General features: G+C 39.4%; 45 protein-coding genes, 2 tRNA genes, 3 rRNA genes and 8 pseudogenes (1 of these 58 cut by a window edge). 35 read left to right on the top strand and 23 right to left on the bottom strand.

Features of this window, described 5'->3' with window-relative positions; genetic code table 11:
* On the top strand, positions 1 to 26 hold the end of the coding sequence (mnmC, locus tag Q9Q86_RS16080) for an FAD-dependent 5-carboxymethylaminomethyl-2-thiouridine(34) oxidoreductase MnmC (protein WP_112987601.1). 1,885 nt of this gene lie to the left of the window's left edge; the window shows 26 of its 1,911 coding nt (coding positions 1,886-1,911); its start codon lies off the left edge, out of view; it ends in the stop codon at positions 24 to 26.
* Positions 27 to 107: 81 nt separating this feature from the next.
* Here the strand turns inward: mnmC and Q9Q86_RS16075 are convergent, their stop codons facing one another.
* Positions 108 to 422, bottom strand: coding sequence for a rhodanese-like domain-containing protein (locus tag Q9Q86_RS16075; protein ID WP_004960948.1), 315 nt, complete (start codon positions 420 to 422; stop codon positions 108 to 110).
* 90 nt (positions 423 to 512) lie between these two features.
* Here Q9Q86_RS16075 and Q9Q86_RS16070 point away from each other — a divergent pair, with 90 nt between their 5' ends.
* The 3 genes and pseudogenes from Q9Q86_RS16070 to Q9Q86_RS16060 all read left to right on the top strand — a co-directional run bounded on the left by Q9Q86_RS16070 (position 513) and on the right by Q9Q86_RS16060 (position 2,080).
* Entirely contained in the window at positions 513 to 1,001 is a 489-nt protein-coding gene (locus tag Q9Q86_RS16070) for a YajQ family cyclic di-GMP-binding protein (RefSeq protein WP_004637859.1), read from the top strand.
* Between the two features lie 14 nt (positions 1,002 to 1,015).
* Positions 1,016 to 1,510 (top strand): DUF4442 domain-containing protein, encoded by a 495-nt coding sequence (locus Q9Q86_RS16065; RefSeq protein ID WP_004960952.1) that lies wholly within the window; start codon positions 1,016 to 1,018, stop codon positions 1,508 to 1,510.
* 76 nt (positions 1,511 to 1,586) lie between these two features.
* Positions 1,587 to 2,080 (top strand): annotated as a pseudogene (locus Q9Q86_RS16060) (ester cyclase).
* A 38-nt stretch (positions 2,081 to 2,118) separates the two neighbouring features.
* Here Q9Q86_RS16060 and Q9Q86_RS16055 read toward each other — a convergent pair.
* Genes Q9Q86_RS16055 through Q9Q86_RS16040 form a run of 4 tightly spaced genes read right to left on the bottom strand, consistent with a single transcriptional unit; the run spans position 2,119 to position 4,416 of the window.
* The gene (locus Q9Q86_RS16055) at positions 2,119 to 2,607 is read right to left on the bottom strand and encodes a GAF domain-containing protein (RefSeq protein ID WP_112987602.1); all 489 of its coding nucleotides are present in this window, start codon (positions 2,605 to 2,607) and stop codon (positions 2,119 to 2,121) included.
* A gap of 48 nt (positions 2,608 to 2,655) precedes the next feature.
* Positions 2,656 to 3,078 (bottom strand): acyl-CoA thioesterase, encoded by a 423-nt coding sequence (locus Q9Q86_RS16050; protein WP_112987603.1) that lies wholly within the window; start codon positions 3,076 to 3,078, stop codon positions 2,656 to 2,658.
* An 18-nt stretch (positions 3,079 to 3,096) separates the two neighbouring features.
* Positions 3,097 to 3,519 carry a thioredoxin TrxC gene (gene trxC, locus Q9Q86_RS16045; protein ID WP_112987604.1) on the bottom strand — a complete coding sequence of 141 codons (423 nt, stop codon included), beginning with the start codon at positions 3,517 to 3,519 and terminating at the stop codon, positions 3,097 to 3,099.
* Positions 3,520 to 4,416 carry an alpha/beta hydrolase gene (locus Q9Q86_RS16040; protein WP_112987605.1) on the bottom strand — a complete coding sequence of 299 codons (897 nt, stop codon included), beginning with the start codon at positions 4,414 to 4,416 and terminating at the stop codon, positions 3,520 to 3,522. It lies immediately after the preceding gene.
* Between the two features lie 122 nt (positions 4,417 to 4,538).
* Between Q9Q86_RS16040 and Q9Q86_RS16035 the strand changes: the two genes are divergently transcribed.
* Positions 4,539 to 4,874 (top strand): TIGR01244 family sulfur transferase, encoded by a 336-nt coding sequence (locus Q9Q86_RS16035; protein WP_004955517.1) that lies wholly within the window; start codon positions 4,539 to 4,541, stop codon positions 4,872 to 4,874.
* Positions 4,875 to 4,937: 63 nt separating this feature from the next.
* Here the strand turns inward: Q9Q86_RS16035 and Q9Q86_RS16030 are convergent, their stop codons facing one another.
* The 6 genes from Q9Q86_RS16030 to Q9Q86_RS16005 all read right to left on the bottom strand — a co-directional run bounded on the left by Q9Q86_RS16030 (position 4,938) and on the right by Q9Q86_RS16005 (position 12,799).
* The gene (locus Q9Q86_RS16030; RefSeq protein ID WP_112987606.1) at positions 4,938 to 6,917 is read right to left on the bottom strand and encodes a hypothetical protein; all 1,980 of its coding nucleotides are present in this window, start codon (positions 6,915 to 6,917) and stop codon (positions 4,938 to 4,940) included.
* Positions 6,918 to 7,415: 498 nt separating this feature from the next.
* Positions 7,416 to 7,530: ribosomal RNA gene (rrf, locus tag Q9Q86_RS16025) — 5S ribosomal RNA — on the bottom strand.
* A 175-nt stretch (positions 7,531 to 7,705) separates the two neighbouring features.
* A 23S ribosomal RNA gene (locus Q9Q86_RS16020) occupies positions 7,706 to 10,596 on the bottom strand.
* A 384-nt stretch (positions 10,597 to 10,980) separates the two neighbouring features.
* A tRNA-Ala gene (locus Q9Q86_RS16015) sits at positions 10,981 to 11,056 on the bottom strand.
* Between the two features lie 70 nt (positions 11,057 to 11,126).
* A tRNA-Ile gene (locus tag Q9Q86_RS16010) sits at positions 11,127 to 11,203 on the bottom strand.
* 59 nt (positions 11,204 to 11,262) lie between these two features.
* A 16S ribosomal RNA gene (locus Q9Q86_RS16005) occupies positions 11,263 to 12,799 on the bottom strand.
* The 16S, 23S and 5S rRNA genes sit together here with 2 tRNA genes alongside, the layout of an rRNA operon.
* Positions 12,800 to 13,361: 562 nt before the next feature.
* Here Q9Q86_RS16005 and Q9Q86_RS16000 point away from each other — a divergent pair.
* A pseudogene (locus Q9Q86_RS16000) lies at positions 13,362 to 13,598 on the top strand (YfiR family protein); the annotation flags it as partial.
* A 61-nt stretch (positions 13,599 to 13,659) separates the two neighbouring features.
* Here the strand turns inward: Q9Q86_RS16000 and Q9Q86_RS15995 are convergent.
* A pseudogene (locus tag Q9Q86_RS15995) lies at positions 13,660 to 14,538 on the bottom strand (IS3 family transposase); the annotation flags it as partial.
* On the opposite strand from Q9Q86_RS15995, the pseudogene Q9Q86_RS15990 reads away from it, so the two are divergent.
* From Q9Q86_RS15990 to Q9Q86_RS15970, 5 genes and pseudogenes are all read left to right on the top strand, one after another.
* Positions 14,537 to 14,860: pseudogene (locus Q9Q86_RS15990) on the top strand (YfiR family protein); the annotation flags it as partial. The pseudogenes Q9Q86_RS15995 and Q9Q86_RS15990 sit on opposite strands and share 2 nt — an antisense overlap.
* A gap of 5 nt (positions 14,861 to 14,865) precedes the next feature.
* Positions 14,866 to 15,483 (top strand): annotated as a pseudogene (locus Q9Q86_RS15985) (CHASE sensor domain-containing protein); the annotation flags it as partial.
* Between the two features lie 50 nt (positions 15,484 to 15,533).
* Positions 15,534 to 16,285, top strand: a protein-coding gene (locus tag Q9Q86_RS15980; RefSeq protein WP_112987637.1) for an IS5 family transposase whose coding sequence is annotated in 2 segments (ribosomal slippage) — positions 15,534 to 15,870 and positions 15,870 to 16,285 — 753 coding nt in all. Because the reading frame shifts where the segments join, the coding sequence is not laid out codon by codon here.
* Positions 16,286 to 16,297: 12 nt separating this feature from the next.
* Positions 16,298 to 16,906: pseudogene (locus Q9Q86_RS15975) on the top strand (diguanylate cyclase domain-containing protein); the annotation flags it as partial.
* 3 nt (positions 16,907 to 16,909) lie between these two features.
* Positions 16,910 to 17,380, top strand: a complete 471-nt coding sequence (locus Q9Q86_RS15970) for an OmpA family protein (RefSeq protein WP_112987320.1) — start codon at positions 16,910 to 16,912, stop codon at positions 17,378 to 17,380.
* A gap of 42 nt (positions 17,381 to 17,422) precedes the next feature.
* Here Q9Q86_RS15970 and Q9Q86_RS15965 read toward each other — a convergent pair whose 3' ends face one another.
* The gene (locus Q9Q86_RS15965) at positions 17,423 to 18,433 is read right to left on the bottom strand and encodes a metallophosphoesterase (protein WP_112987319.1); all 1,011 of its coding nucleotides are present in this window, start codon (positions 18,431 to 18,433) and stop codon (positions 17,423 to 17,425) included.
* A 163-nt stretch (positions 18,434 to 18,596) separates the two neighbouring features.
* Here Q9Q86_RS15965 and Q9Q86_RS15960 point away from each other — a divergent pair, with 163 nt between their 5' ends.
* The gene (locus Q9Q86_RS15960; protein WP_227540274.1) at positions 18,597 to 20,162 is read left to right on the top strand and encodes a phospholipase D family protein; all 1,566 of its coding nucleotides are present in this window, start codon (positions 18,597 to 18,599) and stop codon (positions 20,160 to 20,162) included.
* On the opposite strand, the gene Q9Q86_RS15955 is transcribed toward Q9Q86_RS15960, so the two are convergent.
* A complete protein-coding gene (locus tag Q9Q86_RS15955; protein WP_112987318.1) occupies positions 20,155 to 20,982 on the bottom strand; it encodes a 1-acyl-sn-glycerol-3-phosphate acyltransferase in 828 nt (275 codons plus the stop codon). The two genes, Q9Q86_RS15960 and Q9Q86_RS15955, sit on opposite strands and share 8 nt — an antisense overlap.
* Before the next feature lie 395 nt (positions 20,983 to 21,377).
* Between Q9Q86_RS15955 and hflX the strand changes: the two genes are divergently transcribed.
* The 5 genes from hflX (at position 21,378) to Q9Q86_RS15930 (ending at position 25,034) form a co-directional block, all read left to right on the top strand.
* Positions 21,378 to 22,727 (top strand): ribosome rescue GTPase HflX, encoded by a 1,350-nt coding sequence (hflX, locus tag Q9Q86_RS15950; RefSeq protein ID WP_112987317.1) that lies wholly within the window; start codon positions 21,378 to 21,380, stop codon positions 22,725 to 22,727.
* A gap of 37 nt (positions 22,728 to 22,764) precedes the next feature.
* Complete coding sequence (locus Q9Q86_RS15945; RefSeq protein WP_112987325.1) at positions 22,765 to 23,127, top strand: hypothetical protein; 363 nt, start codon at positions 22,765 to 22,767, stop codon at positions 23,125 to 23,127.
* 12 nt (positions 23,128 to 23,139) lie between these two features.
* Positions 23,140 to 23,808, top strand: a complete 669-nt coding sequence (locus tag Q9Q86_RS15940) for an LrgB family protein (protein WP_004909187.1) — start codon at positions 23,140 to 23,142, stop codon at positions 23,806 to 23,808.
* 87 nt (positions 23,809 to 23,895) lie between these two features.
* Positions 23,896 to 24,339, top strand: a complete 444-nt coding sequence (locus Q9Q86_RS15935; RefSeq protein ID WP_112987324.1) for a DUF2147 domain-containing protein — start codon at positions 23,896 to 23,898, stop codon at positions 24,337 to 24,339.
* A 236-nt stretch (positions 24,340 to 24,575) separates the two neighbouring features.
* Positions 24,576 to 25,034 (top strand): DUF2147 domain-containing protein, encoded by a 459-nt coding sequence (locus tag Q9Q86_RS15930; protein WP_112987316.1) that lies wholly within the window; start codon positions 24,576 to 24,578, stop codon positions 25,032 to 25,034.
* Between the two features lie 49 nt (positions 25,035 to 25,083).
* Here the strand turns inward: Q9Q86_RS15930 and Q9Q86_RS15925 are convergent, their stop codons facing one another.
* On the bottom strand, positions 25,084 to 27,267 hold the full coding sequence (locus Q9Q86_RS15925) for a carboxy terminal-processing peptidase (protein WP_005403215.1): 2,184 nt from the start codon (positions 27,265 to 27,267) through the stop codon (positions 25,084 to 25,086).
* A 235-nt stretch (positions 27,268 to 27,502) separates the two neighbouring features.
* Between Q9Q86_RS15925 and nagZ the strand changes: the two genes are divergently transcribed.
* Both nagZ and Q9Q86_RS15915 read left to right on the top strand, forming a co-directional pair.
* Positions 27,503 to 28,522: a beta-N-acetylhexosaminidase gene (gene nagZ, locus Q9Q86_RS15920; protein ID WP_112987315.1), complete on the top strand. Its 1,020-nt coding sequence runs from the start codon at positions 27,503 to 27,505 to the stop codon at positions 28,520 to 28,522.
* A 129-nt stretch (positions 28,523 to 28,651) separates the two neighbouring features.
* Positions 28,652 to 29,494 (top strand): class I SAM-dependent methyltransferase, encoded by an 843-nt coding sequence (locus Q9Q86_RS15915; RefSeq protein ID WP_039048170.1) that lies wholly within the window; start codon positions 28,652 to 28,654, stop codon positions 29,492 to 29,494.
* Between the two features lie 41 nt (positions 29,495 to 29,535).
* Here the strand turns inward: Q9Q86_RS15915 and Q9Q86_RS15910 are convergent, their stop codons facing one another.
* Entirely contained in the window at positions 29,536 to 30,846 is a 1,311-nt protein-coding gene (locus Q9Q86_RS15910; RefSeq protein ID WP_112987314.1) for an alpha/beta fold hydrolase, read from the bottom strand.
* Positions 30,847 to 31,201: 355 nt separating this feature from the next.
* Between Q9Q86_RS15910 and Q9Q86_RS15905 the strand changes: the two genes are divergently transcribed.
* From Q9Q86_RS15905 to pta, 3 genes are all read left to right on the top strand, one after another.
* Complete coding sequence (locus tag Q9Q86_RS15905; protein ID WP_039048171.1) at positions 31,202 to 32,467, top strand: glutamate-5-semialdehyde dehydrogenase; 1,266 nt, start codon at positions 31,202 to 31,204, stop codon at positions 32,465 to 32,467.
* A 285-nt stretch (positions 32,468 to 32,752) separates the two neighbouring features.
* Entirely contained in the window at positions 32,753 to 33,928 is a 1,176-nt protein-coding gene (locus tag Q9Q86_RS15900; RefSeq protein WP_004909205.1) for an acetate/propionate family kinase, read from the top strand.
* Between the two features lie 34 nt (positions 33,929 to 33,962).
* A complete protein-coding gene (gene pta / locus Q9Q86_RS15895; protein WP_112987313.1) occupies positions 33,963 to 36,098 on the top strand; it encodes a phosphate acetyltransferase in 2,136 nt (711 codons plus the stop codon).
* Between the two features lie 68 nt (positions 36,099 to 36,166).
* Here the strand turns inward: pta and Q9Q86_RS15890 are convergent, their stop codons facing one another.
* Complete coding sequence (locus Q9Q86_RS15890) at positions 36,167 to 37,063, bottom strand: DMT family transporter (RefSeq protein WP_112987312.1); 897 nt, start codon at positions 37,061 to 37,063, stop codon at positions 36,167 to 36,169.
* A gap of 182 nt (positions 37,064 to 37,245) precedes the next feature.
* On the opposite strand from Q9Q86_RS15890, the gene Q9Q86_RS15885 reads away from it, so the two are divergent.
* From Q9Q86_RS15885 to Q9Q86_RS15875, 3 genes are all read left to right on the top strand, one after another.
* Entirely contained in the window at positions 37,246 to 38,112 is an 867-nt protein-coding gene (locus tag Q9Q86_RS15885; RefSeq protein WP_112987311.1) for a helix-turn-helix transcriptional regulator, read from the top strand.
* Positions 38,113 to 38,251: 139 nt separating this feature from the next.
* Positions 38,252 to 39,778, top strand: coding sequence for a fumarate hydratase (locus Q9Q86_RS15880; RefSeq protein ID WP_004909213.1), 1,527 nt, complete (start codon positions 38,252 to 38,254; stop codon positions 39,776 to 39,778).
* A gap of 99 nt (positions 39,779 to 39,877) precedes the next feature.
* On the top strand, positions 39,878 to 40,420 hold the full coding sequence (locus Q9Q86_RS15875) for a DUF2059 domain-containing protein (protein ID WP_039908525.1): 543 nt from the start codon (positions 39,878 to 39,880) through the stop codon (positions 40,418 to 40,420).
* A 23-nt stretch (positions 40,421 to 40,443) separates the two neighbouring features.
* Here Q9Q86_RS15875 and Q9Q86_RS15870 read toward each other — a convergent pair whose 3' ends face one another.
* The 4 genes from Q9Q86_RS15870 to tig form a co-directional block, all read right to left on the bottom strand.
* A complete protein-coding gene (locus Q9Q86_RS15870; RefSeq protein ID WP_112987310.1) occupies positions 40,444 to 41,160 on the bottom strand; it encodes a DUF2846 domain-containing protein in 717 nt (238 codons plus the stop codon).
* Positions 41,161 to 41,311: 151 nt separating this feature from the next.
* Complete coding sequence (clpX, locus tag Q9Q86_RS15865) at positions 41,312 to 42,622, bottom strand: ATP-dependent Clp protease ATP-binding subunit ClpX (protein WP_112987309.1); 1,311 nt, start codon at positions 42,620 to 42,622, stop codon at positions 41,312 to 41,314.
* 27 nt (positions 42,623 to 42,649) lie between these two features.
* The gene (gene clpP, locus Q9Q86_RS15860) at positions 42,650 to 43,255 is read right to left on the bottom strand and encodes an ATP-dependent Clp endopeptidase proteolytic subunit ClpP (RefSeq protein WP_039048175.1); all 606 of its coding nucleotides are present in this window, start codon (positions 43,253 to 43,255) and stop codon (positions 42,650 to 42,652) included.
* Positions 43,256 to 43,452: 197 nt separating this feature from the next.
* Positions 43,453 to 44,784 carry a trigger factor gene (gene tig / locus Q9Q86_RS15855; protein ID WP_112987308.1) on the bottom strand — a complete coding sequence of 444 codons (1,332 nt, stop codon included), beginning with the start codon at positions 44,782 to 44,784 and terminating at the stop codon, positions 43,453 to 43,455.
* Positions 44,785 to 45,180: 396 nt separating this feature from the next.
* Here tig and Q9Q86_RS15850 point away from each other — a divergent pair, with 396 nt between their 5' ends.
* The 6 genes from Q9Q86_RS15850 (at position 45,181) to Q9Q86_RS15825 (ending at position 52,848) form a co-directional block, all read left to right on the top strand.
* Positions 45,181 to 47,472 carry a TonB-dependent siderophore receptor gene (locus Q9Q86_RS15850; RefSeq protein WP_112987307.1) on the top strand — a complete coding sequence of 764 codons (2,292 nt, stop codon included), beginning with the start codon at positions 45,181 to 45,183 and terminating at the stop codon, positions 47,470 to 47,472.
* 98 nt (positions 47,473 to 47,570) lie between these two features.
* The gene (locus tag Q9Q86_RS15845) at positions 47,571 to 48,254 is read left to right on the top strand and encodes a Fe2+-dependent dioxygenase (protein WP_205669702.1); all 684 of its coding nucleotides are present in this window, start codon (positions 47,571 to 47,573) and stop codon (positions 48,252 to 48,254) included.
* Between the two features lie 455 nt (positions 48,255 to 48,709).
* The gene (leuA, locus tag Q9Q86_RS15840) at positions 48,710 to 50,407 is read left to right on the top strand and encodes a 2-isopropylmalate synthase (RefSeq protein ID WP_112987306.1); all 1,698 of its coding nucleotides are present in this window, start codon (positions 48,710 to 48,712) and stop codon (positions 50,405 to 50,407) included.
* Positions 50,408 to 50,510: 103 nt separating this feature from the next.
* On the top strand, positions 50,511 to 51,671 hold the full coding sequence (locus tag Q9Q86_RS15835; protein ID WP_112987305.1) for a homoserine O-acetyltransferase: 1,161 nt from the start codon (positions 50,511 to 50,513) through the stop codon (positions 51,669 to 51,671).
* Positions 51,671 to 52,264 (top strand): methionine biosynthesis protein MetW, encoded by a 594-nt coding sequence (gene metW / locus Q9Q86_RS15830; protein ID WP_004660432.1) that lies wholly within the window; start codon positions 51,671 to 51,673, stop codon positions 52,262 to 52,264. The genes Q9Q86_RS15835 and metW overlap by 1 nt, the downstream gene beginning before the upstream one ends.
* Complete coding sequence (locus Q9Q86_RS15825) at positions 52,261 to 52,848, top strand: tetratricopeptide repeat protein (protein ID WP_112987304.1); 588 nt, start codon at positions 52,261 to 52,263, stop codon at positions 52,846 to 52,848. Before metW ends, Q9Q86_RS15825 begins: the two co-directional genes overlap by 4 nt.
* 72 nt (positions 52,849 to 52,920) lie before the next feature.
* Here the strand turns inward: Q9Q86_RS15825 and Q9Q86_RS15820 are convergent, their stop codons facing one another.
* Entirely contained in the window at positions 52,921 to 53,178 is a 258-nt protein-coding gene (locus Q9Q86_RS15820) for a cytoplasmic protein (protein WP_112987303.1), read from the bottom strand.
* Between the two features lie 56 nt (positions 53,179 to 53,234).
* Here Q9Q86_RS15820 and Q9Q86_RS15815 point away from each other — a divergent pair.
* Positions 53,235 to 53,986, top strand: a protein-coding gene (locus tag Q9Q86_RS15815) for an IS5 family transposase (RefSeq protein WP_112987637.1) whose coding sequence is annotated in 2 segments (ribosomal slippage) — positions 53,235 to 53,571 and positions 53,571 to 53,986 — 753 coding nt in all. Because the reading frame shifts where the segments join, the coding sequence is not laid out codon by codon here.
* Between the two features lie 155 nt (positions 53,987 to 54,141).
* Complete coding sequence (rdgB, locus tag Q9Q86_RS15810) at positions 54,142 to 54,765, top strand: RdgB/HAM1 family non-canonical purine NTP pyrophosphatase (RefSeq protein WP_112987701.1); 624 nt, start codon at positions 54,142 to 54,144, stop codon at positions 54,763 to 54,765.
* A gap of 17 nt (positions 54,766 to 54,782) precedes the next feature.
* Here the strand turns inward: rdgB and Q9Q86_RS15805 are convergent.
* A pseudogene (locus tag Q9Q86_RS15805) lies at positions 54,783 to 55,562 on the bottom strand (permease); the annotation flags it as partial.
* A gap of 60 nt (positions 55,563 to 55,622) precedes the next feature.
* Here Q9Q86_RS15805 and Q9Q86_RS15800 point away from each other — a divergent pair.
* Both Q9Q86_RS15800 and Q9Q86_RS15795 read left to right on the top strand, forming a co-directional pair.
* A complete protein-coding gene (locus tag Q9Q86_RS15800) occupies positions 55,623 to 56,324 on the top strand; it encodes an IS1-like element ISPa14 family transposase (protein WP_004678526.1) in 702 nt (233 codons plus the stop codon).
* A gap of 20 nt (positions 56,325 to 56,344) precedes the next feature.
* Positions 56,345 to 57,556 (top strand): annotated as a pseudogene (locus Q9Q86_RS15795) (PhoX family phosphatase); the annotation flags it as partial.
* Between the last annotated feature and the right edge of the window lie 115 nt (positions 57,557 to 57,671).

Genomic DNA, 57,671 nt, shown 5'->3' with positions numbered 1-57,671 from the left:
AACCGTATTATTCTAAGCAAATGTAGTTTTTATCTTTCAAATAGAAACTTTGATTTATTTTTATGAGTTTGCCAAAACACAAATGTATTTTGGCAAACTTTTTTCATTTACACACCTTCTACAAGAGGTAAGCCAGCATCACGTGCTGCACGAGTACCTCCCATCAAAATGACGTATTCACGTGAACTGTCTAGACCTTCTAAAAGCTCAGCTGCTCGCGGTGCTTTACTGCCACCACCACATAAAATGTAAATCGGCTGATCCGCTGCAACTTGAGTCAAACTATCCGCAGTTAATTCAGCAATAGGACGATTTACTGCCCCTTTGACATGAGCCTCTGAATACGCTTTGGTATCTCGGACATCCCAGATGATCGCGTCCTCTGGGAACTCAAATGTTGTAATTTCTTGTTTACGGATCATTGCGCACTCCTTTGATGTAAACAACACTTGGCAAATGAAGAAAACACCCTTAGCATCTCAAATATTCTTTCCCTTTGTAAAGGTCTAACCATGCCTTCTTTTGATATTGTTTCTGAATTAGAGTTATTTGAAGTCAATCATGCGGTACAAAACACGCAAAAAGAGATTGGTACACGTTTTGACTTTCGCGGACAAGACGTTTCGATCGAGTTAAATGAGAAAAATAAAGAGATTAAAATCTCGACTGAAAGTGATTTCCAATGTGAACAAGTCTATACCATGCTTGAAAATCATTTCTATAAACGTAAGGTTGATGTACAAGCGCTTGATCCACAAAAAGCCACTGCATCAGGTAAACATGTAGTACAAGTGATCAAACTCAAAGATGGACTTGACTCAGATACTGCAAAAAAAATTAATAAAGCCATTAAAGAAAGTGGTATCAAAGCGCAATCTTCTATCCAAGGAGACAAAATCCGCGTCACTGATAAAAAACGTGATACGTTGCAACAAGTCATGAATTTTTTACGTGAACAACAATTTGGTCTGCCACTGCAATTTAATAATTTCAAAGACTAAGCAATAGGCTCGCTATGGCAAAAGATAACCGTCTTTATACGTTAGTTAAAACCACTTCTAAATTCCCTAAAGGTATCCGTAGTACCTTATGGAGCAAAGCATTTGGTCATGTTGTTCCGATGGTAGGAACAGCGAACATACGCTATCTAGAAGTAGATAAAGATCATGTGACTGTTCGCATTGAAAACCAACGTAATATGCAAAATCATATTAAGGGTGTACACGCCGCAGCTATGGCTTTATTAGCTGAGACAGCAACTGGATTTTTAACAGGTTTACATGTACCTGATGATCGCATTTTATTGATCAAATCTTTACATGTAGATTATTTAAAAGTCGCACAAGGCGGTTTAACTGCAACTGCAACATTATCTGCTGATCAACAAAAGTTCATTGCAAATAATGAAAAAGGCGAGCTACTGATTCCTGTTACGGTCATTGATGATTCAGCAAATGAACCGATCCAATGCCAAATGCTTTGGGCTTGGTTACCCAAACGTAAAAAATAATAACTGATCTAAACTTCTTTTAGATAGTTACTCAGCCCAAGATACAAATACCGTTTTGTTTCTTGGGCTTTATATTATGAAAAAAATTTACTTTATTCCCATCATATTTTTGACGACTATCATTACTGCTTGTTCTTCTATTCCATCGAATACGACTCATCTTAACAGCTCGAACCAAACTCTCTCCGATGAGCTATCAGAACAAAATAAGAAAATTGTCGTGGACTTTTATGAAGGTGTTTTTTGAAACACCAAATTAAAGCATATGCTGATCGCTATATTGGCGACCAATATATTCAACATAATCCGAATGTTCCCGATGGCAAAGCACCTTTTGTAAACTTCTTTACGGAGAAATTTAGCAATAATCCAGCAGCAAAAAATGTAATTAAGAAAGCGATTGCTGAAAAAAACCTAGTTGTTCTACATGTTCATTCAACTGAAAATGATACAGATCGGGCACGAGCGATTATTGATATTTTCCGTGTTGAAAATGGGAAAATTGTCGAGCATTGGGATGTGATTCAAAACATCCCAGAGCAAAGTAAAAACAGTAATACCATGTTCTAGCTATAAAGGTATAGCCCAAATCTATTTGGGCTATACCTTTATGAATGAGAAATTGATGTTTCAATAATAGAAATAATTTGCTGCAGATATTTAGCATCGACTTGATCAAACTGATTGAGTTCATCACTATCAATATCTAGTACACCAACACATTCCTTATTTTGCATAATCGGCAATACGATTTCTGATTTAGACGCTGAGCTACATGCAATATGTCCTGGAAACAACTCAACATCAGGAACGATAATAACTTGTTGTTGTTGCCATGCTGTACCACATACACCACGACCTTTCGCTATACGAGTACAGGCAATTGGTCCCTGAAATGGACCTAACACCAATTCATTTTTCTTAACCAAATAAAAACCAACCCATAACCAACCAAATTGCTGATTCAGTGCAGCACAAATATTTGCAAGATTAGCAATCAGGTCAGGCTCACCCTCAACAATTGCTTTAATCTGAGGGATAATACTTTGATATTGTTCGGCTTTATCGCCTTGTTGCAAAATGAGCTCTTCAGCCATGCTTGAATCCTAACGAGATAACTCCCTAATCGTATCAAGCAAATACGCTTAAACCGATAGCGTTGCTGTAAATTTCTGTCTAACTTCTTCTGAAATTTGACGTTTATTACCCTTTACATCGACCGCAACAAAGGTAAACACCCCTTCAGTAATTCGCACTGGTTCACGCGAATCATCATGACTGTTCCATACTTCAATTTGTACTTGAACCGAAGTATTACCAACTTTCAAGATTTTTGTATAGCAACTAATCACATTTCCGACTTTCACAGGGACTAAAAAAGCCATCTGATTAATTGCAATCGTTGCACAACGACCTTTACTGAAGCGCTCGACGTGAATTGCACCAGCCAAATCCATTTGAGATACAATCCATCCACCAAAAACATCACCACTCCAGTTAGTATCAGCAGGCATTGCAATTGTTTGCAAAGAAAGCGTGCCTTCAGGATGGTCCAAACGCTCAGTCATATCAAATATCTCTTGATGTTACTTCAAATATTGTTCTAGCCATTGCTGAAGTTCAGGTGCACGTAATGCTCCGCTCACTCGAGCAATTTCAGTTGTTTTGTTCATCAGCACTAGAGTTGGAATACTACGTACGTTAAATGCTGCACTCAATCTTGGATTTGCTTCTGTATCAATCTTTGCAAAAATCACATATGGATTTTGGGTTGCAACTTGAGCAAAATGTGGAGCCATCATTTTGCATGGGCCACACCATTCTGCCCACAAATCAATCAATACAGGTAAATCAGTATTAGAAATAAAATTACTGAAATTTTGTTCATTCAATTCAATAGGTTGTTGTGGTAATAATGGCTGATGGCATTTACCACAACTTGGTTGCGTACTTAATTTCTCTTCTGGTACACGATTTTTTGCACCACATGAACTACAGACTATAATCATTTACATCACTCCAATATGTTGATGCAAAAATTCTAATTGGGTTGTGACTGCTTTTTCAAACCATGAACCATGATAAATATCAAAATGTTTAATATCCCACTCATGATACGTGACAAATGGCGCAATATTGGTCGCTGCTTCACGACTAGACTGAATTGGAATTAAAGTGTCATTTTTAGCAGCAATGAATAATACAGGAATATTAATTTTTCGTACAAATTGGATTGGGCGATAACGCATCAAATTAAAAAATACACGTGCTGGAACTTCACCACTCCAATAATAATCAGGATTCACTATTGAATGATATCCAAAGTAGCTATCAGATGTAGGTAAAAAACAAAGCTTGTATTGATCAACAACAGGTAGTGTTTTAGGTGCAAGCCCCATTTTTGAGCCCATATAATCCTGACTTGATCGCTTTAATGCTTCAGGATAGCGTTGCAAAGGATAAAGTTTCGCTGTTTCAGCACCATCAACATACGGAACTTGAACCATGATTGCCTGAATGTTTTTTAGGTCTGTAGCCAAACTTAAAGCATAACCGCCGCTTAATGAGGTTCCCCACAAGATAATACGTCTACTATCAATATATTTACAATTTGATGCATACTGAACTATGGTTTTCCAATCATTTAATTGAGCACTTAAAGAGATCAACTCTCGAGGTTTCCCAGTACTCCCGCCCCAATAACGATAATCAAATAAAATAACAGCATAACCCGCTTGTGCAAAACGCTGCGCATACTGAATTAATTTAAACTGACGTAATCCAGCAAAACCATGCGCCATAATAATAACGGCTGGTTTTATGTTGGATTTCGGTAGATAAAAATCAGCAGCAATCGTTTCATCACCACTAGGAACATACAACGGCTCAACTGTATAGGTGTGCATGCGCGCTCCATTGCGTTATCTTTTGCTTATCATCATGTATTTACTATAGACATTTAAACTCAAGATCAAGCTTAATGCTATGATAGAGCATAAAATGTTTTGTTTATTTTTGGAGTGACAAGATGTCAGAAAATGTTGGTTTTGCAGGTCAAATTGGTCCTGAACATGTTGAACAAGTCGTTGAAAAAGGCTTCAAATCAATCATCAATAACCGTCCTGATATGGAAGGTGGACCAGAACAACCAACTAGCGCTCAAATAGAAGAAGCTGCACGTTCAGCAGGTCTTGATTATGTATATCAACCCGTTGTATCAGGTCAAATGACTGAGTTAGATGTTCGTACTTTTGCTAATCATTTTAATGAATTACCAAAACCAGTTTTAATGTTCTGCCGCACAGGTAATCGTTCAAATAATTTATACCAATTAGCTAAACAAATGGATTTATTGGATGATTAAAATTTTTACCTATAATAAAAAAACAGTGCTATAGCACTGTTTTTTTTACGGGTAATTTAATCGCTATTTATAACTTACATAAATAGTTGAAACTTTTTTATCTGGTGCAGCTACAGATACTTTGAATACATCCCCCTCAGCACAGTCTTTCAGACGATAACCATAATAAGCCTGTGTACTATTTTTAAATGTTGTTGGTGTCATAAGATCATAACGATCTGCAACAGGAGAACTACCACTAGCCAAAGAAGCTGAACAAGATAAATTATTATCTTTAGTATTATCTTCAACCGTTACACTAACTGTTGAACCTGTAGGCATAGGAACACTTTGCAAGCTGTTTCCATACATATTAAAAGATAACAAACCACCAGTTGCACTAACATTGGTAAACGTTGGTGTATTCTCGGCAAAAGCAAATAATAATTGTTGGCGAACAATTGCATCTAAACTGTTATCACAGGTTTTTGCAATATTAGGTTGCCCAATGCTAGAAACTGCACAATCTAAAATGCCAGCACTGCGTTTATAGAGGAACTCACCAACATTAGAATTATAGGTGTTATCTTCGTTGTCATCACGGAAGAAATCACCGATATTACTTTCTAATTTGTCCACACCAATCGTATAGACATTATCTCCATTGAGATCTGTATAACTCTTATCACCTTCTACATATGCCAATACAGTAACACGATTATCAAGTGGACGAGGGTTTTGTGTCGTTAGCGTTACTGAACACATTCCTTTCACTGTTGAACAATTTGGTTCAACATTACCACCTTCTGAAACAAAGCTAATCACTGTACCATCTGGAACAGCATTTCGTGTACGGTCCACCATACGAGCTATAATTGTAGCAGTATCTCCATCAATCTGATTCTGTAATGAATTCTTAGAAACCGATAAACTTAAACCTGCTTGAGTGACACGACCCGTTGAAACAGCGACATTTTTAGATAAAGCAGATACATTCGCATTCGATACTAATGTTGCTTTAATTTCTACAGGACCTGGAATATTACCAGGATATAAAGTCACAATAACTTTACCTGATGGATCACTCTTAACTGTTTTCGCAGCACGATTACCCAAAGCAAAGAAACTTAAATCATTTGGGGCACGTAATAATTCAATTTGAACATCTTTATTTGCAGCAGGCGTGCCATTGGCATACAATGTAAATTCAATTTGACCCGATGCCGCTGAACCACTACTGTTTATTCCTAGATTCACTGCATCAGATGTATAAACTAAAGAATCTGCCTTAATTTCAGCAATATTCACCGTTACTTTTGATTCAGGAATATTTGACCCTGATGCTGTTATCGTTTGTGTACCTTCACACAACTTACCATCAGAACCTATTGATTTATAAGAAGTTGCGACATCTCCTTGATTCGAAGAAATAACCATTGCAGGCTCAAACGTACCACATGTAGCACTAAAATTAACTGTCACGTTATTTTGATTTACTTTGGTATTTGCATCTTGCGTTTTTAAAGTAATATTGGTTGATGCGCCTGATTCTAATGATGTCACAGCTGGTGCCATTCCCACGAGAACAATATTTGCTGCTTGTAATGTAAAGCTACTAGGCTGTGTCGAAGCAGATTTACCATTATAGTTAACAGTAGCAGAAATTTGATATGCACCAGTCGCATTCAAATCTTCTGGTTTAACCGATATAGTCGCCTCACCATCTGCATTCGTGAGAACAGCGCCATTTGTTGTCCCCCAGACAACACCTTCTCCACTAAATGTAACGATTGCCCCACTAATTCCTTTACCTGAAGCATCCGTTACTTTTACTTTAGCTGTTACACCTGCGGCTGTAATAGAATTAGTAAGTGTATTATTTGTATCGGATAAAGTAATATTTGTAATATTAACTGCCGTTACAGGAGTTTGACCATTTTCTCCCGATCCTGAAGTATTTCCACTATCATTTGAACCATAATAACCACCTCCACCACCACAACTTGCCAATAGAACCGAAATTGTAATCGCAGACAGTTTTAACGTTAGTTGCTTTTTATTCATTAACATTCTATTTCCCCTATGTTCATTTTGAATGTAATTTTCTTCATTATTAAAAATATGGCTAATAAAACCATATTCTAGTTTTGGTGTAAATAAAATTTAATTTTGAACCAAGCTTTAGATGAACTAGGTCACATTTTAATTAAGGAAATTTTAGCAAAAAATAATAATTGTCACTTTTATTTAATTTCTGACCAAATTTTGAAAATTCATTTTTTAATCGGAGAATTTGTAAATCTAACTAACCATTGTCGTAGAGCTTCTCCAGCGATTGCTTTTAAGCTATCTGTCATCAGTGACATGCCTAAACTAAAAGGAATAAGCCAATACCACCTAGCGATTGGACAGTCACATTCGATGCTGAATTCCTTTTTATAATTATAAATTTAACTCGATTATAAATTGAAGTAGAGATAAAACAATTGAGATTAGTTTTAAGTTTTCTTATTTCAATAAAAAACACCCCTAACCGTTAGGTTAGGGGTGTTTAGATTTAAAAGCTGGCGATGACTTACTCTCACATGGCAAACGCCACACTACCATCAGCGCGAAGAGGTTTCACTTCTGAGTTCGGGAAGGGATCAGGTGGTTCACTCTTGCTATTGTCGCCAGCAAACTGTTGTGGTGTTTTCGGGTCTTATTCACATTAATTAATAATGTTTGCCTTACTTACGATCCAAAGAGTTATTAACGGATTAGATTATTGGGTTTGTATTGTAACTAGTTTGCACACTAAATCAAGTTATGTATTGAATTTATCTTGAATACAACAACTGTTTGGGTGTTGTATAGTCAAGCCTCACGAGCAATTAGTATTGGTCAGCTTCACACGTCACCGTGCTTCCACACCCAACCTATCAACGTCCTAGTCTCGAACGGCTCTTTAGAGGAATAAATTCCTAGGGAAATCTTATCTTGAGGTAGGCTTCCCGCTTAGATGCTTTCAGCGGTTATCCCTTCCGAACATAGCTACCCGGCGATGCCACTGGCGTGACAACCGGTACACCAGAGGTTCGTCCACTCTGGTCCTCTCGTACTAGGAGCAGATCCTCTCAAATTTCCAGCGCCCACGGTAGATAGGGACCGAACTGTCTCACGACGTTCTAAACCCAGCTCGCGTACCTCTTTAAATGGCGAACAGCCATACCCTTGGGACCTGCTTCAGCCCCAGGATGAGATGAGCCGACATCGAGGTGCCAAACACCGCCGTCGATATGAACTCTTGGGCGGTATCAGCCTGTTATCCCCAGAGTACCTTTTATCCGTTGAGCGATGGCCCTTCCATACAGAACCACCGGATCACTAAGACCTACTTTCGTACCTGCTCGACTTGTGGGTCTCGCAGTTAAGCGCGCTTTTGCCTTTATACTCTACGCGTGATTTCCGACCACGCTGAGCGCACCTTCGTACTCCTCCGTTACTCTTTAGGAGGAGACCGCCCCAGTCAAACTACCCACCAGACATGGTCCTCGTCCCGGATTACGGGACAGAGTTAGAACCTCAACATTACCAGGGTGGTATTTCAAGGACGGCTCCATTGGAACTAGCGTTCCAACTTCAAAGCCTCCCACCTATCCTACACAAGTAAGGTCAAAGTTCAATGTCAAGCTGCAGTAAAGGTTCACGGGGTCTTTCCGTCTAGCCGCGGGTACACTGCATCTTCACAGCGATTTCGATTTCACTGAGCCTCTGCTGGAGACAGCGCCGCCATCATTATGCCATTCGTGCAGGTCGGAACTTACCCGACAAGGAATTTCGCTACCTTAGGACCGTTATAGTTACGGCCGCCGTTTACTGGGGCTTCGATCAAGAGCTTCGCTTACGCTAACCCCATCAATTAACCTTCCAGCACCGGGCAGGCATCACACCCTATACGTCCACTTTCGTGTTTGCAGAGTGCTATGTTTTTAATAAACAGTTGCAGCGGCCTGGTTTCTGCGGCTGCCAACCGCTCAGGGAGCAAGTCCCATCACCGTCAGCAGCGTACCTTCTCCCGAAGTTACGGTACCATTTTGCCTAGTTCCTTCAGCAGAGTTCTCTCAAGCGCTTTGGTCTACTCGACCTGACCACCTGTGTCGGTTTCGGGTACGATTCCTGTGTAACTGAAGCTTAGAGACTTTTCCTGGAAGCATGGTATCAGCCACTTCACTGTACAAGTACAGCTTGCTATCGACTCTCAGCATAGAGCACCCCGGATTTGCCTAAGATGCATGCCTACCGTCTTCCACCTGGACAACCAACGCCAGGCTGACTTAACCTTCTCCGTCCTCTCATCGCATTACACAGAAGTATTGGAATATTAACCAATTTCCCATCGACTACGCCTCTCGGCCTCGCCTTAGGGGTCGACTCACCCAGCCCCGATTAACGTTGGACTGGAACCCTTGGTCTTTCAGCGAACGGGTTTTTCACCCGTTTTGTCGTTACTCACGTCAGCATTCGCACTTCTGATACCTCCAGCATACTTCTCAATACACCTTCATCGGCTTACAGAACGCTCCCCTACCACTTGACTAATGTCAAATCCGCAGCTTCGGCACATAGTTTTAGCCCCGTTACATCTTCCGCGCAGGCCGACTCGACTAGTGAGCTATTACGCTTTCTTTAAAGGGTGGCTGCTTCTAAGCCAACCTCCTAGCTGTCTATGCCTTCCCACATCGTTTCCCACTTAACTATGATTTTGGGGCCTTAGCTGGCGGTCTGGATTGTTTTCCTCTTGACTACGGACGTTAGCACCCGCAGTCTGTCTCCCGGATAGTACTCATTGGTATTCGGAGTTTGCATCGGTTTGGTAAGTCGGGATGACCCCCTAGCCGAAACAGTGCTCTACCCCCAATGGTATTCGTCCGAGGCGCTACCTAAATAGCTTTCGGGGAGAACCAGCTATCACCAGGCTTGATTAGCCTTTCACCCCTATCCACAAGTCATCCCCTGGCTTTTCAACGACAGTGGGTTCGGTCCTCCAGTTAGTGTTACCCAACCTTCAACCTGCTCATGGATAGATCGCCTGGTTTCGGGTCTATACCCAGCAACTAAACGCCCTATTAAGACTCGATTTCTCTACGGCTCCCCTATTCGGTTAACCTCGCTACTGAATATAAGTCGCTGACCCATTATACAAAAGGTACGCAGTCACCGAACAAGTCGGCTCCCACTGCTTGTATGCATGCGGTTTCAGGATCTATTTCACTCCCCTCACAGGGGTTCTTTTCGCCTTTCCCTCACGGTACTGGTTCACTATCGGTCAGTCAGGAGTATTTAGCCTTGGAGGATGGTCCCCCCATATTCAGACAAGGTTTCACGTGCCTCGCCCTACTCGTCATCATTATGTGTGCCCTTTCGTGTACGGGAATATCACCCTCTACGTTCGCACTTCCCAGAGCGTTCCACTAAAACACACATAACTTAATGGGCTGCTCCCCGTTCGCTCGCCGCTACTAAGGGAATCTCAATTGATTTCTTTTCCTAAGGGTACTGAGATGTTTCACTTCCCCTCGTTCGCTTCATAAACCTATGTATTCAGTTTATGATACCCGCCTTATAGCGGGTGGGTTCCCCCATTCAGAAATCTCCGGATCAAAGGATATTTGCCGCCTCCCCGGAGCTTTTCGCAGGCTATCACGTCTTTCATCGCCTCTGACTGCCAAGGCATCCACCACATGCACTTAATTACTTGACTATACAACCCCAAACAGTCGTTAACACATACAAGTGAGTGTTATCGTTGCAAACTTAATTGCTACTGGTTTGTTGTCTGTGAATTTAATCACCATACAGCTTCAATCTAAATTCATATACCAAAACGCTTGATTCAGTGTTTTTGCTAGTTCTCAGATTAAATATTAATTTAACAATTACTTGTTATCTTCCTATTTAATCGAGTTTGAACAATTTATTTCAGACTCAATTTTCTAATCTGTTAATGATTAACTACCACCTCGTCGGTGCGTAGTAAATTGTGATAAATCACAGAGATTAATAAACCAAGATCAATTACTTAATCTTTTTATTCATTAAACTCTATAATCTATTTAGCTCAGAATTAAACATTTCATTTAATTCATGGTGGAGACTAGGAGAGTCGAACTCCTGACCTCCTGCGTGCAAAGCAGGCGCTCTACCAACTAAGCTAAGTCCCCAGCTTTAATCATAATGAACGACATATCTTTTTATCTAGCAGCTTGTGATTATTCATCACTTCGTCAGTAGTGGTGGGTCTGACAAGACTTGAACTTGTGACCCCACGCTTATCAAGCGTGTGCTCTAACCAACTGAGCTACAGACCCTCAGATACATCTTCGAAGAACAACTTGTTGTGGATTCTTACCGGTCACCAATCTTTCGTTAAGGAGGTGATCCAGCCGCAGGTTCCCCTACGGCTACCTTGTTACGACTTCACCCCAGTCATCGGCCACACCGTGGTAAGCGTCCTCCTTGCGGTTAGACTACCTACTTCTGGTGCAACAAACTCCCATGGTGTGACGGGCGGTGTGTACAAGGCCCGGGAACGTATTCACCGCGGCATTCTGATCCGCGATTACTAGCGATTCCGACTTCATGGAGTCGAGTTGCAGACTCCAATCCGGACTACGATCGGCTTTTTGAGATTAGCATCACATCGCTGTGTAGCAACCCTTTGTACCGACCATTGTAGCACGTGTGTAGCCCTGGCCGTAAGGGCCATGATGACTTGACGTCGTCCCCGCCTTCCTCCAGTTTGTCACTGGCAGTATCCTTAAAGTTCCCATCCGAAATGCTGGCAAGTAAGGAAAAGGGTTGCGCTCGTTGCGGGACTTAACCCAACATCTCACGACACGAGCTGACGACAGCCATGCAGCACCTGTATCTAGATTCCCGAAGGCACCAATCCATCTCTGGAAAGTTTCTAGTATGTCAAGGCCAGGTAAGGTTCTTCGCGTTGCATCGAATTAAACCACATGCTCCACCGCTTGTGCGGGCCCCCGTCAATTCATTTGAGTTTTAGTCTTGCGACCGTACTCCCCAGGCGGTCTACTTATCGCGTTAGCTGCGCCACTAAAGCCTCAAAGGCCCCAACGGCTAGTAGACATCGTTTACGGCATGGACTACCAGGGTATCTAATCCTGTTTGCTCCCCATGCTTTCGTACCTCAGCGTCAGTATTAGGCCAGATGGCTGCCTTCGCCATCGGTATTCCTCCAGATCTCTACGCATTTCACCGCTACACCTGGAATTCTACCATCCTCTCCCATACTCTAGCTTCCCAGTATCGAATGCAATTCCCAAGTTAAGCTCGGGGATTTCACATCCGACTTAAAAAGCCGCCTACGCACGCTTTACGCCCAGTAAATCCGATTAACGCTCGCACCCTCTGTATTACCGCGGCTGCTGGCACAGAGTTAGCCGGTGCTTATTCTGCGAGTAACGTCCACTATCCAAGAGTATTAGTCTCAGTAGCCTCCTCCTCGCTTAAAGTGCTTTACAACCATAAGGCCTTCTTCACACACGCGGCATGGCTGGATCAGGGTTCCCCCCATTGTCCAATATTCCCCACTGCTGCCTCCCGTAGGAGTCTGGGCCGTGTCTCAGTCCCAGTGTGGCGGATCATCCTCTCAGACCCGCTACAGATCGTCGCCTTGGTAGGCCTTTACCCCACCAACTAGCTAATCCGACTTAGGCTCATCTATTAGCGCAAGGTCCGAAGATCCCCTGCTTTCTCCCGTAGGACGTATGCGGTATTAGCATTCCTTTCGGAATGTTGTCCCCCACTAATAGGCAGATTCCTAAGCATTACTCACCCGTCCGCCGCTAAGATAAGGTGCAAGCACCTCATCTCCGCTCGACTTGCATGTGTTAAGCCTGCCGCCAGCGTTCAATCTGAGCCATGATCAAACTCTTCAGTTAAAATCATTTTGCACCTTAGTTAAGACAAGGTGCTAATTCTGGCTCATCAATTTTCTGACTAAAAATTCGCTCAAATAAACTTCGAGAAATTTCTACCATTCAATCAATGAAAATATATTCGATCGATCAACCAGTAAAAATCCACACAAGTTGTTCTTCTATTCTCTTAATGATCTTCTCGATGATTCGTCATCATCAAGCTAGGTCGGCTATATTACTCTAAATTTCTTTAAAGTCAACAGGTAATTTAGATATTTTTAAAACTTATCAACCAACCCAAGAATCTAACCACTTTAGCCAAATCCTTGTTTCTCAACAAGTTTTTATCCGCATCACCGCCGATGGATGTGCATTCTACAGCATTTCAGTATGGTTGCAATACCTTTCCAAAAAAAACTTATTCAACAGAACACTTTTTAGACTGAATAGTAATTTTTTATCATTTAGATTAAGTATTAAGAACTTTTTTTAAACAATTAACTCCAGTAGAATGTGCCTCTTGGTTCACATTTTTGGTTTTTTTTGATTGAAAGTACGGTTTTCACATGCAACGGCTCAATTTATATTACTTATAGTTTCAATAACTATAGGTCAGTTCTGTTACGCCCTTTCAAATCATACCTTCTATGAACTGACGTTAACTATATTAAGTTATACTAAATGGCCGAACGCATCTAAACCCGTGATTTGTGTTTTAGATAATCCAGAAGCAGCCAATCAATTTCAAACAAGTGTTAAGCTGCTCACTTACGACTATCAGGTTCAATCTGTTAATACAAAAGAATTTCCTGGAACAGAAAGAGATGGTCCCACTTGTTTGAACAACTAAAAGCTTATTTATAAGTGATATTCTGCTCTAGTTAAGCTACCTTATTTTGTTGTGGTAGCTGGTCATAGTAAAACTCATCTGGAGTCATTTTGTCCAGACTCGAATGAGGTCGTTTCAAATTATAAAATTCAAAATAGGCATTTAATTGCTTTTTCGCATCAAAAACATTGCTGTAGGCTTTGAGATAAACCTCCTCGTATTTAACGCTCCGCCATAATCGTTCAATCATCACATTATCAACCCAACGACCTTTACCATCCATGCTGATTTGGATGTCATTTGATTTTAACACTTCAATAAATGCATCACTGGTAAATTGACTGCCTTGGTCTGTATTAAAGATTTCAGGTCGGCCATATTTTTCAATAGCTTCATTTAATGTTTCTATACAAAATGCAACCTCCATACTAATCGATACGCTATGGGCAAGCACCTTACGGCTGTGCCAATCAATCACAGCACATAAGTAGACAAAGCCTTTTGCCATAGGGATATACGTTATATCCGTTGCCCACACTTGATTACTCCGTTGAATATTCAATCCTTTGAGCAGATATGGATATTTACGGTGAGCTTGATTGGCCTGACTTAGATTTGGTTTACGATATAACGCATTAATGCCCATTTTCTTCATTAAAGTACGTGTATGACGTCGTCCTATATGATGTCCTTGACGGTTCAATAAATCACGCATCATACGGCTACCTGCAAAAGGGTATTGCATATGTAATTCATCAATACAGCGCATCAGCTTCAGATCTGATGCACTCACAGGTTTTGGGCGATAGTAATAACAACCACGGGAGACTTTCAGTAGCTTAGCTTGCTTAGATACTGAAATCTGAAGTGAGTCGTCGATTAACTTTTGTGGTTGAAGCGGCCCAGTTTCTTCAACACACCTTCTAAAAAATCAATTTCAAACAAGTGTTAAGCTGCTCACTTACGACTATCAGGTTCAATCTGTTAATACAAAAGAATTTCCTGGAACAGAATGTCATGTGGCGTATTTTTCAAATACCTCACCTCAACAACAACAATCTTTAATTCAGTCTTATCCATCTCGCTATTTACTTTCACTTAGTACCAATAATCCTGCTTGTGAAATAGGCAGTATTTTTTGTCTTTACAATAGAAAATCATTTCCTACGTTTAAAGTTAATTTGGATGCATTAAGTTATTCCAAGGTTCACATCGACCCTCGAGTCTTAATCTTGGCGAAGAACACGGAGTAGTTAAAGTGATTTCAAATTTATATCAATCTACTTCATTACATGCATTATTCCGTAAATCTCAATTTACTATTTTTGCTATTACTTTTGTGATTTGCTCATGTACTTTCGCTACGATTTCTATGTTTACAATGGAAACCTACGCCAAACAAAATCTGCAGTTGTTAAGCCAAACGGTTATTGAGCGGATTCAACCAGCAGTCGTGTTTAAGGATAAAGGGGCAATTGATCAAATTTTAAAGGATTACACAACCGAACACGCCATACGTAGTATTCATGTTTATGATCCACAACAACAATTGTTAGCAGAAAGTACAAAAAAAATAGCCAGTACGTCTTTTTTACAAAAAATGTTGGATGAATGGTTCCTGCATGATCCAATTAAACTGATGATTTTCCACCACCAAAAGAAGGTCGGAGAATTGGTTCTTTATGGTAGCTCAGAAAATATTGTTCACTTTTTAAAGACGATTATTATTGGTTTAGCCATTTCAATGTTTTTTATCGTGATTGCATTACTTTGGTCAGTCAATTTAACTTATCGTCAAATTATGCAAGCAATTAAACCACTTACTCATATTGCTCAGCTAGTCAGTGATCAAAAAGCTTATAACTTAAGATTTCCTAGGGCTTGTTGAGAATTAACAAAGACTACTGATTAATTTATAATAGTACTATGGATAGATACATACTTACTGATGCCCAATGGGCAAAAATGGAACCTTTTTGCCTAGGTAAAGTGACCGATCGAGGTCGTAGTGGAAAAGATAATCGATTATTTTTAGAAGCAGTCCTATGGATTGCCCGTACAGGCAGTCCATGGCGTGATCTACCTGCTCATTTTGGTAAATGGAATACCGTCTTTAAAAGATACCGTGACTGGGTTAAAGCTGGTGTATTTGAAACTATTTTTGCATCTGTAAATGAAGATGTTGATTTGGAATACGCCATGATTGATGGAACGATTGTTAAAGTTCATCGACATGGGCAAGGTGCAAAAGGGGGACTTTCAAACAGTCTATAGGTAAATCTCGAGGTGGAATGACCTGTAAAATTCTTGCCTTAGTGGATAGTCTAGGCAACCTCATTAAGTTTCGATTAATGCCTGGTCAATATCACGATTTAGTAGAAACCAAACCTTTAATTGAAGATGTTGATTTTCAAGCATTACTAGCTGATAAAGCATTTGATGCAGATTGGCTCATCCAAGAACTCAATGAACGTAAAGTGAAAGTGGTGATCCCACCCAAATCTAATCGAAAAGTAATGAGAGCATTTGATACGACTATGTATAAATGGCGTCATCTCATTGAAAACTATTTCTGTAAGTTAAAAGAATTTAAACGTATAGCGATGCGTAGTTGTAAAACAGATACGAGTTTTGAAGCCATGATTCAATTGTGCGCGAGTGTAATTAACTCTCGGTAATTCTCAACAGACCCTAGTAATCACATTAAAGAATTCCAAAATTTGAATAATGTATTTAATGAGCTATTAGAGGAAATTCAAATTTGGAATACGAACCTACAAAAAGAAAACAGGCAGTTGTCCTTCAAAGCTCATCATGATCAACTTACGACACTGCCTAATCGTCATTTTTTCTATGAAGAATTATTGAATATCTTTGAAAATCCAAGTTATAGAGAAAATTCTGCTTTAATTTTTATTGATAACAATAAGTTTAAAGTGATCAATGATCGTTATGGGCACTTAGTAGGTGATGCCGTTTTAAGAGAAATGGCTCTACGTTTAAAACAATCTGTCAGGCAAGAAGATTTTATTGCTCGCTTAGGTGGTGATGAGTTTGCAATTATTTTGCATTCAATTCATCACGCTGATCATCTCGAAGCGATTGCTGAAGGTTTACTCGCGAGTTGTAAGGAGCCTTTAGATTTTAACGGTGAAATTATTCACTTTGGTTTTAGCTTAGGTATCGCTTTCTCCCAGTATGCAGAAAATCCAGAAGATTTGGTAATGCAAGCTGATCAAGCGATGTATAAAGCTAAAAATTTAATCCCTCATTGGTTTTTATATAAACCAGAAATTTAGGACATGTTATGCGCGCTCAAACCATTAACGTTACTCTGCCTAACATTGGCTGGCTGCTTGAGTTTTGGTCCATTGAAGTATCGTCAGGTCAAAATGTTAAAAAAAGAAGGCTTTGTGCTGACAGAAGAAGGCTGGAGCTTAGGATTACCTGAACGATTACTTTTTGATTTTAATAAATCAGATATTAAACCTGAGAATGGCAAAGAAATTATTCGCTTGGCCAAACAACTTAACAAGTATGATCTACAAAAACTCAAAATCGTGGGTCATACAGATGATATTGGAAACCCTGAATACAATCAGAAGCTTTCTGAAGAGCGAGCTCAAAGTGTTGCAGGCATTTTCTTGAAAGAAGGCTTTAAACAAACAAATTTAAATGTGATTGGTCGTGGTTCAAATCAACCTTTCGTACCTAACACATCAGATGAAAATCGAGCTAGTAATCGTCGTGTAGCGATTATTATTATTCCTTAAATTAAAACTTACTGAGAAAAGCCAACTGTAATGTTGGCTTTTTTATTTTAGCTCAATGATATCTATTGTCGGTGGAACTCGGAATCGAAATGGTACACCAACCATACCTGTACCTACGGTCACAAATACATCAGCATGTTCGTGGGTATAAAATCCCTTTTTATGCCCTAAAATCGAGACTCGCTTCATAATATAATTAGTAATCCACGGCAACTCAATTTGCCCACCATGAGTATGCCCAGAAACCATCAAAGGTCTTGTAGGCAATTCTGGAACCATATCTACGGTATCAGGGTTATGAGACAGTATTAGCCATGGTTTATCCTGTGGTAATTCAGGCATGTATCGCATGTTCGCTTTACCAGCCCAAAGATCTCCAACACCGATCAATCGAAACTCGTCAAACTCAACAATCTTCCCCTCTATATCTATAACATCATTGTGTTCTAATGCTTGTTTCAACAACGCTTGAATCGGTGGTCCAGGATATTGCTCATCATGATTACCAGGTACTGAATAAACTGGCGCATGGATTTCACGCAAAATTGCTAACTCTTGAACCAATCTATTTTCAGGCTCATAAGTCCAATCACCTGCAACGACAACAAGGTCTGGTTGTTGCTGATTCAGTTTTTTGACGATGGTTTTTAATTGGCGTTCATGTCCTGAAAATAATCCAACATGCATATCGGCAACCACTGCCAATTTTATTGGTCTAGTAAACTCTCGGTCTGGATGTAAACGATATTGATGATGCTTCACTTGAACAATATGAGGTTCAATAAATCGAGCGTAAATTAACAAACTACTCAATAAAAATACGAAAGTACTTTGGTGCAAACTATAATAGTCAGACCAACCTGCATATAAGCTAAAAAACCATAGTGGAATTAACAAATAGGATAAATAAAACGCTAATAAATGAATAAACGCTTTAAAAGGATGTATGGTTTCAGTCCGAGATTGATGAATCCAAGCTTGAATCAATCCCCAAAGTGCTAGAAGTGCAAAAATAGCATAGAAAATAATAATAACTGTATCTGAACTATACATTACAGACTTCATCAACCTCACCCAAGGACAGCATGCTTATATTTATCTTTTTTGATGAAATGCTATACTCAAGCACAACATTTAATCAGTAATAATTATGACGCAATTTTCTCAGATAAATAGTCAGCATACACATATAAGTACAACTACTTACAATAAAACTATGCTTGCGATTTATTGCAGTATTGCGATCGGTGTTAGTGGCTGTAGCACCTTACCTGAACATAAAACATTGCCTACAGCTTCAGTTGCAGTAGAACCTATTGACACTTCAGAAACCACTTTAGCTCAAATCATCGAGCCTTTACAGCAGCAAAACCCAAATTTGACTGGGTATCATGTTCTTTTTGAACCTTTAGAAGCTTTGGCAGCTCGTCTAAGTTTAATTGATAAAGCTGAAAAAACTTTAGATCTTCAATATTATATTTGGGATAATGACAAAGTCGGTGCACTCGCCTTACATGCACTGATTCGAGCAGCGGATCGCGGCGTCAAAGTACGCTTATTGATTGATGATAATAATGCCAAACAAACTGAAGGGATTTTCCTCGCCTTAGCACAGCATCCTAATATTCAAGTTAAATTATTTAATCCATATCGTTTTCGCAAATATCGTGCCTTAGATATGATTTTTGACTTAAAACGTATTAACCGTCGGATGCACAATAAGAGCTTTATTACAGACCATCAAGTTGCCCTGATCGGTGGTCGAAATATGACAAATCAGTACTACAATGTTAGTGATAGTTATCAGTTCTCTGATGTTGATGTGATGCTTTTCGGTACGGCAGTCAATGATATTTCCCAATCTTTTGATGATTACTGGAATCATGAATATGCTTATGATGTTAGAGAAATCGTCAATCCCAAATCACATCGCTTAAGCTACGAAAGCTTAAAGCAACAATTAGATGATCACTATAAAAAATCAACAGTGCAGAATTATCTTGATTTAACCAGCGAATCCACCGCGATCACGTCACTAATGAATCGCGAGATTGCATTAGACTGGGTTAAAGCTGAAGTAGTAAAAGACTCTCCCGACAAAGTGAAATCAAAAGCAAAAAAGCATGAACATTTAAACTTTCAGCTGATCAATCACCTAGAAAAACCTGAAAAAAATATCGACTTGATCTCTGCTTATTTCGTTCCAGAAAAAAAGGGTGCGAAGACATTAGGCGACTTAGCGCAAAGTGGTGTCAAGGTTAGAGTTCTAACGAACTCTTTTAAAGCCAATGATGTCGCTGTAGTACACGCTTTTTATGGTAAGTATCGTCAGAGATTGCTTGAAGACGGCGTTCAACTTTATGAATTTGTGCCAGCTTTAGACAAAGAAGATTTGGATAAGCATACCGATGATTTGGCAAAAAAAGCCAAGGTCAATATGAAAGGTTTAAGCCGTTCAAGTTTACATGCCAAACTGATGGCTTTAGATGAAAAACAGGTATTTATTGGCTCCTTTAATTTCGATCCACGCTCAGCTTATCTCAATACAGAAATCGGAGTTTTATTAAATAGCCCACCTCTAGCCCAAGCTGTTCATAACACGATGGATCAAAACTTAAGCAAGTATGCATATAAATTAGTGTTAGATGCTAACAAAAAAATTAATTGGCAACGTCAAACTAATGAAGGCATGATTAATCACACCAAGGAGCCTCGAATGAAATGGTGGCAGAAAGCTGGTGTAAAATTCCTGTCATGGTTACCTATAGAAGGTTTTATGTAACATCGCTGTCAGGCATCACTTTTAATACCTTACGATGTAACTCAGCAAGTCCCTCTCTCATCTTTTGATCAACTTCTTTGGTTAGTGTATCGACTGTATGTCCAGTTACAGGAATTGCAGGTAAAGTTAGTAAGTGAGCCGTGACTTGAGGCATTTCCAAAACTCTTTGTACATGCTCTGCAAAAGACATTTCACCAATAAAAGGTGCGATCATGTCCAATTCACCTTGTTGGTTGACATAGCAAATCACGCAAATCTGCACAGGACGCTGAGCTTCAATCGCTGCCCCCAATAATCGACCATGAACTTTTTTGACTTTACGACCATCTGTCGTGGTGGCTTCTGGGAAAAAAAGAACAGGAATATCTTTTTTCAAAAACTCAGTGATCTGTTCTTTAATTCGGAGAGAATCACCTGAACCACGTTTAATAAAAAGTGTTCCACCGCCCTTTGCAAGATTGCCTAAAATTGGCCATTTCTCAACTTCAGCTTTTGCCAAAAAGAAAATGCGAGCACCTGAACCAAGCACCGCTACATCTAACCATGAGATATGATTGCTCACCCAAAGCGCTGGCTCACGAGGAATAGTTCCATGAACTTGTACTTCAATATTGAAAACCTCGCATAAACGTCGACAAAAATACTGTACATAACGTGTGTTAACAGGGTTATTAGGATCTTTATATAAGCCGTGACGATAAATGAGATAAAAACCTTCACCAATCGTTTCTAAGCCCGAAGCCAATTTTCTACTGTATAAACTAAATTTTGATAACAAATTTAAAGGTGTACCAGTAACTGCTGTTGTTTCTTGAGTCATAAATCACTAAAACCGTATGCAAGTCTGCATGTTATTAACTTGTTATATCACGCAAATATCTTTGGATAAAAGTTTCATTGATGACAAAAAGCGAACGTGGAGATAATTTTTTTCAATTTCAAATGAATAAACAGATTGATTATCATAAGTAAATCGAAATAACTGATCAAAAGGTAAGATTATGACTCCCGAAATGAGCACTCACCACGAAGACGTTAAAATTTCTTATAGATACGCTCTTAAAATGTTTCTAGGTTGGTCAATTCTATATATGGGCACCCTGATTGGTTTTATTGAGCTATTACGTCGCAATCTCATATAAATAGTCTAACTTTTTGCCCTTTCGTTGAAGTTTATTCTAGAATAGGAGTTCAATACCTAGGATAAGATACAGCGTGGAAAATATTACACAGCGACAAAGTGGTGAGCGAGCAGTTTTAGTTAGTATCTCTGTTCAAATGCTCGATGACCTTGATGCTGAAGAGTTCCAATTGCTCGCACAATCCGCAGGCGCAGAAATTCTTGAACATATTTCTGTGCAAAGAAATAAACCAGATCCTAAATTCTTTATTGGTTCCGGTAAGGTAGATGAAATTGCTGAGTTGGTACAAGAATTAGAAGCTGAGTTAGTCATTTTTGACCATTCACTCTCTCCTGCTCAAGAACGGAATTTGGAACGCATCCTGAAATGTCGTGTAATTGATCGCACTGGTCTTATTTTAGATATTTTCGCCTTACGTGCCCGTACACATGAAGGTAAACTTCAAGTTGAACTTGCACAACTCAAACACTTATCCACTCGCTTAATTCGCGGTTTCACTGGAAATTTAGAACAACAAAAAGGTGGTATTGGTCTTCGAGGTCCAGGTGAATCACAATTAGAAACAGATCGTCGTCTGATTCGTGTTCGAATTACTCAACTCAAAGACAAGTTAGTTAAAGTACAACAAACTCGATTACAAGGTCGTGCAGCACGTCAGAAAGCGGCGATACCGACCATTTCTTTAGTCGGTTATACCAATGCTGGAAAATCGACTTTATTTAACATCTTGGCAAAAAGTGATGTCTATGCAGCAGATCAATTATTTGCAACCTTAGACCCAACTTTAAGACGTTTGGAATGGGATGGTGTCGGTACCGTTGTTTTAGCTGATACAGTTGGTTTTGTCCGCAATCTTCAACACGACTTAGTTGAATCTTTCAAAGCAACCTTAGAAGAAACTTTAGAAGCAACATTGCTATTACATGTTATTGATAGCAGTAGTCCTAATATGGATGAACAAATTGAAGCCGTTGAAAGCGTGTTAAAAGAAATCGGAGCAGATGCCCCTATTTTGCATGTCTATAATAAAATTGATCTCAGCGGTGATGCAGCAAAAATCATCTACAAAGCCCCCGATGTTCCAGATCGAGTTTATGTCTCAGCTCATTCTGGACAGGGACTTGAATTATTGAGTCAAGCTGTTCAACAATGCCTTATGGGACAGTTACAACACTTCGATTTAGTTCTTAAACCTGCCTACGGTAAACTACGCACTCAGCTATACACGCTAAATGTTATTCAATCTGAACATTATGATGAACAAGGTAATTTACAATTAACCGTGTGTATGGCACCTAATAAACTTGAGCAGCTGATTAAACAAGCTCATTTGCCATTCGATGAAATTCTGGGACAAAAAGCGACTCTTTTCCAACGACCATTGGAAGAGTTCGAGCTAAATGACACCACCATATCGCATTAACAGCAACCTTGAGAATATAGATACGAGTTTAAGAGAAATGAAAGATATAGATTGGACAGCTTGGTTTTGCACGATCCTGTTAATTATTGTGTTTCGTGAAGGTGCTGTTGCAATTACCAAAGTCTTTCACCATCCTGAATTAGGTAATTTAGTAGGTCTTATAGGTTTATTGATCACATTATTAATATGGAGACGTTTCAGAAAAATCTCGAATCGTCTCATTGATACCAATAACAAAATTATGAAAGAGAGTGCTTTCGCCTTTCTTCCCATTTGTGCTGGTTCATTAATTATGTTGGTACATTTGGGCAAAGAAATTCCAATGTTTTTGTTTGTATTAACTCTCAGTACTTTATTGCCATTGTGGATTTACGCAAAAATGGCAAAACGCTGGTTATAGGAGTCTCTAAATATGTTCATGATTATTTATGGCTTTATAATCACGTTAGTTAGCTATCTGATCGCTAAACCACTGAATAAACGTATGCCACAAATTCCACTGATTGTCTTTGCGATGTTTATCGTGATTGGTTTTCTGGCTGTCTTAGGAATCCCCTACGAGCAATACATGAAAAGTGTAAATGATGTTTTTAATCATTTACTAGGTTATGTCACAGTTGCATTAGCAATTCCATTGGCTGCTATGCGCTATGACGATTTACCCCTCAAGTCTATGCTCGGTATTTTATGTTTTGCCAGTATCAGTGCGGTCGCTTTACCAATGGGACTTGCATATCTTTTGCATATGTCTGAACCGACAATCTTGGCTTTTGCAACTCGTGCAGTTACCACGCCTATCGCATTAAATATTGCAACCTTACTGCATGCTCCTTTAATGATGGTAACCTTGATTGTAATTTTATCTGGCGTGATTGGTGCTGCATTTTCTCCATGGATTCTGAAGCATATTCATGATGAGCGTGCATCAGGTTTGGCTTTAGGTTTAGCTGCACATGCGATTGGTACAGCACAAGCTTGGCAACGTGGTCCTGTCACTGGACGCTATGCTGCTTTTGGTATGGCTGTAAACGGTGTATTTACAGCGATTTGGCTGCCTACATTTATCTTGTCTTTATCTTAAAATTTGCCGCAAATATCACATAAAGATTGAACTAGTTGCCACAAATCCTACATAATAGAATATCAAACGTTAAAAGGATTTTTAATGATGGGCAAACAACTTATAGGTGCATTATTTTTATCAGTGTTCAGCAGTTTTTCATTTGCAAATGACATTACAGGAATTTGGCAAAGTATAGATGACAAAACTGGCGCACCTAAAGCATTGATTGAAATTCGTGAAGAAGCGAATGGCACATATTCAGGAAAAGTCATCAAACTTACGCCTCGTGCAGGATATACACCTAAGGAAACTTGTGTAAATTGTCCAGCGCCATATACCAACAAACCTATTTTAGGTATGGATGTGGTAACAGGTTTAAAGCATGGTGAAGGTTTGAACTATACCAATGGTCGTATTCTTGATCCAAATACGGGCAAGATTTACAGTATGAAAGCGAAATTAAGTTCAAATGGAAAACGATTACACTTACGTGGATACCTCGGTGTTTCTGCTCTTGGTCGTAATCAAATTTGGATCCGCAATGATTAAATCTTGAAGAATATCGAGCATCTAGTCCCATACTACAACTTATTTAAGACTACGGTTCAGCACTAAAAAAGCCTCATTAATGATCATTTAATCATCATGAGGCTTTTTTATTTCTAGTAAAAAATCATTGAAATTTCAAATATTAAAATAATTAACAATTGTAAAATAATGATTGAATCTATTGTTAGTAATCCGAAATAATAGCTAAACAACAATCATGGCTGAGAGACTCAAACATGTATAAAAAAGGTATTACATTTTTCATTTTATTTAGTCTTAGCCATTTCGCTTTTGCTCAAGATATTACGGGGATCTGGCAAAGTGTGGATGATCTTACGGGGGCACCCAAAGGACAAATTGAAATTACTCAAGAGGCAAATGGTACTTTCACAGGCAAAATCATAAAAATCACACCTCGTACAGGTTACACACCGAAAGAATTATGTACTGGTTGCCCAGCACCTTATACAAATAAGCCGATATTGGGATTAAATGTCATTACCAAACTTAAGCACAAAAAAGAGAGTACTTATACAGGTGGAAAGATTTTAGACCCTAATAGTGGAAGAATCTATAGCTTGACAGCAAAACTCAGCTCAAATGGACAACGTTTACATTTACGTGGTTATGTCGGAGTATCAGTATTGGGCCGCAGCCAGATCTGGATTCGGGTAAATAATAAAGCTGCCGAGTAATACAAAAGAAGCCCTGATGATCAGGGCTTCTTTCTATGACATTTAAATATTATCGACCTTGCAATTTTGCATAATCCAATAAAACATTTGCAGCTTCAGTAATAAAAGTTTCTTCCTCAGGTAGCGATGGACGAAGATGAGCTTTCATTTTTGCACGTGACTCAACCAAAGCATCAATTGAAGCTTGATAACTTTCCCAATTTGCATAAGGAGCCTGTCCAGTCGCTTTACGACGTTGGTTTTCTGCATCTAAAGTTTGCTTCTCAAGATCTATCAATTCAGCTCGACGTTGATCAATATCCAATACTACTTTCTTTTGATCAGCCGTTTTTTGTGAAATTGCTTTACGCTCTTCTAAATACTTAAACTGCGGATCAAGTGCTACACGTTGCTGAGATAACTGAGTTAACTTCACTGTATACGGCTGAACTGAACCTTCACGTTTAAATGGCGCAGTAGGAATGGTATCCCATTTCAAGGCATTCTTAGCTTTACGCTCACCAAATTCATCGTTATAAATATCGACCAATTTAATATCAGGAATCACGCCTTTATTTTGAGTACTTCCACCTGTAACGCGATAAAATTTACGCTGTGTTAAGGTCGCCTGACCATGTGCCAAAGAATCTAGTTGAACTTGGGCTGTACCTTTACCTGTGGTAGTACTACCAATAATGATACCGCGCTCATAATCTTGGATCGCTGCAGAGTAAATTTCACTTGCAGATGCAGATGCTAAGTTAACAAGAACGGCCATAGGTCCTGCATAAATTTGCTCGCCCCCATCGGTATCTTCAAAGACATTCACATTACCGTTGCCATCTCTGATTTGTACCACAGGTCCAGATTTAATCACTTGTCCAAGCATACGAGCAACTTCTTCTAAAGAACCACCTGGATCATTACGCAGATCGACCAACACACCTTCTACTTTTTGTGCTTTTAATGATTCAAACGCTTTTGCAGTATCTTCAGACACAGAGCGATATTCAGCACCAGCACGACGTGAACGATAATCAAAATAGAATGATGGAATTTCTATGACACCAAAAACATGCTTTTTGCCATCTCGATTGATTTCAACGGTACGTGAACGAACACCTGCATCTTCTTCTTGGATGACATCACGCACTAAAGTAACATTACGAGCCTGACTCATAGATGCGCCTGGACCAAGTAAGCGCACAACGACTTTTGTTCCACGTTTACCACGAATCAGACCAACAATCTCTGAACTCGGCCAACCAATGACATCAACCATTTTTTCGCCATCTTGAGCTACGCCAATAATACGATCGCCTGATTTGACTTGACCAGATTTACTTGCTGGTCCACCTTCTACGATGGTTTCAATTTTGGTGTAATCTTCATTGCCACGTTCAGGACGAATCGATACACCAATTCCCTCCAACTGCAAAGTTGTTTGACGATTCAGCTCCATTGCATCAATTGGTGGATAGTAATTGCTATGTGGATCATAAGTCGCCAACATTGCATTTAGAGTTTTATCTAAAACATCATCACTTTTTATACGACCTATTCTTTCTAACTGACGTGTATAACGCTTAGTGAGCGTTTGAACTGGCGTGAGGTCTTCTGGACCCGTCAAATCTTGACCATTGGCAAGAGAAGGATTTGCCTTTAATGCCTTTTGCTTCGCTTGCTCTTCTTCTTTGCTGATCGTCAAATTAATCAACTGTGAAACTAGCATTTTCTGCCAATGACTTTGTTGCTCTGCCGATGTTTTGAAATACGGCGCTTTTTCACGATCAATCTCAAGATAGACATCTTTTTGATTTAAGTTTTGTGGCTTCTTCAACTCTGCCAACATGTACTCATAAAACTGCTTTAAACGTTCACGATATTGAGCATGAATGGCATATGGTCCAGTCAAGTTCCCAGCTTTTAAAGCGCTACCAAAACTTGAGCCATATTTATTTTTATAGTCTTCAACTTCACTGCTTAAAAATAAAGAATGATCTGGATCTAAACTATCCAAATACATATCCAAAATACGATTAGATGTTGCCGCATCTAAACGCATATTTAAATAATGTTGGCGATCAACGAGTGTTGCTAACTGGCGTGCGACTAATGCTTGTTCTTGTGAAGGTTTAATTACCGTCGAAACGACTGGCGACTCTGTCGCTGCAAATGCCTCATTTACAGTATGAGAGAAAAATAATCCACCAGTCGCTATTGCAACTGCACACGCTATCATTTGAAGTTTCATAAAATTTTGGTACTTCCTTGGATATGGCAATTATTACACGCTGATCGAATCGAGATGAACATATTTCATTCGTTTTTAACCAATGTGTCTACTTATCGGCTGTGTTAAATAAATGACCAACAAGTATTTATCATCAATATCATGTAGTTTTATCATATTCTGTACTGACAAAATGTAGCAAATCATTGCACAATTTATCTATCGTTTTTTACATCAAAATTCAAACGGAATCTATATGATCGGCGCATTGATGCTAGATATTGCTGGCACAGAACTTACACAAGAAGATATTGAACTATTACAAGCACCGCAAGTCGGTGGAATGATTTTATTTGCTCGAAATATTGAATCACCTCAACAAGTACGTGCTTTAACCGATCATATGCGACAAGTTCGCCCTGACATTTTGATTGCTGTAGATCAAGAAGGTGGACGTGTTCAACGTTTAAGACAAGGTTTTACTCTACTTCCTGCAATGGGAAGACTTGGTGAACGTTACTCAGACCAGCCAGAACAAGCCGTTACTTTGGCTGAACAATGTGGTTGGTTGATGGCAACTGAAGTACTGGCTGTAGGTATTGACTTTAGTTTCGCACCTGTACTGGATCTAAATGACATTAGTGATGTGATTGGTGATCGTGGTTTTGCTAAAAATATGCAAGATATCGTACCTCTTGCAGCAGCCTTTATGCGTGGTATGAAAAAAGCAGGCATGGCAACTACAGGCAAACACTTCCCTGGTCACGGCTCAGTCAAAGCCGATTCGCATGTTGCAGCTGCAATTGATAGCCGCTCATATCAAGAAATTTATGACAAAGATATGCAAAGCTTTATTCAGCTTATGCCTCAATTAGATGCTCTTATGCCTGCACATGTGATTTATGATCAAGTTGATCCAAATCCAGCAGGCTTTTCTCCATTTTGGTTACAACAGATTTTACGCCAAGAACTAAAATTTGATGGTGTACTATTTTCTGATGACTTAAGCATGCAAGCCGCATGTGTTGCAGGTGGTGCAGATGCGCGTATTCAAGCAGCATTAAATGCAGGTTGTGACATGGGGTTGGTGTGTAATGACCGTGCAGCTGCATGTATCGCCTTAGATGGTATTGGAACATTGGCTTTACCAAATCAACAACGTTTAGAACGTATGCGCGGTAAAATTCCAAATATCGAAGTGGGTACCACACTCGTGTTAGATGAAAATTGGAACAACGTCAGAAAAGTCATTGAAGAGTTTAAGAATTCGTTTTAACTTGCGATAAATAAAAGATGATTTAACTCATCATCTGATTGACCTGTTCAGGATTGAATGGGTCAACATCCTCGCGCAAATAGGTTGTGCATGGAAATAGAATAAAATTAAGAATTGAGTCTAGGACAGATGACACAACAACTTTCAAAACATCGCCACATATCATTTACTGCGCACTATACGGGATACATTTGGTATCAAATGGGGATTTCTCATCCTGTCTTTGCTACAGCGAAAGGAAAAACGCTGGCTGCGCTTGTACATCCAATCGAAAGCTGGGCTGAGAAATATGTTGGTGGCAGTATGCGCACAACGTTGAAACAACGCCATACGATGCTTGATCAGCATTTAGAAGATCTTATTCAAAAGTATCCAGACCTTCAGGTGCTTGAAATTGCGTGTGGATTATCACCACGTGGATGGTGGTTTAGACAGCACCACCCTAGCATTTGTTATCGTGAATTAGATTTGCCTGATATGGCAGCCACAAAACAAGCGGCACTACAACAAATTGAAACTGATGCAGATGATGTACTTTCTGTTGATTTATTTACCGAAGCCTTTGCTTCTGCATTTACCGTTTTTGATCCTCATCGTCCCTTGGTTGTGATCAGTGAAGGTTTAATCAACTATTTTGAAAAACCATTGCTGCAACAACTCATTCAAGCTATTGCCAATTATGGTCGTGATTTTAAACAATTACATTATCTCACTGATCTTTATCCCGAACCCACTCAAAATAAACTAGCTACAATTATTTGGAATAGCAGCAGATTACTGAAATGGATGTCCAGAAGCGCTTTTAGCTTTCATTTCAAAACACCAAAAGAAGTTGAACATTTTTTCCACGAAGCAGGTTTTCATCAAGTTATCGTACAACAGCCTAAACAATTTTTTGAAAATGTAACGTTGGAAAATTCAGAACAACATTTAGGTGATCTTGTATGGATGATTAAAGCATCAAATTCTTAAAATAAAAAAGTGGTCATATAGACCACTTTTTTTCACAATAATCAAGCTTGTTTCTGACGTTCAATAAATCGAAGCAAACGATCTGCAACTTCAAAATTACCATGTTTAAATAAAATACGTAATCCTTGCTCAGTTGCATCAAAGATTAAGCATTCGATTTTAAAATCGCCCTCTTCATCAGATAAATGCAATGCAAGATCACGTGGATGTTGCTTCACAAACTCTAACTGCTCAAGTTGTTCCAACTCTAAGTAAACACCAAAGAAAGTAATATCAACAATTTCTACTGGCGCTTCTGTCACATCATGGCGATGTGATAACTTAGAATGGGGATTGAGTACAGGAATACGCTCTTCACCACGACGCTCAATTTTTTTCATTTGATCACGTGTCATAGTGATAATTCCATCAAGGTTATCGATGGATTCACCCTTTAAAAAGGACGTAAACAAATTCATGGTTTCTTTGCGACGCTGCAATTGAGGTACGTGATCGGCATTCGCAATTAAAGCAAATTCCATGTTCTCGCACTGAAGCGCAAAATCAGCATTTTCGTGAGGCAAAGTAAAACTATCGTACTGTCCTGCAGCTACCAAAGTTTTACACTGAGGTACAGGTACATCACTTAAACGCAACAAACGATTGCAGTTAATTTCATAACGCTCACGCTCTGTCGCGGTAAAATCTGCCATCTGTCTAAAGAACAAGCGCTTAGCTGTCGGAGACATCCGCGTTTTATCAAGCTTGGCATGATTTACAAGATACAAAATCACTGCTTGACCAAACTCCTCCATGCGATCTTCTCGCATGAGGTGAAGTGATTCCTCAAGTAGCATACGCCAGCTTTTACGGGTCTTTTGCATCACACCCATCAATACCATACGGTCAACCAATTCTGGTCGTTGATAGGCAAATGATGATGCGACAACCGAACCCAATGACATTCCCATCACGGAAACTTTCTCAATTCCGACGATATCAAGCCATTGACCGAGCATCTTAGACAAATCTGGTAATTCTAAAATTCCAGCGGACTCACCTGTATCAACATTGCGAATCTGCTGATTTGCACCCATTGACGGTAAGTCGATTAAAATAACAGGCCCACTTTCAAAGAGTTGCTCAACACAATACTTATAAGAGTTAAAGTTTTGAAATGCGCCCCCGACAATTACAATTGGCGTATTGTTGATCGTTTTAGGATCTGCAATTGCCATATATTCAATTTTCCAACCATCTATCCATGTTGTACGCGCTGGTTGTTTAAAACTGTTTTTATTGTAAATGTCGAAAAAACCAAAACCTGTATAGGTATGATTTAAATCCGAGTCCATTTGGATAATGGAATTCATATCCTTCCTCCATCCTTGTTTATTTTTCTGCTGCAAGAGTCTCATTTTTGGCGATTTCTACTTGCAAATTAACAAATTTATAAAATTTGTATTACATTTATCCTCTACATTTTTCATTCTATACAAATGCACGTTTTATACGCAATCATTTCCTTCACCACTCGTCCTGTTTAAAGCAATAATCTTTTGCAAAATATTTTACCAAAGTTTTATATTTAACATGTGCATCTCATTTATATAAGAAAAATTGCGCTAATTAACAATTTATAATTTCTTGAATTATGAGTTCAGGCTATTCATTGTTCTTCATTTGACTGTTACTATCATTATAAATACATGCAATCGTTAAAATGCTATGCAAGATTCTATTGAAAACTATATGCAACAGGTTGGTACTCAGGCACGTCGTGCGTCTCGAGTTTTAACTAGTGCATCCACTCATTTGAAAAATCATGCACTGTCTGCTATTTACACGGCTTTGGAAAATAACCAAGCGCAAATTTTAGCAGCCAATCAAATTGATATGGAAAATGGGCGCCAACGCCAATTAGATAATGCGCTTTTAGATCGCTTGGAATTAACCCCTGCTCGTTTTAAAGGGATGTTACAAGGATTAAAAGATGTCATTGCTTTGGTCGATCCTATTGGTGAAATCACAGATCTTGCTTATCGCCCCTCAGGGATTCAACTCGGAAAAATGCGTGTACCGCTCGGTGTAATTGGAATGATTTATGAATCACGTCCAAACGTAACACTTGAAGCAGCATCATTAGCTTTAAAATCGGGAAATGCCATTATTTTACGTGGCGGTTCTGAAGCACTTGAATCCAATAAAGCGATTGCAACAGCAATTCAACATGGTTTACAGGTTTCTGGGTTACCTGAACATGCAGTTCAAGTTATTGAAACATCTGATCGTGCTGCAGTTGGTCATTTGATCACAATGACTGAGTTTGTTGATGTGATTGTGCCACGTGGTGGTAAAAGCCTCATCGAACGAATTAGCAATGAAGCTCGCATTCCTGTGATTAAGCACTTAGATGGCAATTGCCATGTATTTGTTGAAGCTCAAGCAGATTTACAAAAAGCGTTACCAATTGCATTAAATGCCAAAACACATCGTTATGGTGTGTGTAATGCGATGGAAACACTTTTGGTTGATGAAGTGATCGCAGAAGAGTTCTTACCGAGTATTGCTGAACTTTACGCAGAAAAACAAGTTGAACTACGCGGTTGCCCTGAAACTCAACGTATTCTTGGCGATTCAGTAAAAACGGCGACTGAAGAAGACTGGTACACAGAATACTTGGGGCCAATCTTGGCGATTAAAGTTGTCAGTGGCATGGATGAGGCGATTGATCACATTAATAAATATGGTTCACATCACACTGATGCCATCATCACTGAAAATTTCAGTTTAGCGCGTGAGTTCCTTGCACGAGTAGACTCAAGCTCAGTCATGATTAATGCTTCGACTCGTTTTGCAGATGGTTTTGAGTATGGTCTCGGTGCCGAAATTGGTATTTCAACCGATAAAATTCATGCACGTGGTCCAGTTGGTTTAGAAGGCTTAACGTCACAAAAATGGATTGTATTTGGTGATGGTCAAATTCGTCAATAAGATAATCCTAGAATAGAACGGACAAACACGATAAAGCATCATTTTGATCTTTATCGTGTTTTTATACAAAAGATACGCTTAAAACAAACAAATCAATTAAAAGAACATTTTAATTTACAGACTATACTGATCAGATTCAATTATAAATCAGTTGTATAGGCTAAAGTCTATCTTCGCCTAAGTTACAACCCATGTTAAAACATTGCGCTTGATTCCACTGCCCCATGCGTTGCAGCAAGATCAAAGTGTTCGTCATAAAATTTAAAATCAGTTAGGTGTTCAAACGTGGCTAAATCTGTACTTGTAATTAACTGTGGTTCATCGTCGATCAAATATGCGCTTGTTTCAGAACGTCGTGAAGATCGTATTTATGGCTTGGCAGAAAACTTAGGCTCTGCTGATGCGCGTATTAAGGGGGTAACGGTCGGTGGAGAACCGCTTGAATTATCAATTCCACATGCAGACCATGCCAAAGCGTTGGAAACGTTATTAGCTCGTTTAGCAAATTATAATCCTCAAGCAATTGGACATCGTGTGGTTCATGGTGGAAATCTAACGAAAGCCGAACTTTTAACACCTGAAATCGTGAAGCGTATTGAAGCTGCCACACCACTTGCACCTCTACACAATCCTGCACATTTGATAGGAATCGAAGCAACCATGCGCTTATTCCCAGAATTACCACAAGTTGCTGTTTTCGATACTGCATTCCACCAAACGATGCCTGAACGTGCATATCGTTATGCATTGCCACAAAATTTATATACTGAACATCAAGTACGTCGTTATGGCTTCCATGGAACTAGCCATGCCTATGTCACTGAACGTGCCAGCGAACTTGCAGGTGCCAAAAATCAAGGCGGCTGGCTCAGCGCTCACCTAGGTAATGGTAGTTCTACTTGTGCAGTTTGGAATGGTCAAAGCCTTGACACCTCTATGGGTATGACACCTTTAGAAGGTGTAGTTATGGGTACACGTAGTGGTGATGTTGATCCAAGCTTACATTTATTTTTAGCTAGTAACTTAGGGTGGGATATTCAAAAGATCGACACCATGCTAAACAAAGAAAGTGGTTTACTTGGTTTATCAGGCTTATCCAATGATATGCGTACCCTTGTGGAAGCTTCTGAAAATGGTCATGAAGGTGCGACTCTAGCAATCGAAGTGTTCTGTTATCGCTTAGCAAAATCTCTGTCAGCTTTAAGTTGCGGTCTACCACGTTTGGATGGTTTAGTATTTACGGGTGGGATCGGTGAAAACTCAGCTTACGTACGTGAAAAAACGTTGGGATATTTACCACACTTCGGCTTACAGTTTAGTCAAGATAACAACAATACCCTAGCACGTGGTACTGAAGGACGAATTGATGCTGGAACAGGTCCTCAAATTTGGGTTGTTCCAACCGATGAAGAAGGGCGTATTGCCAAAGAAACACGTCAAGTCATTGAACAGACTGCTTAAACCACAAAACAGTTAGACAAAAATTAAGGTCATTATGAATACAATTTTATTGATCCCTACAGGTGAAGGTGTTGGTTTAACATCAGCATGCTTAGGTATGATTTACGCATTGGATTGCAAAGGGATTAACGCAGGGTTTCTAAAACCTTTTTCACAAATTGCAGATACCACTATTGACCGTACTACTACGCTGTATAGTCACCTTTTTCAACATAAGTCAGTTGAACCGATTATTTATGAAAAGTTAACTCAACTGATTGCTTTAGGTGAAACTGACGAACTACTCGAAGAAGCAGTTGCCTTACATCGTCAAATCGCTGCAAATCATGATGTCATTATTGTTGAAGGACTTGTCCCAAATGGTCAGGATCATTTTGCTAGTGAAATCAATGCCGCACTTGCACAAGCACTAGATGCACAAGTCGTATTAGTCAGTACAGCTGATCTTGCAGACCCACGTAAAACAGCTGAAAAAGTTGATGCACATCTACGTCAATTTGGTGGTGCTGCATCAGCACGTACTACAGGTGTGCTCTTTATGCGCACCAAAGGACTTCCTGAAGGCACGGCTGAGATTCCTGTTACACTCGACCCAAGCTTACGTTTAGATGAAAAAATTGCAGAATTCTCAAAAGAACTGCAACGTTATAATCGTTTTATGGGCACAGATGACTTACCGATTATTGGTTTAGTCCCTTTTAGCAACATTCTGAGTGTTCCACGCAGTTTAGATATTGCATCTGTGGTTAATGGGACTTGGTTACACGAGGGTGAAGCAAAGCAACGTCGAATTCTCCATACCAGCTTGATTGCTTCAGATATCGAAGCCGAATTACAAAAATTCGTTGCTGGTGAGCTGATCATCAGTGCAGCACAGCGAACTGACACTTTACTTGCAGCCAGTGTCGCAACTAGCAACGGGATTCCTTTAGCTGGATTAGTTTTAACAGAACAATCAGCCCCAGCGAATAACGTTCTAGAGTTCTGCCAAGGTGCCATAAAACAAGGTTTACCTATTTTACACACACCTTTAGATACGCTAGAAACAGCTCAGCGCTTACACCATTTTGGTAATGAAATCCCAGTCGATGATACTGAGCGTGCTGAACAAGTAACTCGCTTTGTTTCTAGTCATATTGATAATAACTGGCTTGATCAACACACTCAGAATAATCTACATCCGCGATTATCCCCTTCCGCATTCCGCTATGAGTTGGTACAAAAATCGATTGCAGCCAAAAAGCGTATCGTTCTACCCGAAGGTGATGAGCCACGTACTGTTCAAGCTGCTGCAATTTGCCAATCTCGCGGAATCGCGCACTGTATCTTGCTTGCAAAACCAGAATCAGTTGCTGAGGTTGCAAAAGCACGTGGCATTCAACTACCAAGTGATTTAGAAATTATTGACCCAGACAGCATTCGTGACCAATATATTGAACCGATGGTTGAATTGCGTAAAGGTAAGCTTGATGCACTACAAGCTAAAGCTCAACTGCAAGACACTGTGGTTCTCGGTACGATGATGCTAGCACTTGATCAGGTTGATGGTTTAGTTTCAGGTGCCATTCATACAACGGCCAATACTGTACGTCCAGCATTTCAATTAATAAAAACTGCACCAAATTACTCACTGGTTTCATCAATCTTTTTCATGCTATTACCTGATGAAGTCTATGTATACGGTGACTGTGCAATTAATCCTGATCCAAATGCTGAACAGCTTGCAGAGATTGCGATTCAATCGGCTGATTCTGCAAAAGCTTTTGGTCTCGACCCTCGGATTGCAATGATCAGTTATTCAACAGGAACTTCGGGGACTGGTGCGGATGTGGAAAAAGTTGCAGAAGCGACTAAAATTGCAAAACAACGCCGCCCTGACTTATTGATTGATGGTCCTTTACAATACGATGCAGCGTCCGTTGAAAGTGTCGGACGCCAAAAAGCTCCTGACTCACAAGTAGCTGGTCGCGCCAACGTATTTATCTTCCCTGACCTCAATACAGGTAATACGACCTACAAAGCAGTGCAACGTGCTGCCAATGTTGTAAGTGTCGGCCCGATGCTACAAGGCTTAAACAAGCCCGTAAATGACCTATCTCGTGGCGCTTTGGTGGATGATATTGTGTTTACCATTGCCCTAACAGCAATTCAGGCAAAGCAACAAGACTAGTCTGATCTCTTTGCAATAAAGAAAAAGCCATCACTTGATCAAAGTTGATGGCTTTTTTATGTTCTTGGTTATGAAGTTTTAATTGCTCTGAATCGTGGCACTTTGATAAAGAAAATTGCATTACCACATAAAATGAGAATCACACCAATCACAGCATTTAACTGCCAGTGATAACCTTCCCATATAGTCGATATAACCAACGCCACCAAAGGAAATAACAAGGTGCTATATGCAGCTTTCCCCGCTCCAATTCGACCAACCAAATAAAAGTAAGCCGTAAAGCCAATCACTGAACCAAAAATCGCTAAATAGAGTAATGCGCTAACCGAACTCCCTGACATGCTCGGAAAAAAGTTGTCATGCTTAAACCATGAAATTAAAGCCATTAGCAAAGAACCATACAACATTGCATAGGCATTAGTCGTAAAAATATCCAATCCATGTTTTTGATGGCGCGTACTAATCATATTGCCCAGAGAAAAACCATAAGTTCCTAAAATACACAATCCAATACCCATCAACGTATTGCTATTCAAGGTTGTACCCATGACATCGTGCCAAAACAAAGCGATGATCCCAAACAGACCAAATAATGCAGCAGGATAAAAACGGGACGATATTTGCTGAGCAAAAAATAGTTTGGCGTTGATCGTGTTGAAAATCACAGCCATCGAAAAGATCACCGCTTCCAAGCCACTACTAATGTATTGCACTGCATAATAGAAACAGACAAAGTTAAATCCAAAAATACAGCATGCCTGCAACAAGCAAAATAAATGATCGTGAGTTGCCAGTTTTTGCAACTTGCGACTCATCACAACAAAAGCAAACAAGACGATTGCTGAAATAAAAAAACGCCAAAACACCGCAACTGTGGTCGATATTTCACTTTGCTGTTGCAGTGTAATTGCAATCCATGTCGTCCCCCAGATCACCACAACCAAAGCATATAACAATACATTCATAGCTTTTTAACCAAACTTAATACCACATTGAAAAGTTTGTATCTTTGCAGCATTTCATTTCTTTCATTTTCTTGTGATGATTGTCATTTACTTGCGTTTTTTAATGTTCGTTATATTCAGATGACAACTAAGGCTGAACGTCCTACACTTAAAACAATCATACTTAACACTTTGTATAGAAGATGAAATATCAAATTCTTGATCAATTACAGCAACATAAAGCTCAATTGCTTGACTCAGTTGAATTGGGTTCAGCTATGCAATTGGCCATGTGGGAAAATAATCAAGATCGCGTCAATGTCTGTAGCAATCACCATACTTTAAGTATGTATATTCATGGTGGTTATCAGAGTTATCAAAAGACACCTCAAGGTTGGCACAATGGCGGTGGGCCTGACCGTATGTGCCTCATGCCCCAAGATTATGAGTCAACATGGGACTTGCGTGATCCACTAACTTTTGTTCATCTTTACTACACAGAACAACATCTAAAACGTGTAGCAGAACAAGTATGGGATAAAGAACCTAGCCAAATTATTTTAAATCCACACATCTTCGTCGCTGATCCTCAAATCTCAATGATCTATCGGCATTTTTTACTGAATGCTGAATGGGAAAACCGCGAAAATCATTTACAGATGAGTACAGCAACTACGCTATTGCTTAATCATCTCATCAAGAATTATAGTCATGCACAGTGGCAAGCACCTGTCGTAAAAGGTGGGCTTTCACCATATGTGCTCAAACAAGTTTTACAATGGATTGATCAACATTTGCATTTAAGTTTGACGCTCACGGATTTAGCTGAACAAGCGCAATTAAGTGAATATCATTTTGCGCATATGTTCAAACAATCCATGAAAATGCCACCACACCAATACGTGATGCAACGTCGACTTGAGTTAGCCCATCAAGCTCTACACGCAACCAAATTAAATTTAACTGAAATTTCAATGCGATATGGCTTTAGCTCGAGCAGTCATTTTAGCCATCGTTTTAAAAAACATTTTGGATACGCACCTTCACTGCTGCGAAAAAACCTAAGCTAATCTTTGAAGTTTCACATATTTAAAAATCTACTTTTGCATATAGACCTTTAGCCAAAAGTCGTTTAAAACTCCCACAATCCAAGCTTTTTGTCATATAATTTAGCCCGCCAGCTTATCGCCCGCTCAAGAGAATTTTGATATGACAACGATCATCAAACAAGATGACTTGATTACATCAATCAAGGATGCCCTCCAGTTTATTTCTTACTATCACCCACAAGACTTCATCCAAGCGATGAGCCGTGCTTATGATCGTGAAGAAAACAAAGCTGCAAAAGATGCAATTGCTCAAATCCTCATCAACTCACGTATGTGTGCTGAAGGTCATCGACCAATCTGTCAAGATACAGGGATCGTCAACGTTTTCCTTGAAGTCGGCTTAGATGTTAAATTTGATTTAACCATGAGCTTAGACGATGCAGTGAACGAAGGTGTACGCCAAGGTTACTTAGAAAACTCAAACGTACTTCGTGCTTCAGTGCTTGCTGATCCAGCTTTTGGTCGTAAAAACACCAAAGACAATACACCTGCTGTCATCCACTACAAACTCGTACCTGGTAATAAAGTTGATATTACCGTTGCGGCTAAAGGTGGCGGTTCAGAAAATAAATCTAAACTTGCGATGCTAAACCCATCTGATTCAATCGTAGATTGGGTACTTAAAACTGTACCAACGATGGGTGCAGGCTGGTGCCCACCAGGTATGCTCGGTATTGGTATCGGTGGTACTGCAGAAAAAGCCATGATGCTTGCAAAAGAAGCACTCATGGAAGAAATCAACATGGACGAATTACTTCGTCGTGGTCCACAAAGCAAGATGGAAGAACTCCGTATCGAGATCTTCGAAAAAGTAAATGCACTGGGTATTGGTGCTCAAGGTCTTGGTGGTTTGACGACTGTTCTTGATATTAAAATCAAGGATTACCCATGTCACGCTGCGGGTAAACCAGTGGGTATGATTCCGAACTGTGCTGCCACACGCCACGCACACTTCCAGTTAGATGGTACAGGTGTAGCACATATCCAAGCACCTAAACTTGAAGACTACCCTGCTGTAACTTGGGATTCATCTCAATCAAAACGTGTGAATCTTGATACCATTACACAAGAAGAAATGAACTCTTGGAAACCAGGCGATACTTTACTTCTTAACGGTACAATTTATACAGGTCGTGATGCTGCACATAAGCGCATGGTCGACATGTTAAATAATGGTGAAGAACTTCCAGTCGACTTAAAAGGTAAATTCATTTACTACGTTGGTCCTGTTGATCCTGTTCGTGATGAAGTCGTTGGTCCTGCTGGTCCTACAACTGCAACGCGTATGGATAAATTTACACGTCAAGTCTTAGAAGCAACTGGCTTGTTCGGCATGATCGGTAAAGCGGATCGTGGTCCAGCGGCTGTTGAAGCAATCAAAGACAATAAAGCAACTTACTTAATGGCTGTGGGTGGCGCTGCTTACCTCGTTTCTAAAGCTGTACGTGAAGCTGAAGTTGTTGCATTTGCTGACCTAGGTATGGAAGCAATCTACAAATTTGTGGTTGAAGATATGCCTGTTTCTGTTGCCGTTGATGTGAATGGTACGTCTATCCACGCAACTGCTCCAAAAATCTGGCAAGCAAAAATTGGTAAAATTCCAGTTGTAGATGCTGCGGCACAATAATCCGCTCATCAAAAAAATAGCCGAATCACTGCATTCGGCTATTTTTTTATTTAAAGCTTCTGTTAAATTATAAAAATGAATAACAATAACGAGGCAAATATGAACATAAATCCATTCCATTATCTATTGCTATGCCTTGCTATTTGTACTTCACAGGATGTATCAGCTACTCCTGCGCAAACTAAATCTGTTCAAGAATTAATTAAAGCCAGTGACTTAGAAAAAGTACTGAATAACTCCTTTGAAGAAATGCAACCTGCTTTAGACTTAGAAGCTGAAAGGATTATTTTAGGTATTTTAAATAAAGAAAAATTAACAACCAATCAAGAACTCTTAGCAGTATTAGAACTCAGCCAATTATTAAAAGAGACCAGTTCAAAATTATTTGCTCGACCTGAGACAATTCAAGCGATTGAAAAAATTTATAAAGACACACTCAGTGAAGAAGAAATTCAGGCTTATTTAAAGTTTTTAAAAACCCCTGAAGGTAAGTCAATCAATCAGAAAAACTTACAGATTAGTACAAATGTATTTCAATATATGAATACTCTAAGTCAAAAAACGCTAAGCGATCCCGAACAAAGCATTCAATTGAAAGAGCAATTTCTATCTATCATTCAACCACTAATTCAACAGGAATAGAAATTGCTCATTAATACAATCAATTACCAAGTTAAAGGATTCCAAAGTTTAAATGGTTTAACCAAGTGAACCTCTGACTTTTGATCATATTTAGCAGGTTTTAACTCCTGAGGCTTAGAACGAACTTTACCTGAGGCATCTTGCGCAACAAAATTATAACTAGATGATTTTAATCGAGTAAATGCAATTTCTTGACGTGCCACTTTCTCTGGTATTGACATAAATGGACCTGTTGGTTCACTTCTTGGTAACTTATTCTCTTCGTCATATTTAATGAAATAAGTTTGGGCTGCATCAACTGTAAAATCTAAATATTTCGGTTTTTGAAAATGTAGGCCTGCTAGAGGACGACTTACACTTAAGCGATAAGTTCCAGCTGGTAATTCCAACCAATAATAATGATTATGTAATAGACTTGGAATGCGATGACCATTGATAAATAGATTAGCAGCAGCAATTTCTTGGCGATTCCAGCGAGTGTCTGGGCGATATAAATAGACTACCGCGGCTTGCTCATTTTGTGGCTTGATAGGAGCGTAATATTGACCTAATTTTTGGTTTACCCATCCACCAACAGTAAAACCACCCACATGATATTGATCAAATAAACCTGGTTTCTTATCTGTATCGACAGGAGGTAAAGTTGCTGTTAAGACGACTGGATTTTCTTCAACTGCTTTATGGCTTTGACAGCCCGCCAAAATCCCTACACAACATAATGAGAATATTAAATAACGCATGACATCCCTCAAGGCGTTTTCTTGGATTTATTTTTAACAGCGCAAAACTATGCGGATTATTCAATTTTTAAGATTAACACCTCACCGTTCAATTGCAAATAAAAAAAGCATGAAAAGCTAAGCCTTTCATGCTTTTTTAGATGAATGTGAATTAAGCAGATTTTGAATCTACAACTTTCAAATCTTTCTTCTCAATCAATTCAGCTGTCGTCGTTTGTGGTAAACGCTCTGGCTTATATGTCGGTTTAGCTGTTCCATTAATCACAGCCTCATCAACAATAACCGTGCCTACATCTTTGCGACTTGGTAAATCATACATTGTTTCAAGTAGTACATTTTCCAAGATAGAACGTAGACCACGTGCGCCAGTATTACGCTCAAGAGCTTTCTTCGCTACTGCTCGTAATGCAGACTCATCAAATACTAGGTCAACATCTTCCATCGTGAATAAATACTGATATTGGCGAGTTAATGCATTTTTTGGTTCAGTCAAAATCTGCATCAATGCTTCTTCATCCAACTCATCAAGCGTTGCAATCACTGGCAAACGACCGATAAATTCAGGAATTAAACCAAATTTCACCAAATCTGTTGCTTCAACTTGACGGAATAACTCAGAGACTTTTTTACTGTCATCTTTATTTTTCACATCAGCTGTGAAACCGATACCGCCTTTTTCCTGACGTTGCTGTACAATTTTTTCCAAACCCGAGAATGCGCCACCGCAAATAAATAATATATTTGAAGTATCGATTTGGATAAATTCTTGTTGAGGATGCTTACGCCCTCCTTGTGGAGGAATCGAAGCCACTGTACCTTCAATCATTTTTAATAATGCTTGTTGTACACCCTCACCCGAAACATCGCGAGTAATCGATGGATTCTCAGACTTACGCGTGATCTTGTCGATTTCATCAATATAGATAATGCCTTTTTGAGCTTTCTCTACATCATAATCTGCCTTTTGCAGCAATTTTTGCACGATATTTTCAACATCTTCACCCACGTAACCAGCTTCGGTAAGTGTTGTCGCATCCGCCATAGCAAAAGGGACATCAAGTAAACGTGCAAGTGTTTGAGCAAGTAAAGTCTTACCAGAACCTGTTGGTCCAATTAATAAAATATTACTCTTAGCAATTTCGATGTCTTGATGTGCATGATGTGTTTGCCCAACTTTCAAACGCTTATAGTGGTTATACACCGCAACAGATAACGTTTTCTTCGCAAGATCTTGCCCAATAACATATTGATCAAGCGCTGCACGTATTTCATGTGGCTTTGGCAATGGTTTGGTTGCCCAATCACCCGCTTCAACCTGTTGACTTGTTTGAACTAAGTCTAAGCACACATCTACACATTCATTACAAATATATGCGTCCTCACCTGCAATCAGTTTCCCGACTTCAGACTGCGTTTTACCGCAAAATGAACAATGTTTTTGTCCTTGAGGATGTTCGGACATATTTACTCCAATCTTGAATCTTAAAAATTACGGACGCTTAGTAAGGACTTGATCAACCAAACCATACTGTTTTGCAGCTTCAGCCGTCATGAAATTATCACGATCAGTATCACGAGCAACTGTCTCGTAATCCTGTCCGCTATGTTGCGCCATTAAACGATTTAAACGCTCTTTAATAAACAAAATCTCACGTGCATGGATTTCAATATCAGATGCTTGTCCACGGAAACCACCTAATGGTTGATGGATCATCACACGTGCATTTTCCAAGCAATAACGTTTACCTTTTGCACCAGCATTCAAAAGGAATGCACCCATAGAGGCAGCTTGCCCCATACAGTATGTCACAACATCAGGCTTAATAAACTGCATGGTATCGTAAATTGCCATACCTGCCGTTACTGAACCACCTGGAGAGTTAATATAGAGGTGAATATCTTTTTCTGGGTTTTCTGCTTCTAAAAATAACATCTGCGCGACGATTAAATTCGCCATGTTATCTTCAACTTCACCTGTCAAGAAAATAACACGCTCACGTAACAAACGTGAGTAAATATCAAAAGAACGCTCACCACGAGATGATTGTTCAACGACAACAGGAACTAAAGCATTTTCAATTGTTGGAACATACATATGTTTACTTATTCCTAAATTATTGTGACTCGATCTATGCCAACAATATGAGGGATAATCGCTGAAATTGCAAAAGGTTCAATCTGAAATATTCGAATATTTAGACTAAAATCTGGCATTTTATAGACAAATTAACACATTCATAACACATATAAAAAAAGGCGCATTACGCGCCTTTCTTTTCAACTTTTAAAAGATTAGCCACGGCGAGCTTGTTGCTCTTTTAATAAGTCTTCATAGCTTACAGCCACATCATTTACTTTAGCAGCAGCCAAGATGTGATCAACAACTTGGTCTTCTAACACAACTGCTTCGATTTGAGCACGTTGTTGTTTGTTATTTTTGAAGTATTCAACAACTTCTGTTGGATCTTCATAAGAAGAAGCCATGTCATTGATATAAGCATCAACGCGTGCTTGGTCAACTTCAAGTTTAGCATCAGCTAATACTTTGCTTACCAATACACCAAGCTTCACTGATTTTTCAGCTTGTTCTTTGAACAATTCATCTGGAAGCATGCTGCTGTCAAATGCGCCTGCACCTTGAGCACCAAACTGTTGAGTGAATTGTTGGATCATTTGTTGACGTTGACGATCAATTTCTTGAGCAACCATTGATGCTGGAACTTCGATTTCGTTCGCAGCTACAAGCGCATCAAACGCAGCTTGTTTAACTTGGTTGCGAAGACCGTTACGAACTTCACGTTCCATGTTTTTACGAACATCAGCTTTTAACTTGTCTAAGCCGTCTTCTTCAGTTAAACCAAAGATTTTTAAGAATTCAGCATCAATCTCTGGAAGTTTTTGTTTTTCAACAAGTTTCACAGTGATTTTAAACTGAGCTGCTTTACCTGCTAAGTTTTCAGCTTGGTAGTCTTCAGGGAAAGTTACATCAATAACTTTCTCTTCGCCTTTCTTCATGCCAACGATACCGTCTTCAAAGCCAGGAATCATACGACCTGAACCAAGAACAAGTTTAAAGTCTTCAGCTGCACCGCCTTCAAACTTCTCACCATCAACAGTACCTTCGAAATCGAAAGTCACTTGCATGTCTTTTTTCGCCATGCCTTTGGTTTCAGTCCAAGAAGCACGTTGCTTTTGTAAGTTTTCAATCATTACATCAACGTCTGCATCGTTGATTTCAGATGATTTACGATCAATCTCTAAGTCAGCAAAAGATTTAACTTCTACTTCTGGATACACTTCTACAGTCGCTTCATAAACTAAAGCGTCATCTTTGTTTTCAACTTTTTCAATGTTCGGCATGCCTACAGCATTGATTTTTTCTTGTTGAATTGCTTCGAATACTGTATCGCGAATAAGGTCATTCACAACTTCTTGATAGATGCTCGCACCATATTCACGGCGAACAACATTTAAAGGCACTTTACCTGGACGGAAGCCGTTGATCTTCACAGTTTTGGCAGTGCGTTTTAAGCGAGCTTCAAATTGCTCGTTAACACGGCTCGTCGGTACAGAAACATTTAAACGACGGGCAACGCCCGAAACCGCTTCAGTCGTTACTTGCATGGCTTCCTCGATATATAGTTAGTAGTAACAATTTTTAAAGTGCCACATTATATGACAACTTTGCTGATATACAAAATTCGACAAGCATTCTAGCAGTAAAAGTTGATCTGAACATATCAGCAAGTCATCCACGATTTATTATTTTTGATAGTTTATGAATAAACTCGATTGTTCTTGGGTAATTTCGTGAAGAATTCTATTAGATCAATATGCTTAATTTTCACCCAATCAATTACAACACAATCTTACATTTCGCTACACTATTCTATTTCTTTTTCCAAATTTATATGATCTAAGCATCGTTAAATCCAATCGAGAAAAATTGCATATAAGAATAAGAATAAGAATAAGAATAATTATTATTTGCATGAATTTTAAGGTTTACATGGATACGATATGTCTTCTTTTATCAGAACACGTAAGAAGTTTGTTTCATCTGCGATTGCATCATCTCTTTCTATGATTGCAACTGCAGCAATCGCGCAAGATAAAGAAAATGTGGTTCAACTCCCAACGATTCATGCAGAAGCAACTGCTGAACAATTAAAAGTTGATGTATCTGCAAACAAGAAATATGTTGCGCCATTAAAAGACACACCAAAGACAGTGTCTGTCTTATCTCAAAAGTTATTGAAAGAAACAAATTCAAATACTTTATTAGAAGCACTTCGTAATGAGCCTGGTATCACACTAGGTGCTGGTGAAGGCGGCATTCCGTATACAGATATTCCTTATATTCGTGGTTATAACGGACAAAGCGCGATCTATGTAGATGGTGTTCGCAACTCAACAACTCAAACACGTGATATGTTTGCGATTGAACAAGTCGAAGTAACTAAAGGCTCAAGCTCTGCTTTAACTGGCGGAAGTGGTGTTGGTGGCAGTATCAACATGATTCCAAAAGTTGCGCATGAAGGTGATGAATATCAAGGAAGTGTTGCAGGCGGCACAGATAACTATAAGCATATCGTACTTGACGCAAACAAAGACTTTGGTAATGGAATCGCAGGTCGTGTTATTGCGATGGGGCATGAAAATGAGAAACCAGGACAGCATAATGGTGCAGAATACGCTCGTGTTGGTATTGCACCTAGCCTAGCTTTCGGTTTAGGAACTGAAAATCGTGCGACCTTAAGTTACTACTTTATCAAAAGTAATGATGAGCCAGATTCAGGCATTCCATTTAACAATCCGAATATCTATGAAAATGATGGTGTAACTCGAAAAAAACATATCCCCTTAGATGCTGTTAAAGGCGATGGTAAACCTGTTTCAGTTAAACAAGGCTCTTACTATGGCTGGAAAGATCGTGATTTTGATAAGCGTGAAAATCATATAGGCTCATTGAAGCTTGAACATGATTTTAATGATGATTTAACGGTTTCAAACACTGCAACATATAGCCATTCTAAAGCAAGCTATATGTATACAAATCCAGATGATTCAAAAGGCAATATCTATAACGGCAAAGTCTATCGTCGTGCTACACAAACCATTCGTGACACCGATGCATTTACCAACCAACTTTCTTTAGTTGGAAAATTTAAAACTGGAGCATTAGCACATAGCTTCAATGTCGGTGCTGAATATAATCGCGAAGAGACCAATCGCGGCAACTATAATATTAGCTATCCTGGATATACGAACTTAACAACTGCTGGCTTCAATGAAGACTGTAAAGCTAATAATGGCTGGTGCACGGATCTCAATAATCCAAATGCGAATGATCCATGGTTAGGCACACTCACACCAAATACTAAACAGACTACAATGACCAACGAAACAGTATCTGTATATGCATTAGACAGTATTGAATTCAATAAATATTGGTTATTAAATCTTGGCGTACGTTGGGATCAATTTGATACAGAATTAAAATATAACAAAGATGTAACAGCTCGTGGTGTGACAACGCCAGCAGGTACTGTGTATTCAAATGATACAGACTACTTCTCTTATCAAGCAGGTGTAGTATTCCGCCCAACGGAGCATGGTAGTATCTATGCAAGTTTCGCAACTGCTGCCAACCCTGTAGGTATCGATCCTGATCTTGATTCACTTAGTGCTTCAAATAAAGACTTAGAACCAGAAAAAGCTCGTACATTTGAGATCGGAACGAAATGGAGCCTTTGGAACAACCGTGCCAATGCGACAGCTGCAATCTTCCGTACTGAGAAGCAAAATACACGTATTAATATAGATGCGAATACAGTAACTAATGCTGGTGAAAGTAAAGTTGATGGTTTTGAACTTGCTTTGACAGGTCACATTACTGATAAATGGGAAATGGCACTTGGCTATAGCTACTTAGATAGCGAATTAACCAAAGCAGCTTATAACTTAGTTGCTCAAGAAGGTCGCCCTCTTCCATTCGTTGCTAAACAGAGTGCTAACTTGTGGAGTACATACCAAGTACTTCCAAAATTAACACTTGGTGCAGGCGTTCAATATCGCGATCAAGTTTTTGCGAATACCAATCCAAACACAGCCACCACTTCAACGAAAATTTTACCAACGTTTACTATCTACAATGCGATGGCAAAGTATGATGTAAACAAGAATGTAAACTTACAGTTGAATGTAAATAACATTTCAGATAAGCGTTATTTTACAAGTGCTCATGCTTCACACTATGCAAACGAAGGTGATGGCCGCAACGCAGTTCTTGCGATCAACTTTAAGTACTAAATCCCTTAAAAAAATTAGGGTATCTACTTAAACTCATCTAAAATAGCCTCTCTATGAGGCTATTTTTTTATAATAATCAATTGAAAGGGATATGCTCAGTGATCCATCACATTCCGAATGTTTTGACAAAAGAACAAGTCGCCGAATTCCGTAAATTAATGGAAGCAGCAGATTGGGTCGGTGGAAAAATTACAGCAGGCACACTCTCAGCTTCCGTAAAACGTAATCAACAACTTTCAGAGAGTGACCCTTTAACCTACCAACTTAGTGCACTTGTGATGGATGCAATTTGGAAAAATCCAACTTTCCAAGCAGCTGCACTCCCCAAGCAAATGATTCCACCTTTGTTTAATCGCTACGATGAACACGAAAGTTTTGGTTTTCATGTCGATAATTCAATTCGTTTAGTGAGAGGGACTCATCAACAACTTCGCACAGATTTATCGTGTACTTTATTTTTGAGTGAACCTGAAGAATATGATGGTGGTGATCTCGCTATTGAAGATACTTATGGCTACCATGAAGTGAAATTACCAGCAGGTGATGTCGTACTCTACCCATCAACAAGCTTGCATGAAGTCAGTAGTATTACGCGTGGCACCCGTTTTGCTTCTTTCTTTTGGGTACAAAGTTTGATTAGAGATGATCAAAAGCGTCATATGCTCTTTAATTTGGATGAAAGTATTCGTCAACTTCGCATAGATCATGGTGATGCATATACAGAAGTAATGAAACTCACCAATATTTATCACAATCTCATTCGTATGTGGTCAGAACTCTGACCACTTCATTTTTCGTCATGCTGAATAAATTCTATAATTTTTATTAAAAAATAGACTTATTTAGAAAAAATATCCCACTCAAGTATCAATTCTTGCAAAAAACAGGAAAACATTTTCCACAATTAAGAGCTAGAATGCTGTTATAGACCTTTGCAGCCAGCTTATTTTCACCTAGACTGATTTTTATTAGATGATTAATATAGCTGCAAAACCGAATCATAATTTTGAATGGTTGATGATGAAAACAAATTACGGCTTTACCCATCCGTCGAATATAAACCATCTTGCTGCTCTCCTGATGCTGCGCCTCGCGCGCGTATAAATTTTATTGCCTAAGTTTGAAGGCATTCGATCCCAATATTCTCTTTTAATTTATTCGTATAGACACCATATATATTTATAGTACGTTGCATTTATAAAAATTCGCGACCCCTGCTATGACAAGGAGTTACCTCATGATGTTGGCTGACCCAAGCAAAAAATACCGCCGTATGTATCAACGAGTGGATTTACCAGATCGTCAATGGCCGAATAACGAAATCAACCAAGCACCGATTTGGATGAGTACCGACCTTCGTGATGGTAACCAAGCGATTTTTGAACCAATGAATATGGATCAAAAATTAAAGATGTTCAAAATGTTAGTCAAAATCGGCTTTAAACATATTGAAATTGGTTTCCCATCTGCGTCTCAAATTGATTTCGATTTTACCCGTATGTTAGTCGAAGAAAATTTGATTCCTGATGATGTTTATATCGAAGTCTTGGTTCAAGCTCGTGATCATTTGATTGAGCGTACTTTCGAGTCATTGATTGGTGCTAAACGTGCAATTGTGCATATCTATAACTCGAACTCACCGACTTTCCGTCAAAAAGTTTTGAATGTAGACGTAAATGGTGCTAAACAACTTGCGATTAATGCTGCGAATAAAGTGAAAGAATATGCAGCACAATATCCTGAAACAGAATGGATTTTCCAATATAGCCCTGAATGTTTCTCAGCAACAGAATTAGAAGTTGCCAAGGATGTTTGTGATGCGGTTACTGAAATTTGGGAAGCATCTCCAACCAATAAAGTGATTTTGAACTTACCTGCAACAGTTGAAGTTTCAACACCAAATGTTTATGCAGATCAAATTGAGTGGATGCACCGTAACTTGCAACGTCGTGATGGCGTAATTATCTCAGTTCACTGTCACAATGACCGTGGTTGTGGTATTGCTGCATCTGAATTAGCCATTATGGCAGGTGCTGACCGTGTTGAGGGTTGTGTGTTTGGAAATGGCGAACGTACGGGTAATGTCGATGTTGCAGCAATTGCCTTGAACATGTATACCCAAGGTGTTGCACCAAATTTAGATTTCTCGAACATCAACGAAATCATTGCAACTGTTGAAGAATGCACGGGCTTACCTGTTCACCCTCGTCATCCATATGCAGGTGATTTAGTCTTCACAGCTTTCTCTGGTTCTCACCAAGATGCGATCAAAAAAGGCTTTGAGTTCCAGAAAAACGAAGAAATTTGGGATATGCCTTATTTACCAATCGATCCTAAAGATTTAGGTCGTGACTATGACGCTGTTATTCGTGTAAATAGTCAATCAGGTAAAGGTGGTATCGCATATTTATTAGAATCAAACTATAACGTTGCTTTACCACGCCGAGTACAAATCGAGTTCAGCCAAATCGTACAGCAACATACTGATGAAAACGGTACAGAAATCAGTGCACATGAAATCTGGACCTTATTCCAAAATACCTATGTTGATGTGAAAAATAGCCATTACCAAACCAAACATTATCAGTTGTCCGATATCAATGGCACACAAATCATTGAATTAGATATTGAAATTGATGGTAAAGTACAACGTTTACGCGGTGAAGGTAATGGCCCAATTTCGGCAATGCTCGATGCGTTACAATTGCCAATTGATGTTGTAAATTATGAAGAGCGCAGCATCGGTTCAGGTGCCAATGCCAAGGCCCTTGCCTTGATTGAGCTTCAGGTCAAAGGCACAGGTAAGAGCGCATTTGGTGCAGGTGTACATGACAATATCGTCACCTCGTCCATTGAAGCGATTATTGCATGTACCAATCGTTTAATTGAACAAGGCGTACTTACAACTGAGCAAGTTGCTGCTGCGGCAGTTTAAGCAAAGCTGAGTTGTAATATCAGAAAAAATGACTTTTGAAAGGATACCTGAATTGGTATCCTTTTATTATTGATCAAAGATTTATACAAGGCGAATCATTCCAGTGTCTTTTCCATCGGATTCAGTGGGTTTAGTCACACCACAAAAATTTCAATTTGAGCAACCATTAGAGCTTGAATGTGGGCGTATCCTGCCACGTTTTGATTTGATGGTTGAAACCTATGGAACACTTAATGCAGATAAATCCAATGCAATCTTAATTTGCCATGCATTATCTGGGCATCATCATGCTGCGGGTTATCATCATGCAGATGATAAAAAAGCAGGTTGGTGGGATAGCTGTATTGGTCCCGGCAAAGCGATTGATACCAATCATTTTTTTATTGTTTCTTTAAATAATATTGGTGGTTGTAATGGTTCAACAGGCCCAACATCGCCAAACCCTGAAAATGAAAATCGTCCTTATGGTCCAGATTTTCCATTAGTCACTGTTCGTGACTGGGTGAAGACCCAAGCCATGTTGTCTGATCGCCTCGGAATTGATGTGTGGTATGCCGTGATTGGTGGTTCCTTAGGTGGCATGCAAGCACTACAATGGTCATTGGACTATGCTGATCGTTTAAAAAAATGTGTCATTATTGCCAGTGCACCAAAATTATCGGCACAAAATATTGCCTTTAATGAAGTTGCTCGCCAATCGATTCTCTCTGATCCAGATTTCCATCATGGGCGTTACTTGGAACATGACAGTTATCCAAAACGTGGGTTAATATTGGCACGTATGGTCGGTCATATTACGTATTTGTCTGAAGAAGCCATGAAACAGAAATTTGGTCGTGATTTGAAATCTGGCAAATTTATGTATGGTTTTGATGTCGAATTCCAAGTTGAAAGTTATTTACGTTACCAAGGCGAACAATTTAGCCGTAATTTCGATGCAAATACTTACTTGATTATGACCAAGGCCTTGGATTATTTTGATCCATCTCGTGAGTATGAACATTCCTTGACTAAAGCAATGAGCAAGCCTAAATGCAAATTCTTGGTGATTTCATTTACGACTGACTGGCGTTTCAGCCCAAGTCGTTCACAAGAATTAGTTTATGCTTTAATTGATAATCATAAGCCCGTCAGTTACTTAGATATTGATGCAGAACAAGGTCATGATTCGTTCTTGTTCCCTATCCCACTCTATGTGAAAACATTAAGAGCCTTTTTAGGTGGAGAACAACAGTTACACGCTACACCGCAGGAGCAGCACTAATGCGTATAGATCAACGACTCGCTGAAAAATGGATCAGTCCGAACTCTAGCGTATTAGACTTAGGCTGTGGTGATGGTGAATTATTGGCCCATATGAGCAAACAGCATAATATTCGTGCTTATGGATTAGAAATTGATCAAGAAAAGATTGCAATTGCCATCAGTCGGGGGTTAAATATTATTCAACAGGACTTAAACTTGGGGTTAAGTCGTTTTGCCGACCAGTCTTTTGACTCCGTGGTCATGGCACAGGCATTGCAGGCGGTCGATGCGCCCGATGTACTGCTCCGTGACATGGTGCGTGTTGGCAAACAGGCAATCATTACTTTTCCAAACTTTGCATATTGGAAGACTCGTTCTTTTCTTGCATTGAAAGGGAAAATGCCTGTCTCGGAAGCTTTACCCTATATGTGGTATAACACCCCGAATATTCATTTATGTACTTTCCGTGACTTTGAAGCATTATGTGCTGAGAATCGGATTAAAATTATTAATCGACTTGCCGTCAATGGTGACCAACAAGGTAGTATGCTCAGTAAGCATATGCCGAACCTATTTGGTGAAGTCGCAATTTATCGAGTGAGCGCTCTATGAAAAAGACATTTATCAGCACATTTTTATTTGGTCTGATCAGTATACAAGCGCACGCTGACTATGTTGCTCAACCACAATCAGTTGCAACACAGGCGGCACGATATTCAGTGATGGGTATCAGTGAATTACAAAGCGCAGCAAAATCTGGTCAAGCTGGGGCACAGTTTTACTTAGCAACCCGTTACCAGTTTGGTAAAGAAGTGGCTAAAGATGAAAAACAAGCTTTCACTTTATTCAAGGCAGCAGCAGATCAAGGTTTATCTGCGGCGCAATTGAATGTCGGTCGTATGTATGCAGATGGCATCGGTACGAAGAAAGATGAAGCTTTGGCGCGTAAATATTTCGAGAAAGCTGCGAGTAATGGTGATAACCGTGCCAGCTTTAATCTCGCGATGATGGAAGAGCAAAAGAAAAACTATGTTGGTGCTTACCAATGGTATGAACTTTCAACACGTGATGGCATGCTGGATACTAAAGTCATCAGTCTTTCTGAAGGTAAGAAAACAGCGTTGGCTGCAAACTTAACTCAAGATCAGATTCGTACAGCGCGTGACCGTGCTGATAGATGGATTCAGGCACAGTAAACTTATTAAAAAGATAAAAAACCGACTTGTAAGAGTCGGTTTTTGTTTTTTAGAATACATTCCATAATTGGATTAAAACCAATATTTTTGCATCGCTTTTAAAAATTCTTGTGTTATTAAATCATTAGACTTTAAGCCAATTACTGCATCAATACCACAACTAGGACATAAAGCGGTATTAGCATCATCACACCAATCTTGAATGTTTTTATAATCAAAAATATCCAAGCAATAAAAACAACCACAAAATGCGCTATCTCTTAAAATATGACGATGATAGCTTGAAGATTTATGAGCCTTAACGACGTCAGTTTGATCAAAATTATTCATTATTCTAGGGCTTGTTGAGAATTAACAAAGACTACTGATTAATTTATAATAGTACTATGGATAGATACATACTTACTGATGCCCAATGGGCAAAAATGGAACCTTTTTGCCTAGGTAAAGTGACCGATCGAGGTCGTAGTGGAAAAGATAATCGATTATTTTTAGAAGCAGTCCTATGGATTGCCCGTACAGGCAGTCCATGGCGTGATCTACCTGCTCATTTTGGTAAATGGAATACCGTCTTTAAAAGATACCGTGACTGGGTTAAAGCTGGTGTATTTGAAACTATTTTTGCATCTGTAAATGAAGATGTTGATTTGGAATACGCCATGATTGATGGAACGATTGTTAAAGTTCATCGACATGGGCAAGGTGCAAAAGGGGGACTTTCAAACAGTCTATAGGTAAATCTCGAGGTGGAATGACCTGTAAAATTCTTGCCTTAGTGGATAGTCTAGGCAACCTCATTAAGTTTCGATTAATGCCTGGTCAATATCACGATTTAGTAGAAACCAAACCTTTAATTGAAGATGTTGATTTTCAAGCATTACTAGCTGATAAAGCATTTGATGCAGATTGGCTCATCCAAGAACTCAATGAACGTAAAGTGAAAGTGGTGATCCCACCCAAATCTAATCGAAAAGTAATGAGAGCATTTGATACGACTATGTATAAATGGCGTCATCTCATTGAAAACTATTTCTGTAAGTTAAAAGAATTTAAACGTATAGCGATGCGTAGTTGTAAAACAGATACGAGTTTTGAAGCCATGATTCAATTGTGCGCGAGTGTAATTAACTCTCGGTAATTCTCAACAGACCCTAGCTAGAATGGTAGAGATTATTACTTATACCTATTATGAAATAGCACATACACAAGATATGCTCAAATTTTTCTAAATTCTAAACCTATCATCAAGAATACGATAAGATACACCTAATTCTCGTTAACAGCATTATAAATATGTCTACTCCATCATGGCTTAATCAAGGCAGCCTTGTGCTTGCAAGCAATAACAAAGGTAAAATTTCTGAATTTGATCATCTATTTCAACAACTCAATCTACCCGTCGAAATCATTCCTCAAGGTAAACTCAATATCGAAGATGCGATTGAAGATGGTTTAAGCTTTGTTGAAAATGCAATTATTAAAGCTCGCCATGCATCTAAACTTTCAGGCAAACCTGCTATTGCAGATGACTCGGGGTTATGTGTGCCAATCTTAGGGGGAGCACCAGGCATTTACTCCGCACGTTATGCAGGCGAACATGGCAATGACGCTGCCAATAACCAGAAGCTTTTGGCTGACCTTGTACCATTCCGCAAAGAGGGTGAAGCGATTGAAGGGATGTTTGTTTGTGTCTTGGCATTGGTCACCCATGCAGAAGACCCACTTCCACAAATTTTCCAAGGTATCTGGAAAGGTGAGATTTTAGCGGCAGCACGTGGTGAAAACGGTTTTGGTTATGACCCGCTGTTTTGGCTGCCTGAACTCAATGTTTCAAGTGCTGAACTGAGCAAAGCTGAGAAAAATAAAATCAGCCATCGTGGTCAAGCCATGCAGCTGTTTAAAGCAAGTTTGGTTTAAAACCCTAAAGTGCCCTCCTACATGAGGGCATTTTTTATATGTAGCAATAGACCATAGATTACAATCACCACACAGCTCACAATCGTTCCCGCAGCAATATAGCGAGCTGACACCCCCGTACCTTGATAATGGGTTTCCAAAGCGACAATATTGGCGGCGGGTGGTAAACAAAATAGGAAAAACAAAACTGGGAGCAATGATTCAATCTGCGGAATCGCAATAAAATAATAGCTCAACGTACAAATTATGATGCCACACAAGATTTTGAACATTAAAGTTCGAGTACTCAGTAGCAAATCAGCCCTATGTACCCGAGTATGTCTCAGCCACATGCCTAAAATACACATGCCCGCAAAGCTCATCCCAAATTTGGCAATATCATACAGTCCCTCTAGAACAAAATTACCCTGCCAATGATGAATACCGAATAGCCATAGAATCAGGGCTGCAAATAAGGCCAATACTGGTGGTGACTTAAGAACTTTTTGCAGTGTTGCAACGTAATTAGTCGGCCCTTCTGAAACCGCAGCAACCGCCCAAATATTGCCAAACAGTGAACCCCCAATATATAGCGCGATCATGGCGCCACTGACCTGCTCTCCAAATAAGGCGATGGCAAATGGAAAACCCAGCCAGCCAATATTGCTATAACTTACACAGAGCGCTTGTAAGCGATCCTTTGAAAAGTGAAAAAAACTATAAAATAGAAGAATCGATGTAATGAAACTAAATCCCATCAGTGCAAAGCTACCAGCTTGATAAAACACCATGTTGTAAATGATCACCACAGGAATGAAGGGTGGTGTTTCAAAAAGTATGCTGAAACAAAGCAGGTTGAATTTTGATAAAATAGAGAAATGCGAATAACTCTAGAAATCAAATGTCCAACCTGCCTCAGTGACAGTATAAAGAAAAATGGCATCAAAGTAGATGGGAAACAAAACTATCAGTGCAAAGACTGTAAACGTCAGTTTATTGGTGACCATGCTCTGAGCTATCTAGGATGTAATTCAGGCATTACTCGAAAAATATTACAGTTGATGGTCAGAGGTAGTGGTATACGAGATATCGCTGAAGTTGAGCGAATCAGTATCGGTAAAGTTTTACGTACTTTAACCGAATCGACCTACCAAATTCAGCCTAAACAAAGTCATTATGAGTCTCTTGAAGTTGATGAGTTTTGGACTTTTGTGGGAAATAAAAATAATAAACAATGGCTTATTTACGCCTACCATCGAGAAACAGGTGAGATTGTTGCTTATGTTTGGGGTAAAAGAGACTTAGCTACAGTTCAACGATTGAAGACAAAGCTTAAACAATTAGGTATTCACTACACCCGAATTGCAAGTGATCATTGGGACAGTTTCATAACTGCTTTTAAAAACTGCGAGCAAAGTATTGGTAAATTTTTTACTGTAGGTATTGAAGGTAATAATTGCAAAATAAGGCATCGAATTAGGCGCGGTTTTAGAAGGAGTTGTAATTTTTCAAAAAAGATTGAAAACCATTTTAAAGCTTTCGACTTAACCTTTTTTTACATCAATAATGGCTTCATTTAATGTCAGCATACTTTTTGAAACACCACCAAAATCTGTATGGCAATGAAAATACAGCCAATGCCTATAACTATGGTCATTTACCAGAAATCATTCTGGATGGTAAAGGTCGTGGTACTGCAGTTAAGCACTACTGCTTAGGCCGTATTTCACATGAGCTGATTCAAGTGATGCCAGACAACCGTACCGTGATCATGGGCGATGACTATACCAACGGCGGTTTCTTTATGTTTATTGCAGATAAAGAAAAAGATTTATCTGCTGGGACGCTCTACGTTGCCAAGTACACTGCTGAGCTGAATGAAACCTCTACAGCACCGATCAAATGGATCAAACTGGGTCATACCGACAGTAAAACTATTGAAGATTTGGTCAATGTTCGCGGCATTAAAGCTGACAATATTATGGAGAGCTTAACCACTGCACCTGCTGACTTAAGCGGTTATACGCAGATTGTATTGGATAAGAAAACACTCTGGATCAAGTTAAAAGAAGCCAATAACGGTTTCAGCAAAGCAGAAATCGAATTAGCGGCTGCCTTCCTCGAAACGCACCGTTATGCAGCCCTCAAAGGCGGTAGTATGGCCTTCACCAAAATGGAAGGAACCACCGTGAATATCAAAGATAAAGTGGCTTATTCTGCACTTGCCAATATTCAAGACTCGATGATCGAAGGTAAATCGAGCTGGGTTGCTGCACACAATGTTAAATTCAAGAGCACATTAAAAGCTGGTGGTGTACTTGCCCATGACCTGAAAGGCAGCCAAGTTGACCACTTAAATAATGTGATCAATAGTGAATGGACACCATATCAAAGCCATATGATTCTCATGGGCAAAGATATTCCAGCAGACAGCTTGGGCAATACCGCTGATCCAAATAACATTGCTAGCCCAGACAACTTAAAATTCTCTGAAACATTACGTACTTTGTTCATTGGTGAAGATAGTGGTAACCATACCAATAACTTCCTTTGGGCTTATAACGTTGAGACTAAATCTTTAGATCGAATTCTTTCAACACCAGCAGGTGCAGAGTCAACAGGTCTACATGCGGTTGACTCAGTCAATGGCTGGACCTATATCATGAGCAACTTCCAACATGCAGGTGATAGTTCAAGTCTTCCTGCTGATTTAAAAGCAAAAGTTTTGGCTAACTACAATGGTGGTTATAGTGCAAGTGTTGGCTATATCACCGCTGATCCAGTTGCGCCATCAATTGAGAAAAAAGCTTAATTTAAGCAATCCACTCAAAAAAAAATGCCGACATCATGTCGGCATTTGTTTATCTCAATCCATCACAATCCAATCATTCAGCTCGTACTCGTGCTTATATGAAATGAATCGAACA

The organism is Acinetobacter sp. A22 (assembly GCF_030913345.1).
Classification (GTDB): Bacteria; Pseudomonadota; Gammaproteobacteria; order Pseudomonadales; family Moraxellaceae; genus Acinetobacter; species Acinetobacter junii.
This window is presented reverse-complemented; position numbering and strand designations above follow the sequence as displayed.

Bases quoted from the DNA above. Each gene is read 5' to 3' on its own strand.
- leuA (WP_112987306.1), top strand. From the start codon at position 48,710: ATGATGTTGGCTGACCCAAGCAAAAAATACCGCCGTATGTATCAACGA.
- Q9Q86_RS15940 (WP_004909187.1), top strand. From the start codon at position 23,140: ATGTTCATGATTATTTATGGCTTTATAATCACGTTAGTTAGCTATCTG.
- clpP (WP_039048175.1), bottom strand. From the start codon at position 43,255: ATGTATGTTCCAACAATTGAAAATGCTTTAGTTCCTGTTGTCGTTGAA.
- rdgB (WP_112987701.1), top strand. From the start codon at position 54,142: ATGTCTACTCCATCATGGCTTAATCAAGGCAGCCTTGTGCTTGCAAGC.
- Q9Q86_RS15965 (WP_112987319.1), bottom strand. From the start codon at position 18,433: ATGTATAGTTCAGATACAGTTATTATTATTTTCTATGCTATTTTTGCA.
- tig (WP_112987308.1), bottom strand. From the start codon at position 44,784: ATGCAAGTAACGACTGAAGCGGTTTCGGGCGTTGCCCGTCGTTTAAAT.
- Q9Q86_RS16055 (WP_112987602.1), bottom strand. From the start codon at position 2,607: ATGGCTGAAGAGCTCATTTTGCAACAAGGCGATAAAGCCGAACAATAT.
- Q9Q86_RS16065 (WP_004960952.1), top strand. From the start codon at position 1,016: ATGGCAAAAGATAACCGTCTTTATACGTTAGTTAAAACCACTTCTAAA.
- Q9Q86_RS15925 (WP_005403215.1), bottom strand. From the start codon at position 27,267: ATGAAACTTCAAATGATAGCGTGTGCAGTTGCAATAGCGACTGGTGGA.
- Q9Q86_RS16075 (WP_004960948.1), bottom strand. From the start codon at position 422: ATGATCCGTAAACAAGAAATTACAACATTTGAGTTCCCAGAGGACGCG.
- Q9Q86_RS15890 (WP_112987312.1), bottom strand. From the start codon at position 37,063: ATGAATGTATTGTTATATGCTTTGGTTGTGGTGATCTGGGGGACGACA.
- Q9Q86_RS15885 (WP_112987311.1), top strand. From the start codon at position 37,246: ATGAAATATCAAATTCTTGATCAATTACAGCAACATAAAGCTCAATTG.
- nagZ (WP_112987315.1), top strand. From the start codon at position 27,503: ATGATCGGCGCATTGATGCTAGATATTGCTGGCACAGAACTTACACAA.
- Q9Q86_RS16050 (WP_112987603.1), bottom strand. From the start codon at position 3,078: ATGACTGAGCGTTTGGACCATCCTGAAGGCACGCTTTCTTTGCAAACA.
- Q9Q86_RS15800 (WP_004678526.1), top strand. From the start codon at position 55,623: ATGCGAATAACTCTAGAAATCAAATGTCCAACCTGCCTCAGTGACAGT.
- Q9Q86_RS15905 (WP_039048171.1), top strand. From the start codon at position 31,202: ATGCAAGATTCTATTGAAAACTATATGCAACAGGTTGGTACTCAGGCA.
- Q9Q86_RS15935 (WP_112987324.1), top strand. From the start codon at position 23,896: ATGGGCAAACAACTTATAGGTGCATTATTTTTATCAGTGTTCAGCAGT.
- Q9Q86_RS15820 (WP_112987303.1), bottom strand. From the start codon at position 53,178: ATGAATAATTTTGATCAAACTGACGTCGTTAAGGCTCATAAATCTTCA.
- Q9Q86_RS16040 (WP_112987605.1), bottom strand. From the start codon at position 4,416: ATGCACACCTATACAGTTGAGCCGTTGTATGTTCCTAGTGGTGATGAA.
- Q9Q86_RS15825 (WP_112987304.1), top strand. From the start codon at position 52,261: ATGAAAAAGACATTTATCAGCACATTTTTATTTGGTCTGATCAGTATA.
- Q9Q86_RS15955 (WP_112987318.1), bottom strand. From the start codon at position 20,982: ATGACTCAAGAAACAACAGCAGTTACTGGTACACCTTTAAATTTGTTA.
- metW (WP_004660432.1), top strand. From the start codon at position 51,671: ATGCGTATAGATCAACGACTCGCTGAAAAATGGATCAGTCCGAACTCT.
- Q9Q86_RS16070 (WP_004637859.1), top strand. From the start codon at position 513: ATGCCTTCTTTTGATATTGTTTCTGAATTAGAGTTATTTGAAGTCAAT.
- Q9Q86_RS15910 (WP_112987314.1), bottom strand. From the start codon at position 30,846: ATGAATTCCATTATCCAAATGGACTCGGATTTAAATCATACCTATACA.
- Q9Q86_RS16035 (WP_004955517.1), top strand. From the start codon at position 4,539: ATGTCAGAAAATGTTGGTTTTGCAGGTCAAATTGGTCCTGAACATGTT.
- Q9Q86_RS15970 (WP_112987320.1), top strand. From the start codon at position 16,910: ATGTTATGCGCGCTCAAACCATTAACGTTACTCTGCCTAACATTGGCT.
- Q9Q86_RS15915 (WP_039048170.1), top strand. From the start codon at position 28,652: ATGACACAACAACTTTCAAAACATCGCCACATATCATTTACTGCGCAC.
- Q9Q86_RS15960 (WP_227540274.1), top strand. From the start codon at position 18,597: ATGCTTGCGATTTATTGCAGTATTGCGATCGGTGTTAGTGGCTGTAGC.
- Q9Q86_RS15875 (WP_039908525.1), top strand. From the start codon at position 39,878: ATGAACATAAATCCATTCCATTATCTATTGCTATGCCTTGCTATTTGT.
- Q9Q86_RS16030 (WP_112987606.1), bottom strand. From the start codon at position 6,917: ATGAATAAAAAGCAACTAACGTTAAAACTGTCTGCGATTACAATTTCG.
- Q9Q86_RS15880 (WP_004909213.1), top strand. From the start codon at position 38,252: ATGACAACGATCATCAAACAAGATGACTTGATTACATCAATCAAGGAT.
- Q9Q86_RS15870 (WP_112987310.1), bottom strand. From the start codon at position 41,160: ATGCGTTATTTAATATTCTCATTATGTTGTGTAGGGATTTTGGCGGGC.
- Q9Q86_RS15850 (WP_112987307.1), top strand. From the start codon at position 45,181: ATGTCTTCTTTTATCAGAACACGTAAGAAGTTTGTTTCATCTGCGATT.
- pta (WP_112987313.1), top strand. From the start codon at position 33,963: ATGAATACAATTTTATTGATCCCTACAGGTGAAGGTGTTGGTTTAACA.
- trxC (WP_112987604.1), bottom strand. From the start codon at position 3,519: ATGATTATAGTCTGTAGTTCATGTGGTGCAAAAAATCGTGTACCAGAA.
- Q9Q86_RS15945 (WP_112987325.1), top strand. From the start codon at position 22,765: ATGAAAGATATAGATTGGACAGCTTGGTTTTGCACGATCCTGTTAATT.
- Q9Q86_RS15930 (WP_112987316.1), top strand. From the start codon at position 24,576: ATGTATAAAAAAGGTATTACATTTTTCATTTTATTTAGTCTTAGCCAT.
- clpX (WP_112987309.1), bottom strand. From the start codon at position 42,622: ATGTCCGAACATCCTCAAGGACAAAAACATTGTTCATTTTGCGGTAAA.